At 66.6% G+C, this 56,178-nt stretch carries 49 protein-coding genes and 9 pseudogenes (1 of these 58 cut by a window edge); 26 read left to right on the top strand and 32 right to left on the bottom strand.

All coding sequences use genetic code 11. The annotated features are described in order from the left end of the window. Nucleotides 1-359 precede the first annotated feature (359 nt). Nucleotides 360-905, top strand: a complete 546-nt coding sequence (locus RPQ07_RS00530) for an elongation factor P (protein WP_313941954.1) — start codon at nt 360-362, stop codon at nt 903-905. A gap of 127 nt (nt 906-1,032) precedes the next feature. On the opposite strand, the gene RPQ07_RS00525 is transcribed toward RPQ07_RS00530, so the two are convergent. Both RPQ07_RS00525 and RPQ07_RS00520 read right to left on the bottom strand, forming a co-directional pair. Further along, nucleotides 1,033-1,443 carry a DUF3052 domain-containing protein gene (locus RPQ07_RS00525; protein ID WP_313941953.1) on the bottom strand — a complete coding sequence of 137 codons (411 nt, stop codon included), beginning with the start codon at nt 1,441-1,443 and terminating at the stop codon, nt 1,033-1,035. 70 nt (nt 1,444-1,513) lie between these two features. Next, a complete protein-coding gene (locus RPQ07_RS00520) occupies nt 1,514-1,864 on the bottom strand; it encodes a hypothetical protein (protein ID WP_313941952.1) in 351 nt (116 codons plus the stop codon). 534 nt (nt 1,865-2,398) lie between these two features. Here RPQ07_RS00520 and RPQ07_RS00515 point away from each other — a divergent pair. Further along, nucleotides 2,399-2,851, top strand: coding sequence for a hypothetical protein (locus tag RPQ07_RS00515; protein ID WP_313941951.1), 453 nt, complete (start codon nt 2,399-2,401; stop codon nt 2,849-2,851). Nucleotides 2,852-2,948: 97 nt separating this feature from the next. Here the strand turns inward: RPQ07_RS00515 and RPQ07_RS37730 are convergent, their stop codons facing one another. The 3 genes and pseudogenes from RPQ07_RS37730 to RPQ07_RS00500 form a co-directional block, all read right to left on the bottom strand. Further along, nucleotides 2,949-3,086 (bottom strand): hypothetical protein, encoded by a 138-nt coding sequence (locus RPQ07_RS37730; RefSeq protein WP_413777682.1) that lies wholly within the window; start codon nt 3,084-3,086, stop codon nt 2,949-2,951. 171 nt (nt 3,087-3,257) lie between these two features. Next, a pseudogene (locus RPQ07_RS00505) lies at nt 3,258-3,500 on the bottom strand (NAD(P)/FAD-dependent oxidoreductase); the annotation flags it as partial. A gap of 13 nt (nt 3,501-3,513) precedes the next feature. After that, complete coding sequence (locus RPQ07_RS00500; RefSeq protein WP_313941950.1) at nt 3,514-3,930, bottom strand: arsenate reductase ArsC; 417 nt, start codon at nt 3,928-3,930, stop codon at nt 3,514-3,516. A 91-nt stretch (nt 3,931-4,021) separates the two neighbouring features. Between RPQ07_RS00500 and RPQ07_RS00495 the strand changes: the two genes are divergently transcribed. The 4 genes and pseudogenes from RPQ07_RS00495 (at nt 4,022) to RPQ07_RS00480 (ending at nt 8,120) form a co-directional block, all read left to right on the top strand. Next, a complete protein-coding gene (locus tag RPQ07_RS00495; RefSeq protein WP_313941949.1) occupies nt 4,022-4,330 on the top strand; it encodes a metalloregulator ArsR/SmtB family transcription factor in 309 nt (102 codons plus the stop codon). Further along, the gene (arsB, locus tag RPQ07_RS00490; protein ID WP_313941948.1) at nt 4,327-5,436 is read left to right on the top strand and encodes an ACR3 family arsenite efflux transporter; all 1,110 of its coding nucleotides are present in this window, start codon (nt 4,327-4,329) and stop codon (nt 5,434-5,436) included. The genes RPQ07_RS00495 and arsB overlap by 4 nt, the downstream gene beginning before the upstream one ends. Beyond that, a pseudogene (locus RPQ07_RS00485) lies at nt 5,433-6,499 on the top strand (ArsO family NAD(P)H-dependent flavin-containing monooxygenase). Before arsB ends, RPQ07_RS00485 begins: the two are co-directional and overlap by 4 nt. A 22-nt stretch (nt 6,500-6,521) precedes the next feature. Further along, nucleotides 6,522-8,120, top strand: coding sequence for an FAD-dependent monooxygenase (locus RPQ07_RS00480; RefSeq protein WP_313941947.1), 1,599 nt, complete (start codon nt 6,522-6,524; stop codon nt 8,118-8,120). On the opposite strand, the gene RPQ07_RS00475 is transcribed toward RPQ07_RS00480, so the two are convergent. Then, nucleotides 8,092-9,141: a flavin-containing monooxygenase gene (locus RPQ07_RS00475; protein WP_313941946.1), complete on the bottom strand. Its 1,050-nt coding sequence runs from the start codon at nt 9,139-9,141 to the stop codon at nt 8,092-8,094. The genes RPQ07_RS00480 and RPQ07_RS00475 overlap by 29 nt on opposite strands. Nucleotides 9,142-9,207: 66 nt before the next feature. Here RPQ07_RS00475 and RPQ07_RS00470 point away from each other — a divergent pair, with 66 nt between their 5' ends. After that, a complete protein-coding gene (locus tag RPQ07_RS00470) occupies nt 9,208-9,525 on the top strand; it encodes a metalloregulator ArsR/SmtB family transcription factor (RefSeq protein WP_313941945.1) in 318 nt (105 codons plus the stop codon). Between the two features lie 21 nt (nt 9,526-9,546). Here RPQ07_RS00470 and RPQ07_RS00465 read toward each other — a convergent pair whose 3' ends face one another. Further along, the gene (locus tag RPQ07_RS00465; protein WP_313941944.1) at nt 9,547-9,912 is read right to left on the bottom strand and encodes a metalloregulator ArsR/SmtB family transcription factor; all 366 of its coding nucleotides are present in this window, start codon (nt 9,910-9,912) and stop codon (nt 9,547-9,549) included. 74 nt (nt 9,913-9,986) lie between these two features. On the opposite strand from RPQ07_RS00465, the gene RPQ07_RS00460 reads away from it, so the two are divergent. The 5 genes and pseudogenes from RPQ07_RS00460 to RPQ07_RS00440 all read left to right on the top strand — a co-directional run bounded on the left by RPQ07_RS00460 (nt 9,987) and on the right by RPQ07_RS00440 (nt 13,625). Then, nucleotides 9,987-10,154, top strand: coding sequence for a hypothetical protein (locus tag RPQ07_RS00460; RefSeq protein ID WP_313941943.1), 168 nt, complete (start codon nt 9,987-9,989; stop codon nt 10,152-10,154). Nucleotides 10,155-10,186: 32 nt separating this feature from the next. Then, on the top strand, nt 10,187-11,551 hold the full coding sequence (locus tag RPQ07_RS00455) for an FAD-dependent oxidoreductase (protein WP_313941942.1): 1,365 nt from the start codon (nt 10,187-10,189) through the stop codon (nt 11,549-11,551). A 37-nt stretch (nt 11,552-11,588) separates the two neighbouring features. Continuing rightward, complete coding sequence (locus RPQ07_RS00450; protein ID WP_313941941.1) at nt 11,589-12,053, top strand: ArsI/CadI family heavy metal resistance metalloenzyme; 465 nt, start codon at nt 11,589-11,591, stop codon at nt 12,051-12,053. 7 nt (nt 12,054-12,060) lie between these two features. Continuing rightward, a pseudogene (locus RPQ07_RS00445) lies at nt 12,061-12,693 on the top strand (MFS transporter); the annotation flags it as partial. A gap of 662 nt (nt 12,694-13,355) precedes the next feature. Then, nucleotides 13,356-13,625 carry a hypothetical protein gene (locus tag RPQ07_RS00440; RefSeq protein WP_313941940.1) on the top strand — a complete coding sequence of 90 codons (270 nt, stop codon included), beginning with the start codon at nt 13,356-13,358 and terminating at the stop codon, nt 13,623-13,625. A 338-nt stretch (nt 13,626-13,963) separates the two neighbouring features. On the opposite strand, the gene RPQ07_RS00435 is transcribed toward RPQ07_RS00440, so the two are convergent. The 6 genes from RPQ07_RS00435 to RPQ07_RS00410 all read right to left on the bottom strand — a co-directional run bounded on the left by RPQ07_RS00435 (nt 13,964) and on the right by RPQ07_RS00410 (nt 18,791). Then, nucleotides 13,964-14,500: a transposase gene (locus RPQ07_RS00435; protein ID WP_313941939.1), complete on the bottom strand. Its 537-nt coding sequence runs from the start codon at nt 14,498-14,500 to the stop codon at nt 13,964-13,966. After that, complete coding sequence (locus tag RPQ07_RS00430) at nt 14,497-15,036, bottom strand: winged helix-turn-helix domain-containing protein (protein WP_313941938.1); 540 nt, start codon at nt 15,034-15,036, stop codon at nt 14,497-14,499. Before RPQ07_RS00430 ends, RPQ07_RS00435 begins: the two co-directional genes overlap by 4 nt. A 296-nt stretch (nt 15,037-15,332) precedes the next feature. Next, nucleotides 15,333-15,863 carry a transposase gene (locus RPQ07_RS00425; RefSeq protein WP_313948730.1) on the bottom strand — a complete coding sequence of 177 codons (531 nt, stop codon included), beginning with the start codon at nt 15,861-15,863 and terminating at the stop codon, nt 15,333-15,335. Further along, nucleotides 15,860-16,390, bottom strand: a complete 531-nt coding sequence (locus RPQ07_RS00420; RefSeq protein WP_313941937.1) for a winged helix-turn-helix domain-containing protein — start codon at nt 16,388-16,390, stop codon at nt 15,860-15,862. Before RPQ07_RS00420 ends, RPQ07_RS00425 begins: the two co-directional genes overlap by 4 nt. Before the next feature lie 975 nt (nt 16,391-17,365). Continuing rightward, nucleotides 17,366-17,875 (bottom strand): hypothetical protein, encoded by a 510-nt coding sequence (locus RPQ07_RS00415; RefSeq protein ID WP_313941936.1) that lies wholly within the window; start codon nt 17,873-17,875, stop codon nt 17,366-17,368. 358 nt (nt 17,876-18,233) lie between these two features. Then, the gene (locus RPQ07_RS00410; RefSeq protein ID WP_313941935.1) at nt 18,234-18,791 is read right to left on the bottom strand and encodes an ATP-binding protein; all 558 of its coding nucleotides are present in this window, start codon (nt 18,789-18,791) and stop codon (nt 18,234-18,236) included. 308 nt (nt 18,792-19,099) lie between these two features. Here RPQ07_RS00410 and RPQ07_RS00405 point away from each other — a divergent pair, with 308 nt between their 5' ends. The 3 genes from RPQ07_RS00405 to msrB all read left to right on the top strand — a co-directional run bounded on the left by RPQ07_RS00405 (nt 19,100) and on the right by msrB (nt 21,442). Then, on the top strand, nt 19,100-20,302 hold the full coding sequence (locus tag RPQ07_RS00405; RefSeq protein ID WP_313941934.1) for an epoxide hydrolase: 1,203 nt from the start codon (nt 19,100-19,102) through the stop codon (nt 20,300-20,302). Nucleotides 20,303-20,463: 161 nt separating this feature from the next. After that, nucleotides 20,464-20,976, top strand: a complete 513-nt coding sequence (gene msrA, locus RPQ07_RS00400; protein ID WP_313941933.1) for a peptide-methionine (S)-S-oxide reductase MsrA — start codon at nt 20,464-20,466, stop codon at nt 20,974-20,976. Nucleotides 20,977-21,019: 43 nt separating this feature from the next. Continuing rightward, nucleotides 21,020-21,442, top strand: coding sequence for a peptide-methionine (R)-S-oxide reductase MsrB (msrB, locus tag RPQ07_RS00395; RefSeq protein WP_313941932.1), 423 nt, complete (start codon nt 21,020-21,022; stop codon nt 21,440-21,442). Between the two features lie 230 nt (nt 21,443-21,672). Here msrB and RPQ07_RS00390 read toward each other — a convergent pair. Beyond that, nucleotides 21,673-22,007: pseudogene (locus RPQ07_RS00390) on the bottom strand (transposase); the annotation flags it as partial. 815 nt (nt 22,008-22,822) lie between these two features. Between RPQ07_RS00390 and RPQ07_RS00385 the strand changes: the two are divergent. The 3 genes from RPQ07_RS00385 (at nt 22,823) to RPQ07_RS00375 (ending at nt 27,066) form a co-directional block, all read left to right on the top strand. Beyond that, nucleotides 22,823-25,603, top strand: a complete 2,781-nt coding sequence (locus tag RPQ07_RS00385) for a helix-turn-helix transcriptional regulator (RefSeq protein ID WP_313941931.1) — start codon at nt 22,823-22,825, stop codon at nt 25,601-25,603. 438 nt (nt 25,604-26,041) lie between these two features. Beyond that, complete coding sequence (locus RPQ07_RS00380; RefSeq protein ID WP_313941930.1) at nt 26,042-26,443, top strand: SsgA family sporulation/cell division regulator; 402 nt, start codon at nt 26,042-26,044, stop codon at nt 26,441-26,443. Nucleotides 26,444-26,778: 335 nt separating this feature from the next. Continuing rightward, the gene (locus RPQ07_RS00375) at nt 26,779-27,066 is read left to right on the top strand and encodes a hypothetical protein (RefSeq protein WP_313941929.1); all 288 of its coding nucleotides are present in this window, start codon (nt 26,779-26,781) and stop codon (nt 27,064-27,066) included. A 27-nt stretch (nt 27,067-27,093) separates the two neighbouring features. Here RPQ07_RS00375 and RPQ07_RS00370 read toward each other — a convergent pair. From RPQ07_RS00370 to RPQ07_RS00335, 8 genes and pseudogenes are all read right to left on the bottom strand, one after another. After that, nucleotides 27,094-28,142, bottom strand: a pseudogene (locus tag RPQ07_RS00370) (IS110 family transposase). A 482-nt stretch (nt 28,143-28,624) separates the two neighbouring features. After that, complete coding sequence (locus RPQ07_RS00365; protein ID WP_313941928.1) at nt 28,625-29,236, bottom strand: GPP34 family phosphoprotein; 612 nt, start codon at nt 29,234-29,236, stop codon at nt 28,625-28,627. Between the two features lie 225 nt (nt 29,237-29,461). After that, nucleotides 29,462-30,439 carry an alpha/beta hydrolase gene (locus RPQ07_RS00360; RefSeq protein WP_313941927.1) on the bottom strand — a complete coding sequence of 326 codons (978 nt, stop codon included), beginning with the start codon at nt 30,437-30,439 and terminating at the stop codon, nt 29,462-29,464. Nucleotides 30,440-31,650: 1,211 nt separating this feature from the next. Beyond that, complete coding sequence (locus tag RPQ07_RS00355; protein WP_313941926.1) at nt 31,651-32,838, bottom strand: epoxide hydrolase; 1,188 nt, start codon at nt 32,836-32,838, stop codon at nt 31,651-31,653. Nucleotides 32,839-33,295: 457 nt separating this feature from the next. Continuing rightward, a complete protein-coding gene (locus tag RPQ07_RS00350; RefSeq protein WP_313941925.1) occupies nt 33,296-34,294 on the bottom strand; it encodes a winged helix-turn-helix domain-containing protein in 999 nt (332 codons plus the stop codon). A 152-nt stretch (nt 34,295-34,446) separates the two neighbouring features. Next, complete coding sequence (locus tag RPQ07_RS00345) at nt 34,447-34,932, bottom strand: MarR family transcriptional regulator (protein WP_313941924.1); 486 nt, start codon at nt 34,930-34,932, stop codon at nt 34,447-34,449. A gap of 693 nt (nt 34,933-35,625) precedes the next feature. Then, the gene (locus RPQ07_RS00340) at nt 35,626-36,375 is read right to left on the bottom strand and encodes an NPP1 family protein (RefSeq protein WP_313941923.1); all 750 of its coding nucleotides are present in this window, start codon (nt 36,373-36,375) and stop codon (nt 35,626-35,628) included. 764 nt (nt 36,376-37,139) lie between these two features. Then, on the bottom strand, nt 37,140-38,549 hold the full coding sequence (locus RPQ07_RS00335) for an FAD-binding oxidoreductase (protein ID WP_313941922.1): 1,410 nt from the start codon (nt 38,547-38,549) through the stop codon (nt 37,140-37,142). 1,300 nt (nt 38,550-39,849) lie between these two features. Here RPQ07_RS00335 and RPQ07_RS00330 point away from each other — a divergent pair. Together RPQ07_RS00330 and RPQ07_RS00325 are read left to right on the top strand one after the other, a co-directional pair. Continuing rightward, nucleotides 39,850-40,320 carry a M23 family metallopeptidase gene (locus RPQ07_RS00330; RefSeq protein ID WP_313941921.1) on the top strand — a complete coding sequence of 157 codons (471 nt, stop codon included), beginning with the start codon at nt 39,850-39,852 and terminating at the stop codon, nt 40,318-40,320. Nucleotides 40,321-40,710: 390 nt separating this feature from the next. After that, nucleotides 40,711-41,628 (top strand): annotated as a pseudogene (locus tag RPQ07_RS00325) (Ku protein). On the opposite strand, the pseudogene RPQ07_RS37725 reads toward RPQ07_RS00325, so the two are convergent. The 4 genes and pseudogenes from RPQ07_RS37725 to RPQ07_RS00310 all read right to left on the bottom strand — a co-directional run. Then, nucleotides 41,618-41,783 (bottom strand): annotated as a pseudogene (locus RPQ07_RS37725) (IS5/IS1182 family transposase); the annotation flags it as partial. The pseudogenes RPQ07_RS00325 and RPQ07_RS37725 overlap by 11 nt on opposite strands. Further along, nucleotides 41,731-42,951 (bottom strand): annotated as a pseudogene (locus tag RPQ07_RS00320) (IS30 family transposase); the annotation flags it as partial. The pseudogenes RPQ07_RS37725 and RPQ07_RS00320, both read right to left, overlap by 53 nt. A gap of 531 nt (nt 42,952-43,482) precedes the next feature. Continuing rightward, the gene (locus tag RPQ07_RS00315; RefSeq protein ID WP_313941920.1) at nt 43,483-43,824 is read right to left on the bottom strand and encodes a DUF6233 domain-containing protein; all 342 of its coding nucleotides are present in this window, start codon (nt 43,822-43,824) and stop codon (nt 43,483-43,485) included. Nucleotides 43,825-43,832: 8 nt separating this feature from the next. Continuing rightward, nucleotides 43,833-44,045 (bottom strand): hypothetical protein, encoded by a 213-nt coding sequence (locus RPQ07_RS00310; RefSeq protein WP_313941919.1) that lies wholly within the window; start codon nt 44,043-44,045, stop codon nt 43,833-43,835. A 208-nt stretch (nt 44,046-44,253) separates the two neighbouring features. Here RPQ07_RS00310 and RPQ07_RS00305 point away from each other — a divergent pair, with 208 nt between their 5' ends. Both RPQ07_RS00305 and RPQ07_RS00300 read left to right on the top strand, forming a co-directional pair. Beyond that, nucleotides 44,254-44,484 (top strand): DUF5133 domain-containing protein, encoded by a 231-nt coding sequence (locus RPQ07_RS00305; RefSeq protein ID WP_313941918.1) that lies wholly within the window; start codon nt 44,254-44,256, stop codon nt 44,482-44,484. A gap of 645 nt (nt 44,485-45,129) precedes the next feature. Next, nucleotides 45,130-46,014: a SigB/SigF/SigG family RNA polymerase sigma factor gene (locus RPQ07_RS00300; protein ID WP_313948729.1), complete on the top strand. Its 885-nt coding sequence runs from the start codon at nt 45,130-45,132 to the stop codon at nt 46,012-46,014. 348 nt (nt 46,015-46,362) lie between these two features. Here RPQ07_RS00300 and RPQ07_RS00295 read toward each other — a convergent pair. After that, nucleotides 46,363-46,730, bottom strand: a pseudogene (locus RPQ07_RS00295) (CBS domain-containing protein); the annotation flags it as partial. On the opposite strand from RPQ07_RS00295, the gene RPQ07_RS00290 reads away from it, so the two are divergent. Beyond that, nucleotides 46,699-47,262: an SUKH-4 family immunity protein gene (locus RPQ07_RS00290; RefSeq protein ID WP_313941917.1), complete on the top strand. Its 564-nt coding sequence runs from the start codon at nt 46,699-46,701 to the stop codon at nt 47,260-47,262. The pseudogene RPQ07_RS00295 and the gene RPQ07_RS00290 overlap by 32 nt on opposite strands. Before the next feature lie 166 nt (nt 47,263-47,428). Here the strand turns inward: RPQ07_RS00290 and RPQ07_RS00285 are convergent, their stop codons facing one another. The 4 genes from RPQ07_RS00285 to RPQ07_RS00270 all read right to left on the bottom strand — a co-directional run bounded on the left by RPQ07_RS00285 (nt 47,429) and on the right by RPQ07_RS00270 (nt 52,563). Further along, entirely contained in the window at nt 47,429-47,605 is a 177-nt protein-coding gene (locus tag RPQ07_RS00285; RefSeq protein WP_313941916.1) for a hypothetical protein, read from the bottom strand. A gap of 1 nt (nt 47,606) precedes the next feature. Continuing rightward, on the bottom strand, nt 47,607-48,062 hold the full coding sequence (locus tag RPQ07_RS00280; protein WP_313941915.1) for a hypothetical protein: 456 nt from the start codon (nt 48,060-48,062) through the stop codon (nt 47,607-47,609). A gap of 2,569 nt (nt 48,063-50,631) precedes the next feature. Further along, nucleotides 50,632-51,705: a PhlD gene (locus RPQ07_RS00275; RefSeq protein ID WP_313941914.1), complete on the bottom strand. Its 1,074-nt coding sequence runs from the start codon at nt 51,703-51,705 to the stop codon at nt 50,632-50,634. A 174-nt stretch (nt 51,706-51,879) separates the two neighbouring features. Then, entirely contained in the window at nt 51,880-52,563 is a 684-nt protein-coding gene (locus RPQ07_RS00270; protein ID WP_313941913.1) for an XRE family transcriptional regulator, read from the bottom strand. A gap of 297 nt (nt 52,564-52,860) precedes the next feature. Between RPQ07_RS00270 and RPQ07_RS00265 the strand changes: the two genes are divergently transcribed. The 3 genes from RPQ07_RS00265 to RPQ07_RS00255 all read left to right on the top strand — a co-directional run bounded on the left by RPQ07_RS00265 (nt 52,861) and on the right by RPQ07_RS00255 (nt 56,176). Further along, entirely contained in the window at nt 52,861-53,736 is an 876-nt protein-coding gene (locus RPQ07_RS00265; RefSeq protein WP_313941912.1) for a site-specific integrase, read from the top strand. Between the two features lie 7 nt (nt 53,737-53,743). Beyond that, nucleotides 53,744-54,070, top strand: a complete 327-nt coding sequence (locus RPQ07_RS00260; RefSeq protein WP_313941911.1) for a helix-turn-helix transcriptional regulator — start codon at nt 53,744-53,746, stop codon at nt 54,068-54,070. 909 nt (nt 54,071-54,979) lie between these two features. Next, the gene (locus RPQ07_RS00255) at nt 54,980-56,176 is read left to right on the top strand and encodes a hypothetical protein (protein WP_313941910.1); all 1,197 of its coding nucleotides are present in this window, start codon (nt 54,980-54,982) and stop codon (nt 56,174-56,176) included. Here RPQ07_RS00255 and RPQ07_RS00250 read toward each other — a convergent pair. Then, nucleotides 56,136-56,178 carry the final stretch of a DUF664 domain-containing protein gene (locus RPQ07_RS00250; RefSeq protein ID WP_313948728.1) on the bottom strand. The gene runs 143 nt beyond the window's last position, so only the last 43 of its 186 coding nucleotides appear in the window; the start codon falls outside the window, past its right edge; it ends in the stop codon at nt 56,136-56,138. The two genes, RPQ07_RS00255 and RPQ07_RS00250, sit on opposite strands and share 41 nt — an antisense overlap.

Here is a 56,178-nt window from a genome sequence, read left to right as displayed (position 1 = left end):
CAGAGTGGGCTGCGGGTGTCAACACCTGTCCCGTGACAGGGCTTTGATCATTTGTCACGGTAGTCGCCCCGGCTGATCGTTGACGGGGGAGTGATCTCCCGCCCGCTGTTCGGCAGCGCGGAGCGTGGGCTCGTGCTCAGCCTCGATCAGGGGTGCGGGTCGGCTACAGCGCAGGCTGGCCGCCGCGTCGGAGAGGTCACCCGGATGCCTGACTTCTGAGCCCGGTACACAGCGTGACAGTTCTATGACGCTGGGTATCTGCGCACTGTGGTGGCTACCGCTGCGCCGGAGTGCTTATGCCCGGGACGGGGCGGGCCTGATCGGGGCTCATGTCGGTACAACGTGAGGAGTTGTCTTCTGTGGCTGCTTTGGACGATGTCAGGAAGGGCCTGAAGCTTGAGGTGGATGGCCGGCTCTACCGGGTCATCGACTTCCAGTACGTCAAGACCGGGGGCCAGGCCTCCGTGCGCGCCGAGCTGAAGGGGGTCGGCTCCGGCACGGGCATCGAGAAGATTTTCGACGCGGACGGCCAGATCAAATTCGCCGATGCGGAAGAATGGTCGATGCAGTACCTGTACGCGGAGGGCGACGACTGCGTCTTCATGGATGCGGCCACCGGCGAGCAGCTCCAGGTTCCCTCTGGCGTTGTCGGGGACGCCGCCAAGTACCTGACGGACGGCTCCCAGGCCGCGGTGACGCTGTACCAGGGCCTGCCGCGGGAAGTCGCGATTCCGGCCGTGGTCACGCTGGAAGTCGTCGAGACCGAGCCGGCCAGCCAGGGCGACGGGACCAAGCCCGCCACTCTGGAGACCGGGGCCGAGGTCAAGGTCCCGCTGTTCATCACCACCGGTGACAAGGTCAAGGTCAACACCCGCGACGACAGTTGCCTCGGCCGGGTCAAGTAGCCACGGCCGCTGCTCGCTGCCCTGGGGCATAGCACTCGCCTTCGCCCAAGGGGCCGGCGGTGTAGGCCGTGTCGCCGGTTTGCCCGGGGGCTTCGCGCGTTGGCCCGGTTCGCAGGCTACCGCCGGTTTACGCGTGCGCTTTCGGCGTGGCGAGGCGGCAGGCGGTCCAGTGTGCACCGGCGTTGACGGCTTTGGTCTGGGCGAGGCCGGCGGTGCTTGCTGCCTCGCCGATGTCGCTGGGCTCGATGTAGCCGTCGGCTCCGCTCTTCGGCGTCAGCAGGAGCACGCTGCCGCCTTCGTCGAGGTACGTGAGCGCGTCGACCAGGGCGTCGGTGAGGTCTCCGTCGTCCTTGCGGAACCACAGCACCACCGCATTGATCACATCGGCGTAGTCCTCGTCGACCAGCTTCGTGCCGGTTGCCTGCTCGATCGCCTCGCGCAGCGGCTGGTCGACGTCATCGCCGTATCCGATCTCCTGCACGGTCATGTCCGGCTCGAACCCGAGCCGGACCGCCAGGTTGCTGTCCACTGTTGCCATGCTGTCGCTCCTCTGCTGTGCGTACTTTCTGTTTGCTTCCACCACCCGGTACATGGCGCCACGTACACCGTCAGGTGCAGGTTGCGTGGACCACGACCCTCGCCGCGTCGGGGGAGTCGTTGTTCACGCCGATCACGTAGGAGTTGCTCGGCACGTCGGTATAGGCGTCGAGGACCTCCAGGACTCCGTCTACAGTCCCTTGTTCGTAGTGGCCGCCGTCGAGGATGGTTGTGCCCGCGGGACAGGTGGCCCTGTATGCGGCGTGGGTGGTGTGTGCGGGCACCGTGTACTGCCTCTGCACCACCGTGGCATCGGCAGGGGCATGCGGCTCCGGCCCGCTGGGCGCCACCGCGGTCCCCGCCGACCACGCGGAAATGAGAGCGACCACTGCACCGGCCCACCGCACCCGCGTCCCGAACATGCCTCCACCTTTCGCTCAACCGTGACGTAACGCTCGGGCGGATAGCCCCGCCCTAAGGCGCAACCAGAGGGGCATTCCGCCCCATCGGGTGCCATACCGACACCCTCAGGGTCTTCCACTACCCAAAGCGATCAACAGAACACCAAAAGTGAGATTCTGGCGGGCCTGCCCGCAGGCGGAGTGCCCGGGGTAGGACCGCCCTGCGCTCTGCGACAGCACAAGACCCCGGGTGTCCACTCCCGGGGTCTTGTTTCGTGCGGAACCACCCGGTTCAACGACCGGCCGATCGCGCCGTCACGCCCCCGTCGGCCCGCAGGGGGCGGCGCGCCAGGTCGCCCGGCGCTGGTGAGTCCTGGTGGTGTTCGGCGTGTGAAAAGAGGGGGGCGGCACTCTTGCCGCCGAAGCGGGTGGTACGTGGGACCGGTTGGTGCGGCGGTCCTTGGGTGCCGGCGTCCTGCGATGAAGGATGACCTTGGTGTCGGCCCGGCTTTCGGCGGGCCGCTTCGAACGTCTGTCAGAAGGAGCGCGCGTCATATGGAGCACCGTTGGGAACACGCGACCGCCGGCTCGCTCAGGGTGCAGCACTGCCTCTACCGCGAGGGAGACCGGCCCCCCGCGGTCAAGATCTTGGAAGTCACACCATCGAAGCCCGGCAAGCACGGCTCGAACAAAGTGCTCATCAAGGGCGATGACCTACAAACCGGCCGTACCTGGACGGGGTCCTACGCCGTGGGTGACCCCGTCACCGTGGTCCACCCGCATGGCTCCCGCCACCACGTGCTGGACGCTACCGAGCAAGCGGTGGACCTGAAAGATACTGAGTCGCAGGAGACGATCACCGTTACCTCTGATCAACTCTGCCTCGGTTCGCTGTCCATTGAGGCCGTGCACCAGGCGATCACTGACGGCGGCGAGCACAGCATCAAGGTGACGATCTTCACCCCCGCCCTGTACGCACTCAGCGACCTCCGCCCGGCCGGCGACTGATCCCAACCGTGGTGCGACCTGACGCTGACCGCGTTGTACCGCAGGTCCTCAATCAGGCACTGAGCGCTGCCCGCCGCCCAACAGCACGGCCGATCGGTTACCAGCCATGCATGTTCGCTGCCCATTCGAGGCCGTGGTTGGCGAGTTGCTGGAGTTGGTCGGTGGTGAGTTTCGCGCGCCGGGTTTTGGCGTTGGAGAGGAACACCCCGAGCTTGACTTCGGTGCCGTCGTCCACTGCTCGATGTGGGCTCTGGGGACGGTGGCGGTGCCGGTGCGGGCCGTGTACTGCGCTAGGGCTGCTACGCCCCGTTCGAGGGCTGCTGTGCGGCTCTGTGAGGGCTTGGCCCGGGGCGGCAGCACCTCAGCCGCGGGCTGTTCGGCGGGCTGTACGCCAAGGGCGGTGAGGTTCGACTTTGACGATGTCGTCGTCGATCATCTTGGCGCCGAAGCGCATCGCCTGGGCGCGCATGGTTTCTATGAGCTGGGGCCCTTGGGCGCCGTCTGGGGAGCCGGGGAAGTTCTCGACCTCGGTGGTCGTGGTGAGCGACCCGCCGATGAAGATGGCGCCGCCGAAGACTAGCGGCTTGAGGTCGGCGCGGGCGGTGTAGAGGGCCGCCGCATATCCGGCGGGGCCGGAACCGATGACGATGACGTTGCGTACGTCAAAAGAGACGCTCGTCCGCGTCGATCTCTTTGATCAGACCCTCGACCAGCTTCTTGATCTCGTCGCGGATCGGGCGGACGGCCTCGACGCCCTGTCCGGCCGGGTCTTCCAGCGTCCAGTCGAGGTAGCGCTTGCCGGGGAAGACGGGGCAGGTGTCGCCGCAGCCCATGGTGATGCAGACGTCGGAGGCCTTGACCGCGTCGACGGTGAGGATCTTGGGGGTCTCGGCGGTGATGTCGATGCCGACCTCGCGCATCGCCTCGATGGCGGCCGGGTTGACCTGGTCGGCAGGGGCGGAGCCGGCGGAGCGGACCTCGATCCGGTCTCCGGCCAGGTGGCTGAGCCAGCCGGCGGCCATCTGGGAGCGGCCGGCGTTGTGGACACAGACGAACAGCACAGAAGGCTTCTCGGGCATCAGGAGGTCTCACTTGTCTCGCGATGATTCAGGCACACGTGACATCAGCACCCGGTGGCGTCAGCGTCCACTGATGTGACAGTATCAGCCCATGATGACGTCAGTCGACACTGACCTGATGCGGGTGCTGGCCGACCCGCTCAGGCTTCAGATCGTGACCCTGCTCGCCCGCGAGACGCTCTGCACTACGCACTTGGTCGAGGAGACCGGCGCCAAGCAGACGAATCTCTCCAACCACCTGCGCGTCCTGCGTGAGGCCGGGGTGGTGGAGACCGAGCCGTGCGGGCGCTTCACGTACTACAAGCTCCGCCCCGACGTCATCGCCCTGCTCGCCGGCCAGTTCGCCGATCTGGCCGAGTCCGCGCGCACTGCTGCAGAGAACAAGAGGGCCTGTCCATGACCCCCACTGAACCGACCACCGCCGCCGCACCCCCGCAGAGCGGCGAGGAGGCCTCGGTCGTTGCCAAGCTGTCCACCATCGACCGGTTTCTCGCCGTGTGGATCCTGCTGGCCATGGGCCTGGGGCTCGGATTCGGCCGGCTCATCCCCGGGATGAACGACGCTCTGGCCAAGGTCGAAATCGGCGGCATCTCGCTGCCCATCGCGGTCGGCCTGCTGGTCATGATGTATCCGGTGCTGGCGAAAGTCCGCTACGACAAGCTGGATGCCGTCACCGGCGACAAGAAGCTGATGGTGTCCTCGCTGGTCATCAACTGGGTCCTCGGCCCCGCAATCATGTTCGCGCTGGCGTGGATCTTCCTGCCGGACCTGCCCGAGTACCGCACCGGCCTGATCATCGTCGGCCTCGCCCGCTGCATCGCCATGGTCATCATCTGGAACGACCTCGCCTGCGGCGACCGTGAAGCCGCGGCCGTCCTGGTTGCGCTCAACTCGGTGTTCCAGGTCATCGCGTTCGGCCTGCTGGGCTGGCTCTACCTCGACCTGCTGCCCGGCTGGCTCGGCCTGGGTGACGGCGAGAAGCTCGACATCTCGATGTGGAAGATCGCGCTGAACGTCGTCATCTTCCTCGGCGTCCCGCTGCTGGCAGGCTTCCTGACCCGCCGCTTCGGCGAGAAGAAGATGGGACGCGAATCCTACGAGGCGAAGTTCCTGCTGAAGATCGGACCCTGGGCGCTTTACGGCCTGCTCTTCACGATCGTCATCCTCTTCGCACTGCAGGGGAAGACGATCACCTCGCAGCCGCTGGACGTCGCCCGCATCGCGCTGCCGCTGCTCGTCTACTTCGCCGTCATGTGGTTCGGCACCTTCCTGCTCGGCAAGGCCATCGGCCTGAACTACGACCGCACCGCCACGCTCGCCTTCACCGCCGCGGGCAACAACTTCGAACTGGCCATCGCGGTCGCCATCGCCACCTTCGGCGTCACCTCGGGCCAGGCCCTCTCGGGTGTCGTCGGACCGCTTATCGAGGTTCCGGTGCTGGTCGCGCTCGTCTATGTATCGCTGGCGTGGCGCAAGAAGTTCACGGCGCCTCAGCTCTCCGCATGACACAGCGCACCGAGGTGGTGGTGGTCGGCGGCGGCCAGGCAGGTCTCGCTGCCGGCTACCACCTCCGCCGCCTCGGCGTGGACTTCGTCATCCTCGATGCCCAGTCCACGCCGGGCGGAGCCTGGCAGCACGCCTGGGACTCACTTCACCTGTTCTCGCCGGCCGCGTACTCCTCGCTGCCCGGCAGGCTCATGCCCGCACAGGTGGGCGAGGACTACCCGGACGCCGGCCACGTCGTGGACTACCTGGCCGACTACGAACGGCGCTACGACCTTCCGCTGCAGCGCCCGGTTCAGGTCCGGTCCGTCCGGCGGGACGGCGAGCGGCTGCGGGTCGAAACCGACGGGGACGCCTGGTCGGCGCGGGCGGTCATCTCTGCGACCGGCAGCTGGTGGCGGCCCTTTCTGCCGTCCGTTCCCGGCCGGGGAGTGTTCGGCGGCCGCCAGCTGCACACCACGAACTACCGGCGCCCCGCCGACTTCACTGGGCAGCGCGTCGTGGTCGTGGGCGGGGGGAAACCGGCGCACAGATTGCCGCCGACCTTGCCCCTCATACGGAACTGACCTGGGTAACGCTGCGCCCGCCCCGATTCCTGGCCGACGACATCGACGGCCGGGCCCTCTTCGACGCGGCCACCGCCCGCCGTAGAGCCTTGGACGCGGGCCGCGCAGACACCGCTGGCGTCGCGTCACTCGGGGACATCGTTGCCGTCCCGCCAGTCCGCGTGTCCCGTGACGCCGGCCTGCTCAAGGCTCAGCCGATGTTCGAACAGCTCACCGCCGACGGCCTGAGATGGAGCGACGGCACAATGGCCCGCGCAGACACGGTGATCTGGTGCACCGGCTTCCGGCCCGCACTGTCCCACCTTGCACCTCTCGGCCTGCGCGGCACACGCGGTCATATCCTCACCGACGGCACCCGGGCGGTCGACGAACCCCGGCTGCACCTGCTCGGATACGGCGACTGGACGGGCCCCGCATCAGCCACTCTCGTCGGCGTCGGCCGCCCGGCCCGCGACGCCGCCGCCGCGATTGCGGAACTGCTGGACGGCCGCACTTCCTGACGCGCAGAGGCACACTGCTGTCATGACTGCGCGTGAGCCGCTTGACGTCCTGGTCGTCGGCGCGGGGCCGACCGGGCTGGCGCTCGCGGCCCAGCTGCAGGCGTACGGCGTGCGTTTCCGGATCGTCGACCGTCACCTGGACCGGGCCCGAGAGTCACGTGCGCTGGCCATCCAGCCGAGAACGCTGGAAGCTCTCGCCCCGTACGGAGTGACGCAGACGCTGGTGGAGCGCGGGAACCCGGGCGTACAGGTGCACATGCATCTGTCCGGCCGTACCGTGCGGCTGCCGCTGTTCGACATCGGCGTCGCCGACACCCCGTATCCCTTCCTGCTGTTCCTGTCCCAAGCCGAGACGGAGAGGGTGCTCGGCGACCATCTTGCCGGGTCTGGCACGGCCGTCGAACGGGGCACCGAAGTGCTGGAGCTGACCGCGGAAGCCGCCTACGTGACCTGCCGACTGAGGCGCCGCGACGGCACCGAAGAAAGCCTGACCGCCCGCTATGTGGTCGGCTGCGACGGGGCCCGCAGCACCGTGCGCGGTCAGGCAGGCATCGGCTTCGCAGGGCACGCCTACCCGCAGACCTTTGTCCTCGCGGACCTGGAGGTCGACGGTCTCGAGTCCGGTGCCGTCCACGGCTACATGACCGACATCGGGATGGTGTTCTTCTTCCCGCTGGGCTCGCCGGCCAGCTGGCGGATGCTCGCGATCCGTCCGCCCGAGATCACAGACGGCGCAGGACCGGTGAACCTGGCCCTGTTGCAGGCGCTCGTCGACCGACACCTCAGCGACCCGCTGCATCTGCGGGAACCGGTGTGGATGACCGACTTCAAGATCTACAACCGCGGCGCTGAGCGCTACCGCGCGGGTCGCTTCTTCCTGGCAGGAGACGCTGCCCATATCCACAGCCCGGCCGGCGCCCAGGGCATGAACACCGGCATTCAGGACGCTCTCAACCTCGGCTGGAAGCTCGCCCTCGTCAGCAAGGGCGCCGCACCGGAAGCCTTGCTGGACACCTATGAGCCTGAACGTGCCCCGGTGGGACGGAACGTGCTGCGCTTCACCGACCGCGCCTTCAGGGTCGCGACCAGCCAAAATCCGCTGCTGCGGCTGGCCCGTACCCACGTCGCGCCCCGCATCGCGCCGCTGGCCGTGCGTCTACCCGCACTGCGTTCCGTCGCCTTCCGCACCATCTCCCAACTGGCCATCCACTACCGCCATAGCCCCGCCGCGACCGACGGGCCCCGCTCGTCCAGGCATCGCCCACGGGCGGGGGATCGACTCCCCGACACCCCAGGAAACCTCCACGCGCTGACCAAGGCACCCGGATTTCACCTGCTCCTCGCCGGCCCTCGCGAGTTGTGGGACTCAGACCAGATCTCGGCCGCCACCCACGGCCGCGACCACCTCGTCCACCTCCACGCGCTGGCTGCCGACCGACTCTGGCGCGGCATCACGCACTGCCTGGTCCGACCGGACGGCTACATCGCCTACCGCGCCGGAGGCAGGGACCTGGCCGGGTGCACCGGGTACCTGCACCGCTGGCTGCCCACTCCTCGGTCCCGGGACGTTGCGTCCAGCAGTAGGCGTCCTTTTACCGGGTCCGGCGACTCACCCGGGTGAGGACGTGCCCGGCATCGCGACCCACACCGCGCAGGGTCTTGGAGGAGAAGCTGCGCTGGAACTCCATGCCGACGAAGCCAAGTGAGGGAACGGCTGTGGCGATGCCGCCGCGGTACAGGGGCCGTCCGTCGGCGTTCAGGACGCCGCTGCCTTCCAGGTAGGGGAAGGCGGGCCGATAGCCGGTCGCGAGGATCACCGCGTCTATCGCCTCTTTCGTGCCGTCGGCCCACACGACGCCATCAGGCGTGAGGTGGGTGAACATCCCTCGCTGGTCGACGCCGTGCTCCAGCAGGGCGGTTCGGTAGCGGCCGTCGTCCAGGACCGACACCGGCACCTTCTCCAGCAGACGCCGGATCGGGGCGACGTCCAGTCCCGTGTTCTTGAGCCACCAGTGCAGGTCCTTGCCGAGCGGACGCTGTGCCATCCATCCGATCGGGCGACGGCTGGCCAGCGTGGTGTCCGCCACGGCTCCGAGTTCTGCGGCGATCTGGATCGCGGAGTTGCCGCCGCCGATCACCACGACCCGCTGCCCGGCGAACGCACCCGGGCTGCGGTAGTCGGCGGCGTGCAGCACCCGTCCCCTGAACTCCTCCCGCCCGGACAGGTTGGGAAGGTAGGGGGTGCCGTAGTCGCCGGTCGCGGCGATGACTGCCCGCGCGGTGAACTCCCGGGCGTCGGCGGCGCGCACCGACCAGGCGCCGCCCTGGCGGGTCACCGAGGCGACGGTCGTGGAGGTATGGAGGTCCGCGGTGAGCCGGTGGGCGTAGGCGCGCAGGTAGTCGACGACTTCGTCCCGGGTCGGGTACCGGTCGGGGTCGCCGGGGAAACGCATCCCGGGCAGGGACGAGTACCGGGCGGGGGAGAAGAGGGTGAGGTTGTCGTAGTAGCGCGGCCATGCGCCGCCCGGCGCCTCTGCGGATTCGAGGACCAGTTTGCGGGTGAAGCCGTGACGTGGGGCGAGGGCGGCGGTGGCCAGACCGGACTGGCCTGCGCCGATGACGATGAGGTCGGCGTGCTCCATGAGATCCTGGAACCCAGATAGTTCGTTGATTCGGGAAATGACGAAATGAGAGGCAGGGAAACGGCAGTGGAAGGCGATGCGCCGGTGGTCGACCAGGCGACGGCCGACTTCCTCAAGGCCCTGGCGAGCGAGACCCGGCAGCTGGTCATGCAGCAGTTCGCCGGCGGACGTGAGCTGACCGTGAGCGAGGTCGCGGAGCGGTGCGGACTGAGGCCGTCGACCACGTCCGAACATCTGAGCCTGTTGCGCCGCGGCGGCCTGGTGCTCGCCCGCAAAGAGGGCAAGCAGGTCTTCTACCGAGCCGACGGCGCCACCATGGCCGACCGCCTGGACGCACTCCAGGACTACTTGCTGCGCTGCTGTCCGCCGGACTGCACCGGCTGACCGCAGCCGCTGGGGGGCAGGTCAGGCGCGCAGGTCGAGCATGGCCGACATGGCGGCCACCACGGACGGGGCGACCTGGTAGTAGACCCAGGTGCCACGCCGCTCGGAGGTCAGCAGGCCCGCGTCCTTGAGCTTCTTCAGATGGTGGGAGACCGTCGGCTGCGAGACGCCGACATCGGAGATGTCGCACACGCACGCCTCCCCTCCCGGATGCGAGGCGACCCGCGAGAACAAGCGCAGCCGCACCGGGTCGGAGAGCGCCTTGAACATGGCGGCCATCCTCTCCGCATCCGCCTGAGACAGCTCCCCGGCCGTGATCGGCGGGCAGCACGGCACCACGGTCTCCCCTTGCAGGACGGGCAACTCCGCAACCTCAGAATTCGACATGCGTCTATGTTGACACTCGTCGAAGCAAGTGGCAACCTTCAAGGCATCGACAGACATCGAAACAAGGGGTTGTCGTGACGACAGCAATCCGTACCGCGCTCACCGCCGCACGGGCCCGCCGCACGGCCCGTCACCTGGCCCAAGTCCGCTTCTGCGACGGCCGTGGGCAGGTCTGCGACAGCAGCTGCCGGGCCACCGCTCACCGCGAGCGCACTCAGCTGACCGTCCTTTCCGCCCGCTGATTCCTCCCACCTACGTCAGGAGACTGAGCACCATGACTGAGCAGCAGCCGCTCCCCGTCGTCGTGATCGGAGCCGGACCGGCCGGGCTCGCGGCCGCCGCCCACCTGCTCGAGCGCGGCCTCGACCCCCTCGTCCTGGAGGCAGGCGACGCCGCCGGCGCGGCCGTGCGGCAGTGGTCGCACGTGCGCCTGTTCTCCCCCTGGGGCGAAGTCGTCGACCCGGCAGCCGAAAAGCTGCTGGCCCCCACCGGCTGGGTCAAGCCCGACGCGGACACCTACCCCACCGGCGGGGACTGGGCCGAGCAATACCTCCAGCCGCTCGCCGACGTCCTCGGCGACAAGGTGCGCTTCGGCACCCAGGTCACCGGTGTCTCCCGCAGCGGCCGTGACCGGATCGTCGACGCCAACCGGGAGGCACAACCGTTCGTCGTGCACGTCAGCGCCACTGACGGCGGCGAGGAGCGCATCTTCGCCCGGTCCGTGATCGACGCCTCCGGCACCTGGACGATCCCGAGCCCGGCCGGCGGCAGCGGCCTGCCCGCGCTCGGCGAGAAGGCAGCCGCCGACCGCATCACCTACCGCGTCCCGGACCTGAAGGACCCTGCTGTACGGGCCCGTTACGCGGGCAAGCGCACCGCCGTCATCGGCTCCGGAGCCTCCGCCTTCACCGCCCTCGCCTACCTGTCCGACCTCGCGAAGTCCGACGACGGAACCGGCACGCACGGCGTGTGGATCCTGCGCCGCGGCCTCTCCGGCTCCACCTTCGGCGGCGGCGAAGCCGACCAGCTCCCCGCCCGCGGCGCGCTCGGCCTCGCCGCGAAGGCTGCCGTCGACGGCGGCTACGCCGATGCGGTCACCGGTTTCCGCACCGACGCTGTCGAGCGGGACAGCGACGGCCGCCTGGTCCTCGTCGGGGAGGACGGCCGCCGCCTCGACCCCGTTGACGAGGTCATCGTGCTGACCGGCTTCCGCCCCGACCTCACCTTCCTCGACGAGCTGCGCCTCGGCCTCGACGAGCGGCTCCAGGCCCCGGTCGAACTCGCGCCGCTGGTCGACCCCAACCAGCACTCCTGCGGCACCGTCTACCCGCACGGCGTGAACGAGCTCTCCCACCCGGAGAAGGACGTCTATCTGGTCGGCATGAAGTCCTACGGCCGTGCCCCCACCTTCCTCGCGATGACCGGCTACGAGCAGGTCCGCTCGATCGCCGCGTCTCTGGCCGGCGACCAGGAGGCTGCCGAACGCGTCGAGCTGACCCTCCCCGAGACCGGCGTGTGCGGCGGTGCCGGCCTGTTCGACGAGCCCGAGACCGCACCGTCCGACGGCGGCGGCTGCTGCGCGGTCCCTGCCACTCTCCAGATCGGCGTCGGCGCGCCGGCCACCTCCGGCGGCTGCTGACGCACACCCACCCACCCGCCCCTGCAGGAGGATCGTCATGTCACGTATCCAACTCGCCCTGCGCGTCCCCGACCTGGCCGCGTCTGTCGCCTTCTACACGAAGCTCTTCGGCACCGAGCCGGCCAAGCTCCGTGACGGCTATGCCAACTTCGCTATCGCCGAGCCCCCGCTCAAGCTCGTCCTCATCGAAGGCACCGCCGGCGAGGACACCCGCATGGACCACCTCGGCGTAGAAGTCGACAGCATCGAGGCCGTCCACGCCGCCACCACCCGACTGAGCGAAGCAGGTCTCGCCACAGCAGAGGAGGACGACACCAGCTGCTGCTACGCCCTCCAGGACAAGGTCTGGGTCCACGGACCCGGCCAGGAACCGTGGGAGGTGTATGTCGTCAAGGGCGACGCCGACACACTGAGCAAGCAACAGGGCAGCACCTGTTGCACCAGCCCGGCCGTCGCCGACACCGATGCGCGCGAAACTGTCACCGCCAGCAGCTGCTGCTGACCTGGCGATGACCAAACTTCACACCGACCAGGCCGCGACCGGAACGGGGGACCGGTCGCGGCCTCGCGCCGTCCTGCCCGCCCTGTGTGCCACGCAGATCACCAGCTGGGGCATCGTCTACTACGCCTTCCCTGTGCTGACCCCGAGATCACCGCCGCCACGGGCTGGCCTGCCGGCGCAACGACCGCCGCGTTCTCCGCGGCTCTGCTCGTCTCCGCGCTCGCCGGGATCCGCGTCGGCCGCATCATCGACCACCGCGGACCGCGCACCGTGATGACCGTCGGTTCGGTTCTCGGCGTGCTGAGCATCCTCATCGTGGCCGCAGCCCCCAACCTGCCTGTTTTCGCGGCTGGCTGGCTGCTCGCCGGCCTGTCGATGGCCGCGACCTTCTACCAGCCCGGCTTCGCCGCGCTCACCCGCTGGTGGGCCCCCGACCACGTCCGCGCTCTCACCATCGTCACCCTGGCCGGCGGCCTTGCCTCCACGGTCTTCGCGCCCCTGACCGCAGCCCTCGCCGCACACCTGTCCTGGCGCGCGACCTACGCCGTCCTCGCCGGCATCCTCGCCGCTGTCACCATCCCCGCCCACGCTCTCGCGCTGAAAGCACCCTGGCCCGAGGCGCCACAACCGCCCGCCCGCGCCAGCCACCACGCGGACGCCGTATCTACATGTGCAATGGTATTCAGATGCAGATGTACTATCGCGTTGTCCCGGCGCGCTATTCCGTCCCGCCAGGCTGGAAGGTCGGGGCCTACGGCAAGGATGTCAGGCATCTCGACGGTCCTGCCCGCTTCTATGGGTCGAATCCGAACTATCGTCACGTGATTGAGGCTGGAACGAAGGGTGGCGTGTCCAGAGGACGCAGCGTGAAGTGGAAGGGTTCGGCGACCCCGTTTGGTCTTTCACTCGGCGGATCGCCTCAGTACGACGGCAGTCATCAGCAACTGATTAAGGCCGGAGACAGTAAGGTCACAACGCACGATGTCTGGGGACAATATGCACCGATCGACCAGAATCCGGGCGTCCTGTACTCGTACTAGACTCTTCGCTCTGGCCCTCGCGGGTCTCCTGGCAGCATGTTCGCAGCCTTCGAGTGAGGACGCCGCAGAACCTGGAAATGCACTGGCTGGAGAAGCCGAAGCAGCCGCGTTTGTCGGAACCGACAATGCCACTGTCGGCCAGGAGTGGCGTTTCGCTCTCCCGCTCCCGTACAACAAGTCATCAAAAGACTTGAAGATTACTCGAGCTGAGATTTTGGATCTCCCATCGGGTACCAAATTTCTCCGCACGAGTGTCCACGCAATGAAGGAAACCGACAATGCGGTGATCTGGCTCACCAGCGCCGGATCGGGAGACCCCGGCTCAAAACTTCTCGATGCGTCCAAAGACCTATCGAGCAGAGCAGTCAACGTAAAGGCTCGATCCGCGAGTGGCGTGTACTACGTCGCACACCTCAAGGTGACCGGCCCGATTTCCACGGATGTTGAAAAGTGCCGGTACGAGTATCAGCAGGACGGTAAACGCTATACGCAGACCATCGGGTGCAGACTAGAGCTGCGCCTCAAGAAATAGCTCGCCAGTCAGCCCAGTGCAGCGTCGCAGATGCTGCACTGGGCTGACGTCGTTACGACAAGCCGCTGAACATCGAGGTGCTTGCAGACGCGATCGACTCCGAGCCGTTCCTCCCCAAGAAGGCTGCCTGATGAAATCCGTTGCCACCCGCGATCTCTGATCCTCACTCGACGTGGTCGACGTCTTCGGGCGTCAGGTCGCTGCGCGGCCGTTGTGCCCGGACAGCGTGGCGCCAGCGGCTGGCGTCAATCGCGGTGTCGCCGAGGAACTCGACGACGATCTCCGGCTCGACGCAGGTGAACGACAGCGGTTCAGGGCTGCCCCAGCTACTGAGGTTTTCAGGGTGGGGTCGGTGGGTTGATGGCCAGGCTTGTGGCGGTGAGGCAGCCGTCGATCAGGTGGGGTCGGAGCTGGATTCTGCGTAACTCGCGGCGGAGTATGCGGTCGAGGTCGTCTGGTGTGTCGAAGGCGGTGTTGGCCATCGCTCTGCGAACGAGTGACCAGACGGCCTCGACGGGATTCAGGTCGGGCGCGTATGGCGGGAGGCTGACGGTGGTGAGCCAGTCGTGCTCGGCCTCGTACCGCTTCAGCCCTGCGGCCAGGTGGGTGTTGAGGTTGTCCCAGACCACCACGATCGGCCCGTCGAGCTGGATGTGCGCGCGGACGAGCAAGTCGCGGTAGTCCTTCCAGGAGAAGCTTTTGCGTGCTCCTTTGAGTAGGAGGTGGGTACGGGGCCGGTGGATGAGACGGCTCTTCTCACCGGGTTTGTAGCAGCACAGCGCGGCGATGGAGGTCCGGCGGCGGGACCTGCCCCTCACTGTGATGATGGGGGTGTGTCCGCGTCTGCCCCAGGTGCGGGCACGGGGTGGTGTCATCGAGAAACCGGCCTCGTCCTCGAAGAGGATCCATGGTCCGTGCTCCGTCGCGAGCCTTTTACCCGGGGCCAGACCTCCTTCTTCCACAGCTCGACCGCGTGCTCGTCGCGTTCGAGTGCTCTGCGGGAGGGTGCCTGCCAGGACCATCCGTGCCGTTTTAGCAGCCGCCATACAGTCGCCACCGACAGACTCACGCGCAGCCGGCGGCGGATCACGGTCTGAACGCGGGCCAATGTCCAGCGCTGGTCCTCGAAACCGTGCGCCGACGGGCCCTTGCCGAGTTCTTCCTCGAGCACGGCGAACTGGGCATCGGTGATGGTCGGGGAGTTCGCCGGACCGGCGGAGCGCAGGGCCTCCATACCGCCCTCGCGCCAGGCACGGCGCCAGCGTTCCACCGACCGGACGCTCACCCGCAGATCCCTCGCGATCACCGCGGTCTTCTCACCCGCCGCGAACCTCATCCCGGCCTGAAGCCGGATCCCCTCACGAAACACCCGACGCTCAGCGGTCAGGCCCCCACCCTCCGGATAGCGCATGTCAACGGCATATCGCAGGGATCATGAACCGTCATCACCCGACAACAACCCGAAAACCTCAGTAGGAAGCGGTTCACGCCGACGTTGTTTGCAAGGTAGCCATGGATCCGCCATGCGGAGTCCTGGACGTTGCAGGCAACCGCCAGCATCGCTGCTCCTACAACCAGATCGAATCCCAATGCTGCCCATACCATCACGTCCCCCTCCCGCTCGTGTCGATCATTCTGCCCCGGGGTTGGCACTGCCCGAGCTGGCGCACCGAGGCCAGCGCTGCTAGAGATCTTCAATGGCTGAGGTTACGGCGGTTGGAAGTCGAGGCCGGTCTTGGCGATGAGGCCGTCGATGAGTCCAGGTCGGTACTGCATCCGTTTGAGCCGGGTCTTCACCAGCGCGGTGAGCTGGTCGAGGCTGTGTTTGGTGAGGTTGGCCAGCGATCTCTTCAAGTGTGACCAGACGCCCTCGACCGGGTTGAACTCCGGAGCGTACGGCGGCAGCTGGTAGACGGTCAGCCATAATCGGGCGTCGACCAGCTGCCGCATCGTGCGGCTGACGTGCGTGTTCAGGTTGTCCCAGACCAGGACGATCGGGCCGTCGAGTTGCTGGTGTGCGGCGTCGAGCAGGCGAGCGTAGTCGGTCTCGGTGAAGCCCTTGCGCCGGCCTTTGGCGGGACCGCGATCGAGGTGGATACGGTAGATCAGCCGGGCCCGGTGGCCGGACTTGGTGCAGATCAGCGCCGCCATCGAGACCCGTTTGGTGCCCGCGGCGGTGACCCGCACGACGGGCGTGTGGCCTCGTCGGCCCCATGTTCGACCCTTGGGCGGCCTCAGCCCCTGGCCGGCTTCGTCCTCGAAGCAGAGCCAGGCGCCCAGGTCCGCCACCGTCTTTTTATGACGGGCCACTGCTCGTCCTTCCAGGCGACGATCTTCTCCTCGTCGCGCTCGGTCGCCTTGCGTGAAGGGACCTGAACGCTCCAGCCGATGCGGTGCAACAGCAGATCCATCCCGGCCAGGGTGTACTCCACGCCGAATCGACGTCGCACGACCTCGGCGATCCTCGCCAAAGTCCAGCACTGGTCGCTCCAGCACTCAGCGGCCGGGCCGGAATGCAGCACCGATTCCAGCACACGCAGTTGACTCACATCGAGCTTGCAGCGGGCACCGCCAGGTTCCCTGGAAACCAGAGCCTGCCGCCCGCCCGAAGCCAACGCCCGCCTCCAACGGTTCGCCGACATCCGAGTCACCCTGAGCTGCCGGGCCACCTCGCGGTCACTGGCCCCCGCCTCGATCAGATCAGCGGCCGCCAATCGGACCCGCTCACGCCGAACCCGCTCCTCAGCCGTCAGCCCCTCCGCCATCGGGATACCTCATCCCTCCGGCATAGCGCAGCCCACGACAACCGTCACGACCCCACGTAGCCCACACCCTTAAAGATCTCTAGACCGCGTCCGCTGTGCGGGCTGTCTTCACGGTCTTGCACGCTCACGGCGTCCCCGACTGCAAACCGGCCGGGCACCTGCGCCTCGGCTCGCCTGCATTCAGCATCCCCCTGTCGGCCGGCCTCGCTCCGACCCGCGGGCCCTCGCCTCTCCTGACCCGGCCCGCGCCGCCGTCACTGGCATGCTCGTCTTCCACGCCCTGCGGGCCGGCGAAATCCGCCACCCGACCCTCGACCAGGCCTCCAGGCACGAACAGGGCCGCTGCGCCGCCCGGACGCACCGTCCTGCTCGCCGAACCGGTCCGTGTCCGCCTACCTCGCCCATCGCAGCCACCGCTGGCCCGGCACCGCGAACCCCCACCTCTTCATCACCCACTGCCCTGCACTGTCCACCACACCCGTGTCCAGTTCCTGGCTACCGGCAGTCCCCAGCCTCCACCCACGTGCTGCGGAGCCACCACATCGTCGACGAGGTACAGGCCGCCGACGGCGACGCCCTACTGATCTGAGAGCTGTTCGGCTTCGGTGAGTTGACGTCATGGCATGCGGTCAGGTGCGGAGCCATATGACGAGGGTTAGAGAGCATCTGATCTAGGTAGTTGGTGTTCTGGGGTGATTTTGTGACTGCCTTCTTGGCGGTCATTGGATGAGCTGTGAGTGTTCGTCGCCCGTACCGCACCCGGGCGGCCACGGTCTGTCCTTTTGACGGCAACCCATTCGTCCGCCCCAACTCGCGGGCAACAACGAGAGATGGTCGGGCGACTACGTGGGCAGTGCCCCGGGATGCAAGAGGGGCGACCGCGGACACGCGGTTGCCCCTCTTAGCGTATGAGTTTCGGTGCGGCGCCCACCTGCGGCTTACAGGGTCTGTGGGCACTGCTCTCCGAGCGTTCTGTCAGCCGTCAAAGTCGACGTACCACTTCTCCGCGCACTGCAGCACCCCGGATACGCGTAGGCATGGCCGCACAGCGTGGTAGCGGCCCTGAACGACAGGTGTTTCAGTCCATCCCGTGGCCCCAGCGTGGTACTTCTGGCAGTAGTCGTACCCACCCGTCGCCGCAACCTGCGCGTTGGTGCGCCAGCCGTACCCGTCGTCATCTTCCTTGGTAGTCGCCGGGGAGAACGAGCCGATGGAACGATCGATGGAGACGTATGAACCGTTCGGGACGGTAGCGCCGGCCTTGGCGCCGGCTGACTGCTTTCCGGTGTAGAGGTGGGTCGTGATGTTCCGCAGAACCGTGGGGTAGTAGGGGGCTCCGACCGGTGCGTACCACAGGTATTCCGTGGGAGCTGGAACGCATTTCTCGGCTGCCTGTGCCGGTGCCGCGGTGCTGAGCACCGTCAGCGGGACCGTTAGCACGATCGCCAGTATTGCTTGAACCGCGCGGACACGTTTCACAACCATGGCCCCCCATGTCGACTGTTGAGGCCACACGGTGCTGACCGAAACCATGCACGTCAAGTACATGACAGGCTGTTCGTACGATCTGGTGATCGCTCTCTCATGCGTGGAGCCCTTCTGAAATACGCCACCGCGGCACCGCACCAGCCCTTGTCCGACCGGTCCGCAGCGTGCATGGCCAGGGCGGGCACCGGCCCGAGCTGGAGCTCGGCGGCTGGCGGGAACCTGAGGCTCTGCGCCGCGACGAACCTTCCGCAGAGTCTTCATCGAAGGTCCGCGTGCGGGGCCAGGGGCCGCGAGAACGACGCAGTCCTGAGTCACCGGTGTTGGCTTCAGACGGTGGCGGCAGGACACCAATGCTTCAACGCACTCCTCCGCGCCCCGATGCCCGGCGAGTTGGTATGGACGCTGCAACCAAAGCTACGGGTTCTGCCTTCAGGCGCCTGGCGACGAAGGAAAGTACCTCGATGGAGCCCTCGTCGAGCCATTGCGCATCGTCGATAAGGCATACCAGTGGGTGATCCTCGGTGGTGCTGGCCAGGAGACCGAGCACGGCCAGTCCGACCAGGAACCGATTAGGCGTCGCTCCTTCCCGTAGTCCGAACGCGACAGACAGGGCGTTGCTCTGCGGTTCCGGAAGCTCTTGCAGTCGTCCCATCATCGGGGCGCACACCAGCTGAAGGGTGGCAAAGGGAAGTTCCATCTCGGATTCGACGCCTGCGACGCCGATCGTGCGGAACCCGACAGCCCGGCCAGCCGCATACTCCAGCAGGGCGGTCTTGCCGATACCTGCCTCACCGCGCAGAACCAACACCGCACTTTTCCCGGACCGAGCTGTGTCCAGTAGCTGATCCAGCGCATCCAGCTGGTCGATCCGGCCCCATAGTCGGCCCTGCGGGCCGACGGTGAACTTGCTCATAGGAAGCGATCTTCCCGGTCCTTAGGTGCCCTCGTCAGCGTTGATCGCCTGCGGCTATGAGGTAGCCGCAGGCGGCATAACGCCATGCACAACCGCTAAATTATCATGTTTGCCCGGTTTTGCTTGTTTCCGCCATAGTCGGGCACAGCCTTGGCTGTCATGACTGATGTGTGGTGTAGACGCGCGGCGGCGACCCCGGGACAGAACCCCGGGGGTCATCCCCGTGCTTCCCCGGGCGCGATGGGCTCCCGCCCTAAGCGAGACTCCGAAGTCACCGAGTCAGTGCCTCTGACGGGAGGAACCCGCTCATGTCTGTCACTTCCGAACGGACGGCGATCCGGCCGTTCACCGTGGACTTTCCGGAAGCGGACGTCGCTGATCTGCGCAAGCGCATCGCAGCCACGCGCTGGCCGGAGAAGGAGACTGTCGACGATCAGTCGCAGGGCCCGCAGCTCGCGACTGCGCAGGAAATCGTCCGCTACTGGGGGGAGGACTACGACTTCGGCAGGGTCAAGGCGAAGGTAGGCGCCTACCCGAACTTCGTCACCGAAATAGACGGCCTGGAGATCCATTTCATCCACGTGCGCTCGTCGCATGAGAATGCTTTGCCGATCCTGGTCACGCATGGGTGGCCCGGCTCGGTCGTCGAACAGCTGAAGATCATCGAGCCCCTCACCAACCCCACAGCGCACGGCGGCGATGCGTCGGACGCCTTCGACGTGGTGATTCCGTCGATGCCGGGCTACGGCTTCTCCGGCAAGCCGAGTGCCAAGGGCTGGGGGCCGGACCGTATCGCGCGCGCCTGGGCAGAGCTGATGAAGCGCCTCGGCTACACACACTATGTGGCGCAGGGCGGCGACTGGGGTGCGGTAGTCACAGACGTCATGGCCCTCCAGGCCCCCGAGGGATTGGTCGGCATTCACACCAACATGCCAGGCGTAGTCCCCCCTGCGATCGACCAGGCGCTCGCGACCAGCCAGCCGCTGCCGCCCGACCTCCCGGAGCTCACAGAGGAGGAGCAGCGCGCAGTCGGCCAGCTGACCTTTGTGTATGCGCACGTCTTCTACGCGTACATCATGGCTTCACGTCCCCAGGTTCTGACCGGCCTCGCGGATTCGCCGGCCTTCCTGGCGACCTTCATGGCCGACCACGACCGAGACAGCCTGGCGATGATCACACGAGCGTTCGCTGGCGAACCCGAAGGTCTGACGCGGGACGACTTTCTCGACAACGTCACGCTCTTCTGGCTCACGAACACCGGGGTTTCCTCGGGCCGTCTCTACGCGGAGAACACGTTCCCCTTCTTCGGTGCCAAGGGTGTCACCCTTCCGGTCGCTGTGAGCGTCTTCCCCGAGGAGCTGTACGAGTCCCCTCGAAGCTGGACCGAGCAGGCCTACCCGAACCTCATCCACTACAACCGGCTCCCCAAGGGCGGACACTTCGCGGCCTGGGAACAGCCAGAGCTCTTCGTGAATGAGCTGCGTACCGGGCTCCGGTCGCTGCGCACCTGACAGCTCGCACGGTCAAGGCCGGCCCTGCGGTCGAGTAGGTCGAATGTGATCTGCTCGACCGCGCGTTCGGGCACTGGTCGGTGCGAATTCCGTGCAAGCGCAGGTGCCGCCGCACCCGATGCAATCGGTCGGATACGAGAATCAGAGAGGTTTACACGGCTATGAGTAGCTCCACGCAGACGGCATGGCTGGCGGGTGGCTGCTTCTGGGGTATGCAGGACCTTCTTGGGGCGCTTCCGGGTGTCGTCAGCAGTCGAACCGGATACAGCGGAGGTGACACGCCTAACGCGAGTTACCTCGATCACGGAAACCATGCTGAGTCGGTCGAAGTGGTCTTCGACCCAGTCGCAACTGACTACCGAACGATCCTCGAGTTCTTCTTCCAAATCCATGACCCGACCACGATTAACAGGCAAGGAGGCGACGTCGGTTCGGAGTACCGATCCGCCGTCTTCTACCACAACGACGAACAGCGACGAGTTGCCGAGGACGTCGTCGCCCATGTCGAGGCATCAGGCCGATGGCCGGGCAAGGTCGTGACTGAGGTCGTCCCGGCGGGCGATTTCTGGGAAGCCGAACCCGAGCACCAGAACCGCCTGGCACGCTACCCATCCGGCTACACCTGTCACTTCCCCCGCCCCGACTGGCAGCTGCCTAGACGCGCGGGTGCATGACCGGAGCGGACACCGACTCCAGTTCTGTGAGGAATTGAGATTCATGTCGTACGACATCGAGAAGACGGATGAGCAATGGCGCGCGGAGTTGAAGCCTGAGGAGTATCGGGTCCTGCGCCGCGCCCATACCGAGAAGCCGTTCACCGGCGAGTACACCGACACGAAGACGGAGGGCGTCTACTCCTGCCGCGCCTGCGGTGCCGAACTTTTCACCTCCAAGGAGAAGTTCGACTCCCGATGCGGCTGGCCCTCCTTCTTCGACCCGAAGGACTCCGACGCCGTCGAGCTGGCCGAGGACCGGTCCTACGGCATGGTGCAGACCGAGGTCCGCTGTGCCCGCTGCGGATCCCACCTCGGGCACGTATTCGAGGGTGAGGGGTTCCCGACGCCGACAGACCAGCGATACTGCATCAACAGCATCTCCCTGCGGCTGAAGCCTGACGGTAGCGCACCCGCCGCTGCATGACTGAGGGCCGAAGCGTCAGACCCGGCGAGGCCCTGAACCCGCCGACGACCAAGATCGTGTGGCCATTGTCTGGTGACTGGCGGCGCCCCACGCGGCGGCGAGACCTCTGGCAGGCGGTCGGCCGGCAAACGCTCGATCGGGCACCACGTCCGACGGTAGCCAACCCGCGAGTAGACCCGGAAACTGACCGTCAACACAGAGATCACCACTGCTAGGGCGTTTCGGTTGGATCATCGTATGGACGAGAGGAAGATGCCTGCGACCTGCAGTCCGGCCAGGTAGATGGTCGTGGTCTTTTCGTAGCGGGTGGCGATTCCACACCACTGCGGTTGATGCAGCGTTCGACGGTGTTGCGTTGTTTGTAGGTCTCGCGGTCAAAGGGGGGTGGCCTGCTGCCTCGGCTGCCTCGGCGTAGACGGTGACCTCGCTGGTCGGCCGGGACGGGAATGACCGCCTTGATGTCGCGCTTGCGCAGGTGGTCGCGGATGGCACGCGAGGAGTAGGCCTTGTCGGCCAGGATGATGTCTGACATGTTGCGGTGCCGTCCACGTCGGCGGGGAACCCTTCACGATGATCCCGCTACCGGCCGCCCCGCCGGGGTGTCCGGTCCGGCAACAACGGCTCGATCCGCGCCCACTGCGCGCCAGTCAACGGCACACACGGACCAACGATCCGATGATCCGAATGAAACGCCCTGGGCGCGCATGCGCCGAAGTGGGCAGTACCTCACCCACGGGAGTATTACGGCCGCTGACCCCTCGAGGCCACCGGCCGAAGGCTGGGTGCGACGCCACATCCGAGGCGTGGTCGAACTCTGACCCCAGCGCGATCGATCCCAGGCGGCGCGCAGGTTCTGAAACTCGTGCCCAGGCGATGAGTACGGAGGGCGCCCGTACCCAGTGGGTCCGAGCAGACTTCTGTCGGAAGACTCTCCCCGTTTTGTTCCGCCGCCGGGATCTGCAGAAGCGCGGGTCAGCGTTCTGTGTAGGCACTGGGCGCTTGTCGAAGCGGAGGCACGGCCGGAAGCCGTCGCATTGAACGTTCGATCTACCTCCTTGCCGCGCTTGTAGACAAACTTGCCTTCGACCGCCGGTGCCGTGGCATCGCAACCGCCTACTTCTGATCCAGAGCCCCGCCGAGCGGGTCTCCCGAACGCAAAAAGTCGCGCCCCGGGGCAGCGCCGTTACATTTACCACACTCTAATCGCATGGGATTTACTTGTATGCGAGGCTTTTCTTGCGTAAGTTATCGAAGGTTGCCTTGGGGCTTACCCCTTGCCAGCCCTGCACCCGGCCATGAAGCGCAGCAGTGCCGGTCGTTGCCCCCTTCACCCCCAGACCTTTCCTCGCTCTGGCCCCCCATCAAAATGGGAGCATCTAAGTGATCAGTAGTGACTTCGCCAAACGTGGCTCGGCCGACATCTTGATCGGTCGGGAGTACGACCTCGATCAAATTCGCGGCCTTCTGAGCACGGGGGCGACCGGCGGCGCTCTGCTGCTCTCTGGTGACCCTGGCGTCGGAAAGACCGCGGTGATGGATGCCGTTGCGCAGGCGGCTCTGGAGGAAGGTGCCCAGGTTCTCCGCGTGGCCGGGGTGGAGTTCGAATCGAGCTGCAGCTACTCGGGGCTCAATCAGGTCCTCTTCCCCTTCCAGGAGACAGTCGAAGAACTGCAGGCGCCCTTTCGTGACGCCTTGCGCGTCGCGCTCGGTTTCCAGAGCGGCGCAGCGCCGGAGCGGCTGATGGTCTCCAACGCCGTGCTGGTCCTGCTGCGGAAGATCGCAGCAGGAAACCCGCTCCTTTTGATCGTCGACGACCTCCCTTGGATCGATCGGGCGAGTGCGGCCGTGCTGGGCTTCGTGGCCCGGCGGTCGGCCAGCATTCGTGTCAGCTTCCTCGCCGCCTGTCGCACCGGTACACAGAGCCTGCACGACTGCGGCACCCTGCCGGAGTACTGGTTGCGGCCGCTGAACGCCCAGGCAGCAACACGATTGGTCGATGAGACATACCCGAATCTCGTGCCGAGCGCCCGTCAGCGCCTGCTGTCCGCGGCGTGCGGGAACCCGCTCGCTCTGCTCGAGCTGCCGTCCGCGCTGTCCGCAGGACGGGATATGCCTCTCGACGCCGCCTCGTCCGCGGTGCCGCTCAGCCAGCGTCTGGAGGCGGTCTTCGGCTCACGGATCACCGATCTCCCCGCGCCGTCGCAGCGTCTCGTCCTGCTCGCCGCATTGGAAGGCGTCGGCGATCTTGGAGTCTTGCAGGCAGCGTCACGGCAGGCAGACGAGGGGTACGACCTGGACGACCTCGCACCTGTCGAGCGGGACCACCTCGTCCACATCGATGAACAGGCACGCCGACTGCGCTTTCGCCACCCGCTCATCCGCTCAACGGTGATTGCGAACTCCACCAGCAGCGAACGGCGTGCGGTGCACTCCGTGCTGGCACAAGTCCTGGTGGACCAGCCCGAGCGCCAAGCCTGGCACCTGGGTGAGGCAACGCTGGAACCCGACGAGCACGTCGCCACCCTGCTCGAGAAGGCTGCCCACATCACCCTGCGTCGCGGCGACGCCGTCGGCGGCATGCGCACGCTCATCCGCTCTGCAGACCTGACGCCCCGCGCGGCCGACCGCAGCCGCCGGCTCGCAGAAGCCGCCTACGTAGGCGCCGAATCCACCGGCTCACTCACCAGCGCCCAGAAACTCATAGACGACGCCAGGAACACAGCTGAGGCCTCGCAGAGCTCCCTGCATGCGGCAGCAGCCACCGCCGTCCTCATCCTGAACCGCGACGGAGACGTCGACACGGCCCACCGACTACTGGTCGGCGCCATTGACAGCGGGACCCACGCATACGACGCCAACAACAAGACCCTCGTCGACGCCCTCCACACCCTTGCACTGGTCTGCTTCTTCGGCGCCCGCACAGCTTTGTGGGAGCCCTACTACCAGGCCCTGGGCAAGCTGACACCACAGGCGCCGCTCATACTGTCCGCCCTTGGCAAGACGTTCTCGGATCCCGCGCGCACCGGCGCCGCAGCTTCCAGGGAGCTCGACGAGCTCGTCGCGGAACTGACAGACGTGACCGACCCCGTTCACATCACCCGGACCGGCACAGCAGCCCTCTACCTCGACCGCCTAGGAGACATCCGCGAAGCAGCATGGCGCGTCGTTCGCACGGGACGCGATGGCGGCCCAGCCCGCCGGTACCTGTCCGGACTGATCCACCTCTGCCTGGACGACTACCTCACCGGAAACTGGGACGAGGCTGCACAACTGGCCGATGAGGGCCTCAAGCTCTGCGAAACACACGGCTATCGCGCCTTCGCCTGGTACTTCCAGTACGTCCAGGCCATCCTCAAAGCCGCACGTGGGCAAGACACCGAAGCCGAAGCAACGGCCGAGCAGATCATTCGCTGGGCCATGCCCCGAGGAGCGGACTGCGCCGCCCACTACGGACATCACGCCGCCGCCGTGGCACGGCTGGGACGCGGTGACTTCGCCGGCGCCTACGACCACGCGAACACCATCAGCCCGGCCGGGAGCCTCGCCCCACACGTCCCACACGCCCTGTGGGTGACGTTCGACCTGGTGGAAGCTGCCGTCCGCACCAACAGGCGCGAAGAAGCGGCCCGACACGTCCACGCGATGCGGGAGGCCAACGTGGCCGACGTGTCCTCACGGCACGCCCTGCTGACAGATGCCTGCGACGCCATGGCCACCACAGATGACGAAGCGGCCCTGAACCTGTTCACACAAGCCCTGGCCGTCCCCGGCGCGGATCGCTGGCCGTTCGACTTCTCACGTGTCCAGTTGGCATACGGCGAGCGGCTCAGGCGCGCACGGGCGACCACAGAATCCAGAGGGCCGCTCAGCACCGCGTTGTCCACCTTCGAATACCTGAAGGCTCGCCCCTGGGCAGAACGCGCCGAAGCGGAACTGCGGGCCGCCGGCGCGAGCAAACTGCGCCAGGGAACACCGAAGGCGCATACCCTCACCCCCCAAGAGCTGGAGATCGCGCGGCTGGCAGCCACCGGCCTGACCAACAAACAGATCGGGGAGCGCCTCTTCCTTTCACACAGGACCATTAGCGCCCACCTCTACCAGATCTATCCGAAACTGGGCATCACTTCTCGTTCCATGCTGCGCGACGCTTTGGAACCCTGAGCTCTGTCGTGCCGGCCAGCTGGCGCCCAGGCCGCCGCCACCACGCCCGGCGCGACGGCAGCTGCCGCACGTGGCCAACACGTCGGCTCAGGCAACTACCAACACCTAGAGCGTAAGCACGAGGCCGCTGCAGCACTTCGCCATCGCCAGCCCGGCTGTCGGGCCCCGGCTCGAAAAGCCGCTCCTCTCGCCGATCCGACGGTGGCTGCACGTGCAGCCACCGTGCTCGGGTCCCTCGCCGTCGCTCCGCCGACCCGCAGGCACCAGTCCCCTCGCTGCCGTACAGCCGCAGGGCAGGATGCAGCCCAGTCAGCTGACAGATGACTGAGACCGACCCGACAGCCCAGCATGGAGCGGCCTACGACATTTCGAACGAAGGGAACTGCGATGTCCACGCAACAACCGAGCTGGTGTGACCACAGACAACCTCCGTGCAGCATGCGCTCGCTGAGCTTGACCATTCACACGATCCCTGAGCCGAAAATCCGTGTGCCGCTCAAGGCGGAATTTCACTACGCGGTGGCCGATCCGCTCACGGTGCTGGTGGAACTGCATGCGTCACCGTCGGATGCTGTCCGCTGGGTCATCTCACGAGACCTGCTTTTCGACGGCACCACTGAGCCCAGCGGGCTGGGAGATGTCCGGCTGTGGCCGTCGGGGTCTGGGACGCGGCGGGTGATGTACATGAAGCTGGAAGCGCACGGCACGTCCTGCCTGCTCGAGATGGATCCGGAACCGCTGGAGAAATGGCTCCTGGAGACCTTCGCTCTCGTTCACCCCGGCACGGAACTGTGCGACGTGGATTGGCACGCTGTCACGGCCGGCCTCATGAGCGACTGAACCTCGCAGAGAGCTGGCCTGGAGCGAGTTCGCCGCCGGTTCCTCTGCATTGCACCTCGCCCACGACGCCGTTGTGCAGGTGGCCACCAAATGTCCTGGGAGAGGGACGCTGGCCACTGGGGGGTGCCTCTATGTTCTTCGTCAAGCGTGTGGGCAGCTTCGGCCCGGGGTTCGATCTTCTTCGTGGGGCATGAGACTGTCTGGTCGTGCCAGAGATGATGAGTGGGTTGGAGGCGGCCTTGGCTGAGGCGTCGTCTCCTTCGTGGACGCAACGTGTTCGTGCTGGGCGGGACCTTGCTTCCTTCGCTGATGTTCCTGAGGCTGCGGAAGCGCTGGTGGGGCTGCTGCTGGACGTCGAGGACACGGCGGTGACTCGACAGACGGCAGAGTCACTGGCCCGGGTGGGGACGGTGGCGGCCGTAAGGCTCATCGCTCTCGCGGTTGCCGAGGCTGACGACAACCAGGCTGACTGGCTGCAGACCGGGGTGCATGACGCGCTCGTGGGACCGGACGGTGTGCAGGACGTCGCAGCGGTGTGCGCGAAGCTCTCCCGGGACCAGGAAGAAGCTGTCCGGTGGGCTGCCGCAGCTCTCTCGGCGTGGATAGACGGCACAAGGCGTTGACCTGAATCGACCTGCCTGTGGGCTGGTTCATGCAGCCATCGCGTGGGGGAGGCGGGGTTCGTAGAAGGTTCCGTCTCTAAGCATGGCGAACAGGACGCTGATGCGCTGGCGGGCGAGGCGGAGGAGAGCCTGGGTGTGGGTTTTACCGCGGGCGCGTTGCTTGTCGTAGTAGGTGCGCGAGGCGGGATCGGCGTTCATGCAGGCGAAGGCCGAGAGGAACATCGCGCGTTTGAGCTGCCGGTTGCCGCCTCGGGGTGCGTGTTCGCCGTGGATCGAGGTCCCGGTTTGCCTGGTGGCCGGGGCGAGGCAGGCGTAGGAGGCGAGGTGGGCGGCGGGGGGGAAGCTGGTGCCGTCGCCGACGGTGGTCAGCAGGACGGCGGCAGTCCTGACGCCGACGCCGGGCATCGACGTCAGGACTTGGGAAAGAGGGTGGGCCTCCAGCAGGGTGTTGATCTGCGCTTCCAGAGCTCGGCGCTGTTCGTGGACAGCGGCGAGCGAGCGGGCCAGGGACCCGTAGCTCCAGCAGCCAGGTGACGGCCTGGTGGTCCAGGCGCGGGCCCAGGACGCGTTCCAGGCTGGGGTGGAACTGGGTGAGCAGGCCGCGTATCCGGTTGGAGGTGCGGGTGGCCTCGGCGGCGAGATCCTGGTCGAAGCCGGTCAGCACGGTCAGCTCAGCGGTGATCTCGTCGGTCAGTTCCAGGGTGCGAAGAGCGTGCGGCATGGTGCGGGCCGCGTCCGTGATCACCGCGGCGTCCTTCGCGTCGGTCTTGGCCTCCCCGGGGTAGAGGTCGGCGATCCGTCGCATCGCCAGTCCGGGCAGGTAGGCGACCTTGCAGTCCGCGTCGCGGGCCACGGTCAGCGGGAGAGCGCCCGATGGAAGGGGGTTGGTCCACGATCACCAGGACGCTGCCGAACTTCGCGGTCAGCTTGTCGAAGACGGCCCGCAGCTTCGGCTCGCTGTTGGGCAGCGGCTTGTCGAAGACCCTCTTGCCTGCTGGCGTGAGCCCGTGTCCGTGGTGAGTGGTCTTTCCGACGTCCAGGCCGAGGAACACGCCCACGTCTTCGGTGTCGAACATCGCGCCCTTCCAGGGACGTTGCCGGTACCGGCCTCGGCGTTGGTGTCGTACGCGCGCATCCACGTTATGCAGACCTGCCGCCCGCGAACTGTCCGGCATTGCGTCGGACCGGATGGTGGCCGGACCTTTCATCAGCGTCTCCGACCGCACCTCCCGGGCCCGGTGACACCACCCCCCAGGTCATCCGTTCGACAGGGGGACACAGCCATGCCGGGCCCGGAGGCCAGCGGCCCTATTGCAGGGCCGCGGGAAACATAACGGGGGGGGGCAGTCATCGTGGTTGTCCCCGGGGCCCGTGCAAGCGGAGGGGTGCAGCGTTCGCGTATCCGCACACCCCCTCCTGCAAACTGCCGCCGCGGATGCTGCGATAGGTCTACAGACGTCGTGCGGGAAGCAGAGTTCTGCCCTGCGGCAGAGCAGAGCATCGGCGATGATCCGCTCGTTGACGCGGGTGGCGCGGGACGGAGCCGAAACTGGGACTGTTAATCGCCGTACCTGGCCCACACTTCATAGAACTTTGCCTGCGTGATGATCCTTTCGGTTCTCTCCGCTTCCAGTTCAACCAGCGCCCCTTGGACTGCCGACAAGATCGTCGATACCGGGCCACGCACTTCACGGGGCGAACCCTGTTGCCCCTCTCGGCGGATCCCGATGAAGCCGGCCAGAGTCGCCAGGACTGGCTCTGAGGCAGTCCACCGCTCCACCGCCTCACGTCGAGCGGGCGAGTCCACGAGTACGAGCTCACGCCTCCTGAAGGGGTGCTTTCGAGGACGTTGGCGGATGGCCAGCCCGTCCGCTTCGAGGGCTGCCGTGTAAGCCGCTGCCAACGTGTCCCCCCTGCTCGACAGCCAGTCACTCACCAACTGATAGGGCCTCGTCAGTTCCAGTGAGGTGGCAGCCTCCCACAAGAGGCGATCAGGCGGCACCGGCTGCCAACCCGGCACGACGTGCCTTTTGTCCAGGCCAATCGCCCCAGCCTCGAGCAGGTCCACCAGCTGGGCACCGGCCAGCGAAAGCGACAGATCAGCTGGATGTACGGGGTGTCCGGGCGCTACCTCTATGGTGATCATCAAGAGGTTCTTCGGTGTAGTCATGAAGGCGTCATCTCAAGATTGCTTGCGTTCGCGTCAGATTTGTCGCTCATCGACGAGTCGGCGTACACCGCGAGCTGCTCTGCGTGTGTCACGCGAGAGCCTGACGAGGTGTGGTCTGACCAAAGGAGCAGGAGCCGGGTTTGCAGCCTCGTTCTGTAGTCGCCGGCGACATCTGCGCGCCTGCAGCATGCAGTAGGCATCGCGATGGATTCGTGACCGGGAAGGTCAGGGCTTGGTGCCGAATGACTGCCTCAGCGTGCTGACGATCTGAGTGACAGCGCCGCGGGCCGCCGTGGTCGACGACAGCGCATTCAGCACCGCGAAGTCGTGTACGGCCCCGCGATACCTGGTTGCGGCGACCTCGACGCCGGCAGCACGCAGCTTCGCTGCGTAAGCTTCCCCTTCGTCCCGCATGACGTCAGCCTCTGCCGTGATGACGAGAGCCGGCGGCAGTCCACGCAGTTGCTGTTCAGAGGCTTTAAGCGGGCTGGCGGTGGGCTCCGCACGCTGCGTTTCATCGGTTGTGTACTGAGCCCAGAACCACTGGGCAGTATCACGGCGCAGAGAGTAGCCCTGGGCGAACTGCCGGTAGGAATGGGTGTCAAAACCGGCGTTCATGACGGGGTAGAGCAGTACCTGAAACGTGAACGAGACGTCCTTGCGCTGTTGGGCCAGCAGCGTGAGGGCGGCACTCATATTGCCGCCCACCGAGTCACCGGCGACGGCCAGTCGTGTGCCGTCGATTCCGTGTTCAGCTGCCTGCGTCGCTATCCACCGGGCCACGGCGTAGCACTCCTCCAGCGCTGTCGGGTAACGCGCTTCCGGTGACAACGTGTACTCGGGGAAGACCACTGTGGCTTCCGTACCTACTACCAGTTCTCGCACCAGCCGATCATGTGTTCGCGCACTGCCAAGAACCCACCCGCCTCCGTGGATGTACAAGACTGCGGGCAAACGGCCGCTCGCTCCCTTGGGTCGTAGGATGCGCACTGGGACACTGCCCTTCGGTCCACCAGAGACCGCCACCCATTTCTCGTCGACCTGAGGCATTTCGTGATCTCCGGACTGCTCCTCCTCAAGGGCCTTACGGCCCTGCGCTGGCCCCATATCAACGAGGAACGGTGGAGAAGCCGTCGCCTGGGCAAACGCCCGGGCCGCAGGCTCGAGAACCGGTTCTGGCGGAGCAGTCACATCGTTGGACATTGCACGCTCCTTGTCGGGCGAGGCGCCGTGCCGAAGCACGGAAGTTCCATGGCATGCAGGTCGCATCTGGTCATGGCGAGGGATGTCGACCTTTGGGTCGCAACTATTTGTGATGCAACTCCAGTTTGTACTTCCGCGCATCGGTCATGTGACTGTGGGCTTGCGGCGCATATTGTCCGATGAACGGCAGTGGCTTAAACCTGCGCTCCTCGTTGATTGATATGGACTGCGCGTGCGGTGCTGAAGTGCTGTCGGGGCATCGGATAAGATCGGATCGAATCATCAAGGGCCGATCCGCCTGGGATGCGCCGATCAGCTGCCCTTCCCCACCGGGGCAAGTGTGCGCACAGTGTTCTGTGCGTGGCCTGCGGGCGGGAGACGCGGCCTATTGCGAGCGTCTCGTTGACGAGCAGTGCGAAACAAAAATTTCGCTCGAAGGGCCGTATCCCGACATGGCGACTGTACCGGCCCACCACGACACAAGAGTGGGATCGGGCCATTCATCGCAACTTCGTGTGAATCGGTCCGGGCAATAGCCTTCGAACTCGCCTTGCGCGCAGAGCGGGTAACCATCACATGCCCTCTGGCGTATCTTCACCTCGGCTTCGATCCTCGTCCCTGCATAATCCCTGACCTTGCCGGGCTTCCCTGGGCTCTGAACTGGGGCGCACGCCCCCGAGCGGCTTTGGCCCACCCGGGTCGTCCCATGCACCTCGTTCGCGAGTCGTCGATTGGCAGGGGGGATCGGGCGTCGGCGTCCTCTCCGACGGCATATATGGCTGTCACTTGGAAATGGCGTCTTTGATCATGGGCCGGCGCGGTGGTGCGTCCGACACGGTGATGGGAGGCCCAAGGCTGTCGTTCATACGACGGAGTTCCTGCCCGACAACAGCGCGCCCCCCGTGTGCGGTGCGTTGCTTGCATCCGCACGCCGCCGCGCAGGTTGCGAGCCGCCTTTGGGTATCCCGCCCGTGGCAGCCACGACGGCTCGGAGTGCAGCCCGGTAGTCGTCCGCGGACGACAAAGTCGCCGACCGTGCCACCCGGAGCAGCCGGATCCCATCGAAGCGGGCGGTTGGTGAGCCTGACTCGGGGGCCTGACGGAACACTGGCCGGTAGGTGTCCACACGACGCGGAGCGGCCGAGCAACGGGGTACTCAGTCACTCGGCCGCTCCGTCGGACACACGCCCCCGTATTCAGTGGTGCAGGTTCTAGCGGACCGAACGGAGACCAGTACGGACCTCGTTGACGAGGAGCTCCGGCTGCTCCCAGGCCGCGAAGTGACCGCCCTTGGGCAGCTTGTTGTAGTGGACCAGGTTCGGGTAGGCCTGCTCGGCCCAGGTCTTCGGGGCCGGGTACAGCTCGTCCGGGAAAACGCTGACAGCGACGGGGATCTTGACGCCGTTGACGCCGAAGAAGGGGGTCTTGTTCTCCGCGTAGAGACGGGCCGAGGAAATGCCCGTGTTCGTCAGCCAGAAGAGGGTGATGTTGTCCAGGACGTCGTCACGCGTCAGACCCTCCGGCACGCCATCGAAGGACCGGGTGATCAGTTCCAGGCTGGCAGCGTCGTGGTCGATCAGGAACGCTGCCAGACCCACCGGCGAATCAGCGATCCCAGCCAGGGCCTGCGGCCGGTCACCCATTATGTAGGCGTAGTAGACGTGCGAGTACACGCTCTTCAGGTGCTCGACGGTGTCCTTCTCGTCCTCCGTCAGGGGCGGGGTGCCGTCCGGCAGCGGCTGCCCCGCGGCAAGCGCTGCGTCGATAGCGGAAGGGATCACGCCGGCCATGTTGGTGTGGATCGCGACCAGGCCCTCAGGCGCCTGCGCACCCATGAGGTCAGTGATGATCGCGCCCCAGTCGCCGCCCTGGGCGGCGTAGCGGGTGTAACCGAGACGTCCCATCAGCTCGGCCCAGGCGCGTGCGACCCGCTTGGGGTCCCAGCCGGTTGCCGTCGGCTTTCCGGAGAATCCGTAGCCGGGGATCGAGGGGATCACCACGTGGAAGGCGTCCGACGCGTCACCGCCGTACTCTGTGGGGTTGACGAGCGGGTCGATGAGCTTCAGCTGCTCGATGACCGAACCGGGCCAGCCGTGGGTGATGATGAGCGGCAGCGCGTTCTCGTGCTTGGAGCGGACGTGGATGAAGTGGATGTCCAGCCCGTCGATCTCGGTGATGAAGTTGGGGTGGGCGTTCACATTCGCCTGGACCCTGTTGAAGTCGTACTCTTCGCCCCAGTAGCGGATGAGTTCCTTCAGCGTCGCGAGCTGCGGCCCCTGCGACCGGTCGGAAACCGTCTCCTTTTCGGCGAAACGCGTAGCAGCGATTCGCATGCGCAGATCGGCGACCTCAGCATCGGTGAACTGGGCGGTGAACGGTCGGATCGCAGGCGCAGACATGATGGACTCCTTGTGGGTCAACGTACGGGCGGGCCGAATAGCGAGTACGGCTCCGCGAAAGGGAGGTACGAGAGATGAGGTATCCCCCGTCACAGGAGCGGGCTTGTTAGCCGTTCCTGTTCCCCGGTGCCATTTCATAGTGGAGTGCCGCAGCCGCCTGCGTAATCCGCTAGGTGACTTAGCCCATCAAGGGAGAGAGCAGTCAGTCGTAGGTAACGTGACCGGGTTACCTACGGGCTGGGCATCCCGACCACTGCCATCCGACAGCCACGTGCGACCTCTGTCATCTGTGTGGGGCCAGCACGGCGACTCTGCGTCTGGTCACCTCAGCAGTGCGCGCCACTCGGGCACCGCTCCCCAGCCGGCGCCTTCGTTGCTCATCTCCTCGTGTGATGCGGAGGCTGCCCTCGGTGACTCGCCAGGTGGGGAGCCGCCGCCGAGTGGATCTCAATGGATCTCAACTCCCCTCCGGGGTACTGAGGAGCGCCAGGCCGAGGGGGGTGAGGCTATGGGACACGGTGTTGCGGTGACGCAGCGATCGGATCAACCCTGCCGCACGGAGAACGGTCGCGTGTTCACTGGCACTCGCGGGCGCGATCGATGCATGCGCGGCAAGCTCCCCAGTACTACAGCCTTGATGTTCCGCGATAGCGGTGAGAACCACCGCTCGCGTACGGCCCACCAGGATCGATACGTGCGCGGGACAGCCACGGCCGGGGGTGAAGCCGTGGCTGGCTGCTTCGAGGAGTGACTGGTCCTGGCAGACGGGATAGCTCACAGCTATCGGATTGCCGTGGGTGAGGACGGGGCGCGTGGAGAACATCGTGGGAACAAGCAGCAGGCCCTGTCCTTCCAGCTGAAGGTCGCCGTCCGCTCCGCTCAGCATGCGGATCTCCAGGACCGGAGGGTTCCATCTCATCCACCGAGGGTTGGCTCGGGAGAGAAGCTGCTCTACACCGCCGGTGAGCTGCTGCTGCAAGCGCAAGCCTCGGTCGGCTGCCAGATGTTCGGTGAACTGATTCCAGTGCGGTGCCAGCAGCTCCGCATGGAGGTGCCTCAGTCCGGTGCAGAGAGCAGTGAGCAAAGACGCATTATCGGCTAGGTCGCGAGACCATACGGGAAGTGCAGGATTACGCTTTGACGTTTCCCGCATATATGCCGTGATGCTGTCGCGCGGTGTCGAGCGTACCTGCTCCAATAGCTCTTCGACCGGACCCGCTTTAGCCGGACTGAGGAAACCTGGCGAGCGGCCTACCGCTGGCATCAGGGTAAGAGCCATGCGAGCTTCGACAGACAACTGAGCGCGGGCGCGCCGCCGCCACGCATCAAAACGGGCGTGCTGACCGCGGCTTTGTAGAGCTCGAACTGCAAGTTCCAGCTCGTGCAGCGGCATCGGCGCTTCTGCCACGCGTGTACGAGCAAGATCCTGAACGGTGAAGTGAATGCGGATTGCCATGACGGCGTCTGTGGATCCTTCTGGTAAATCGCATGCGGGTAGGTCGAGTCGGCGCCATAAGGGATGATCTTCCGCGTGCTGTGTTGCAGGCCCTGGTGAAGCGATGCGAGCGCGGAGTGCGCTGCGACCGGCGCGTTGCGCCGCCGGCAGCCCTAGCGCCGCGCTGTGTGCAGGGTCACGTTGATCGTGAGGCGGCGCAGCAACTCTGCCACGGTGCCGATTTCCTCATCGGTCAGTCCTACGGCCTCTCCAATTGCAAGGGGGAGATTGCGGATGTGCTCACGTAGTGCAGCGCCCTTTTCGGTGAGGGCAACCTCTACGACCCGCTCATCATCTGCCCGCCGTTCTCGTACCACCAGGCCGCTGGATTCGAGACGCTTGATCAGAGGAGTCAGGGTTCCGTAGTCGAGATGTACGGCGGCAACCAGATCTTTCACCGAGGCGACGCGCCGCTCCCAAAGCGCGAGCATGACCAGATACTGAGGGTAGGTAAGGCCCACCCCATCGAGAAGCGGCCTGTATGCACTGGTCACAGTGCGTGACGCCGCATAGAGCGTGAAGCAGAGCTGATCCTCTAGAAGGAGTGGGGGTTCGCCCGGGTCCTCGGGAGGTGTCCCGGGATGGCCGCTGCTGCTCATGGTCCAGTTCCTCTGTCTAGGCGTGAGGACGGGCAGCGCCCGAACCACTCTTTCAGTGTCTCACGCACATTTAACTTGTGCACAACGAAATCGCGGGCGGCGGCCTCGCATAGTGCGCCATCGCGATCGGGCCGTAATACAGGGGAGGCCTCGTCCAGGTGGTCTTCAAGCCCGGAGCTTGCCAGGCGATGCTGGTCGGAATCGCTGGATCAGCCGGCCCGCCTACGCCGCCTTTAGCCTGGGTCAACATCGGGCCTGGGGGTGTCCGGAGAACTGCGACCGGGAAGCGGTGGCCTCGTTCTGGTGACCGGCCAGCGCGTCGTTCTGACGCCGCGACGTTGCTACTGCCCATTGCCCAGGCGTTCTTCTGCGCGATGTATGGGCGAATGCCGGAGCGGTCGGTACTGGCCGTCGGCGGACGGATCCCGCACCTGGGGCAGCGGACATTCTCGCTCATCGCAGGCGACACCATACAAGCCCCCGCCGTCGGCAGCGGGGAGGGCCGTCAGACGAGGGCGGGGGCTTGCTGATTCTCCTATCCGTCCCAAATGTTCTTGGGACGGATAGGATCTCTCTGGCGGGCTTGGCTACCGGACCGCGATCAGATGATCGTCATTGCATTCGGCGCCAGATGATCGGCAGAGGATCTGCATGTATGCCCGAGGTGGAAAGCGGGTGGAGGGAGGTCGCTGTCTAGTACCACGCGCCCCGGGGATCAAAGGCGGCTGTGCCATTCTTCAACCCCTGGTCCTGGTCGCGGGCATTCTCGAGCGATGTCTGCATGTTCTCGGTTCCGATCTCGAGCCTGGCCGCACCGAAACTGGTGTGGTAGACGAACTGGTTGCGGAAGTCGACACTCGGGTAGCCGTCCCAGCCGACCAGCCGCGGGTAGAACCACCCACCCGTTGCGTTCTCCACCCAGTCGTCGTCGGCGTTGGCAAAGCGGAAGGCGTGCGTGGAGGGGTCGTCCTTGTGATAGACGATCTTAGGATGGGTTCCGCTCGGATCGAAACGGACTTGATCGCGCCACTTAGTGGTCCAACGGCCGTGCGCTGACGCCGAGACATACTTGGCCTGATTGTCCTTCACCCACACGATGACATGTTCCAAGTCGTGCCTGTGCCCACAGACCGTGCAGTGGTCCGAACTCTGGTCCTTCTCAAAATAGCTCGCGTACATGATCGCGCACCAGCCGTTGTTGCACTTCGACCGCGCGTACTGGTTCGACTGCTCCAAGCGGTTGGGATGGCGACATCCATCCCCGGCAACGAGACCTCCCAGCGGCAGCCCAGGGTTGGCCTGCCAGGAGGGTGAAATGGCTGCGGTGGAGTAGCAGGCATCCATGTCGTAGTCGAGGGCTGGAGAGTACGTCTGCTCCAGCGTGCTGGCATTCTGCGGCAGCTTCTCGATCCAGTCGGCCTGAGCGGGAGTAGACATGGTCATGACCAGCGTGAAAGCGGCAAATATGCTCGCGGATGCGGCTCCCCGTCTTCTCCTTCGTTCCTTGAGTCTACGAGCCCGGGAAATGGACATGCGGAAGCCTCTCGTTTCGCTGACGGGTTATCAAATTCGCGCCCTGATGCGCTTATGGAAGTTCAAACAGGAGGTCCCGGCGAACGGACCTGGTGCCCTCAATGTGTTCTCGCCGACTGGGGGCGCTGCGCCAACTCGGATGCTTCTAAGGTCAGCCGGTCCACTTCTCGACAGCTGGTCCGACGGTCACACTCATCCAGTTGTGTCAGGCGTAGGTCGCATGGCATGCGCCCGCCCCAACGTCGTTGCAGAAGGCCGGCTCAACGTATGCTTCTGACCGATTTGCGAGCGCTCCGGACAGCAGCACGCGCATCAGCATCGTCTGCGCGCACCTGCATTTCCACCTGATTCGGCTCCATCCGAAAGATGACACATCGGAGAATCGATACAGGATGCCTGGAGCTGACGGCACACGCCTTCACGGCTACGGATTCAGCCCTGCCCGTGTGGGCGAGGCGCCCAAGTCGCTGTTCGGGCCGGGACTTGGAGGGCGAAGTCCTTGGGTGCCGAGCTCGCCGGCCGCCGAGGTGCTGGTCAGGAGAGCCCTCTAGGGGGTCGGGGGGCGGCGGGTCATCAGTCTCGCCGCCTAGAGCACGCAAGGAGCGCTGCCCTGACCATCACGCGCCGTTCGTGGACGTGGTGGTGAGCGAGTCATCCGCCTGACCCGTGTGAGTTCAGGACGGAAGAACGTTGTGATTGAAGCGGAAGACGTTGGACGGGTCGTAGAGCCGCTTGACGTCAGCGAGCCTTCCGTATCGCTGGGGCCCATACGCCGCGCACACACCTTCAGCGTTCGTCGCCTCGTCCGGAGACAGGAAGTTCACCATGTTGCGCTCCAGCGACCACGGCGCAAGGCCGTCCACCATTTTCGTCAAGTACTGCCTCATGCTCTGTGCCAGGTCGGCACCGCCAATGCCGAATCCGAACACCACGAATGGAACGCCTCGCGTTGACACCGCGTTGTCGACTGCCGGCTGGCGGTCCAGCGCGCCACCGAGGGCGCGGATTTCCACGTTTGCCAGAGGGCAGCTGGACGTAGGTCCTACGAGGTCTACCAACGTATCCACGGTCTCGTTCGTGAACTCCGCAAGGCAGATACTTCGGTCGACGTAGGGCATGGGGTCGACGGGGTCCAGGTGGATCTCCCCGAACGAAGCGAAAGGCTTGTCCCCGATTAGGTCGAGCAGTGCCGGGGCGCTCCCACGGAGTGGGGCGAGTAGTCTTTCGCCATTGGCCGCATTACCGAGGTATCCGATCCGCACGTGTACCACGAATGCGCCGCGCAGCGGTTCAGGCAGGACCGGAAGGTCAGGCAGCCGCTGGATTCCGACCGACGAGGTCATCTCCTCGGGAACGTTGGTCACCCAGGTACTCCACGCTTCCAGCACCTGAGCCAGGTGCTCACCCGCGAAGTAGATTCCCCCGCCGTAGAACCGGGTCACCGGGAAGACGTCGAACTCGATCTCGGTCACCACGCCGAAATTGCCCTTGCCACCGAGCAATGCCCAGAACAGATCGGGCATGCTGGTAGGGGTGACTGCGCGCAGTTCTCCGTCGGCTGTCACTACATTCAGCCTTCGGACGTGATCGGCGGCGTAGCCCTGCGTGCGGCCGAGGAGTGGGCTTTGGCCGCCTCCGAGGGTGTAGCCAATCACTCCCACGTTGGGGGCGGAGCCAGCGATCGGTGCGAGCTCGAAGTCGGCGGCCTGTGCTACGACTTCGTGCCACTGCAGGCCCGCCTCGACGCGTACAGTGCGCCCTTCCGGGTCGACGGACATTCTTTTCATCCGACCGGTGGTGATCAACATGGCTCCACGCGCCGCTGATACCACCTGGTGACCGGAGGACTTCACTGCGATGGGCATCGCGTGGCGGGCAGCAAACTGGACTGCGGTGCGAACGTCACTCTCACTGGCGGCTCCGACTACCAGGGCAGGTTCGAAGCGGCAGTTCAGGTTGTATGTCACGCACTCGACGTCGTACCCCTGCGCCCCTGGCGTGAGCACTGGACCGGCGACGGACTGCCGTAGGTAATCCACATCCTGAGGCTGGAAGTTCACTCCGGCCTGATCCGTCCCAATCATGTGCCCTCACAAGTCCATCGAAGTGCAGATCATTCGCCTCCGCAGCATCGCTCTCAATCGCTACGATCTCGATCTGATTCGGCCTGATCCGAAAATGGGAACATCCTCGGCATCCTTGGAGGGCCCCATTCATGGCGTGATGATCGCCGTCAGGGGCGAGAGGGTCAGCAGCGAATATGTGTCGGGTCGGAGACAAGAGGCCGGCCGTCCTCGGCTGATGCTCGCCCTTGCCGACATCCAGCCCGAGGTAGACATCGATCTCGCCCTCGTCGTTCACGTACCCCTCCCCAGCAGACACTTCCCGGTCTCACTGCGGCATCAGCGTGCGGGCATCCACGGCGCTCGACCTGGATCCTCCTCGGCGTCGTCGCAGCACTGAGCCTGCTGAGCGGCATCACCGGACTCCTGGACGCCGACAAGCAACATGTGGTCAGCTCCGCTTTCGTGGCGGACGCGATCGCCTGGTCCCCCCTCGCGACGCAGATCCCCGCTCTGTGCTTCTTCGTCCTGGTCCTCGGCACCGGCCCGGTCTCCACCGACCTGGTAACCGGCGCCGCCCGGACAACCTGGCTGGCCGTCAACGGACGCGCCACCGCCTACGCAGCGAAGTGCGCTGTCGGCCTACTCGTCGGAGCCGGCGTCGCCGCCACCAGCGCGCTCCTCGGCGCCCTCTCCTGCGCCATCATGCTCGGTGCGAGCGGCAACCGACAGCCAGCCTGGGCCGAAGTTGTCGCACCATCCGCACGCTGCACCGGGTGGATGGCCTGCTGGGCACTGCTGAGCCTGGCCGTCGTAGCCCTGCTCCGCAGCCGCGTCCTGGCCGTTCTTTCGCTGGTCCTGTGGCCGCTGCTCGGAGAGCGCCTCGCTGGCGCGCTGCTCGGCTACCAGACGGGCCTGGACAGTGTGAGTGACTGGCTGCCGTTCGCTGCGGGCCGGGCCATGCTCACCGATGTCACAGCCTATTTTGGCGACGACCGGTCCTTCGCCCAAGCATTCATTGGCTCCCACCTGTCCGCACCGATGGCAAACCGCCACGTTCGTGATCTGGACATCTCTCATCACCGCAGCAGGACTGTGGTCCTACTGCCGCCGGGACCTCAAAGCCGCCCCACGTCAACTGCGCCCCTCATGCCTGCCGTATCCGCAGAGGCAGGGACACCCCTTCCTGTTGCCGGCAGTCGCTGGCGGTCTCGCCCATCACCCACGCGCCTCTCACGTAACCCGACAGCTGGCAGCCAGCTTGCCCGTGGCGGAGACCAGGCGCGCGACTGCCCGCAGAACTCACAGCAACGGAGACCTCATGCGAATCGTCCGCTCAACCCGTCGACGAGCATGCACCACGCTCATCGCTGGACTCGTCCTTGCAAGCGCTGCTCCAGCCGAAGCCGCAGAGACGCAGACCGCGCCATGCCCGGTGACCGGCCGGGTAACGCACGAGTTCGGCCCCAGCCCTACCGGCTTTCACAACGGACTCGACATCGCCAACGCCGCAGGAAGCCCGATCAAGGCAGGTCGCGCCGGAAGAGCCACCTGCTCCGGCACCTCCGGCGCGCTGGGCGAGTACATCGTGGTCACCCACCCCGGCGGCTCGAAAACCACATACGTTCACCTGCGGAAGCGATCGGTTGGCATCGGCACCGCTGTCAACAGCACAACCAAGGTCGGCGAAATGGGCGCAACCGGCACCAGCGACGGCCGCACCAGGCTCCATCTCGAAGTGCTGGACGGGGAACGTACAAATCCCCGGCTCCGGTACAACTGTCCACGCTAGCGACTCGTGCCAGATCGCAAGAGGGCGATCTTTCGGACCGCTCGGCAGCGATGTCGAGGGGGCGACCGGTAGTGGCGCAGCGCCGGGAAACAGACCGATGTCCCGGCTCCGCACCCGTACAGGAAGTTCCTGACCTCAGGCCCGACGTCGGCGAGGGAGTGTGGGCCAGCACCGCTCGAAGACTGGCCCACACCCGGCGGGCTTGCCGCCCAGTGGTCCGGGCAAGCCCTTCTCTTCCAGCATGCGCCTCCCGCAGCATTCGTGTCGCGACGAGGCGGGCTGCTCCGGTGTGCGGCACGCACCACGTTGACCTGGGGTATCTGGCGTAGGACGGCGGGCCGCGATGGGGTCGTACGCTGACGGTCTTGGGGCAGTACATGGAGGTTTCCCATGCCCCGCCCCGTTTGGTCCGGCGCGATCTCGTTCGGCTTGGTCACCATCCCGATCAAGGTGCTGCCGGCGACGGAGAGCCACAACATCAGCTTTCCAGTACCACCTGGAGTATATGGGACGGTTCCGGTACCGGAAGATCTGCGAGCTGGACGGCAAGCAGCTGCGTGACGACGAGATCGGCAAGGGCTACGAGGGCTCAAAGGACACGCTGATCGAGATCCCCGACGAGGACCTGGCGAACATGCCGCTGCCGACGGCGAAGGCCATCAAGATCGTCGCCTTCGTGCCCTCCGAGTCGATCGACCCGATCCGCATCTCCAGCGGCTACTACCTCTCGGCCGACGGGCAGGTGTCCGCCAAGCCCTACAAGCTGCTGCGCCAGGCGCTCGGCCGGTCGAGCAAGGTGGCGGTGGCGAAGTTCGCGTGGCACGGCCGGGAGCGGCTGGAGTTGCTGCGGGTGAAGGACGACGCCCTGGTGTTGCATGCGATGCGGTGGCCGGATGAGGTCCGCTCACCGGAGACCCTCATGCCGACACCGGTCGAAGTCGACGACTCGGAGATCGAGGGGCGATCGCGCTGATGGAGGCGATGGGGCAGGACGACGTCTCCGGCTACACCGATCCCTACCGCGAGGCCCTCGAAGAAGTCATCGCCGCGAAGGCGGCCGGGGAGGTTGTTGACCTGATGGCCGCGCTCAACGCCTCGGTGCAGGCCGCGAAGGAATCCCGCGGCGAGACCGGCGACGACGGTGAGCACGCCACCGTGCATGACATGCCGAAGAAGCGCGCCGCGAAGAAGACAGCCTCGGCCGCCAAGGAGGCCGCAGCGAAGAAGCCCGCGGCGAAGCGCCGGCGAGGAAGACGGCGGCCCGGCCGCGGAAACGGGCCTAGCTTCGCCTGCGTGGGTGACGGTTGATGGTCAGGTTCGTTGAGAGGGGTACCCCCGAAGTACAGAGCCCCCGGGGCTGATGGCGAATTCCAGGGGTCGTTGCAACACTGCTGGTCAGCTGGCTAGGTCGAGTAGCTTAGCGAGGCGCTCGGCTGGGGTTTCCCAGCCGAGCGTTTTGCGTGGGCGGTTGTTGAGTTCGGTTGCCACGGCGGTCAGGCGGGCAGGAGCGTGGGCGGCCAGGTCGGTGCCCTTGGGGAAGTACTGGCGCAGCAGGCCGTTGGTGTTTTCGTTCGAGCCGCGCTGCCAGGGGCTGGCCGGGTTGCAGAAAAAGACCGGGATGTTGGTGGCCAGGGTGAAGTCCCGGTGCGCGGCCATCTCTGAGCCTTGGTCCCAGGTCAGAGAACGCCACAGATGTGGCGGGAGTTGCTGGATGGTGGTGGTCAGCGCTTCTCTGGTGGCGGTGGCGCTGTGTCCGTGGGGAAGGTGCACGAGCATGACGTATCGGGTGGCCCGTTCGACCAGCGTGCCGATGGCGGATCGCCTGTCCTTCCCGATGATGAGGTCCCCTTCCCAGTGCCCGGGGACGGCGCGGTCTGCGGCCTCGGCCGGCCGGTCGCTGATCATCACCATGTTCTTGACCGGTCCGGGGAGACGTTTGTAAGCGTGCCGGTGCGGGCGGCGCATTGATCGTCCAGTGCGCAGAGCGCGGGTCAGTTCCCGGCGGAGTTCTCCCCGGCCCTGGACGTATAGGGCCTGGTAGATCGTCTCGTGGGTCACGTGCATCTCCGGCCGGTCGGGGAAGCGTGCCCGCAGAGCCTGGCAGATCTGCTCGGGGCTCCACCGCATCATCAGGTGGTCCTGGATGACGTCCCGCAGCTCAGGGTTCTGTCCGATCTTCCCCGGCTTCGGCCGCGCTCGACGTGCCTCTGCACGTCGGTGGGCCTCGAAGGGCCGGTAGGTCAAGCCGCGGCCCCTGGGCATGGGGCGGCGGTTGCGTCGTATCTCCCGGCTGACTGTGGATGGAGCCCGCCCCAACTCCGCGGCGATCTGCCGAATCGACGCCCGCTCACGCAGTCGGTCGGCGATGTGGATGCGCTCGGCCTCGGTCAGTTAGCGAGACGCCGGAGCCGGTTCCTCGACGATCCGAACAGGAGGAACCGGGCTCCGGCCGCCGGGCGGGGAGTGCCAGCCGTTGCGCCACCGCATACCGGTGCGGCGGTTGATGCCGATGATCCGTGCGGCGTCTCGCGTGCTGTAGCCCTGCTCCATGAGCTGGAAGTATGCGGCCCGCTCGCGGACCAACCTCTTCCCGCTCCGCTTCCCCCGGTTCTCCCGGATCTCGAAGTCCATCGCACCCCTTCATCTGGGGTGTTGCAACGACCACTAGAACCGAAGGTTGGTCCCGGAGGCTCTGTGCTGTCCGCGACGCCCGGCTGTGGGCGGGTCCACGGCGTGTGGGTGTCGTCGGTGACGAGGACGCCGTGAGGGTCGGTGGAGGTGTCGGTGGCTTGTAACCCGGCTGCGGTGAGGATGGTGGTGAGGGCGATCTGCAGCACGTTGTGCAGGCCGGTGTTCGCAGTGCGCAGCGGGGTGTCGGGTCTCCAGCTCACGTGGATCCCGTCGCTTGTGGGCTGGGCGGTGAGTCCTTCGGTGGTGCTGTCGGTGAGGGTGAAGCCGGCGTCGGTGAGGACGGTGGTGACCCGTTTGAGAAGCTGTGCGCGATCTGTCCTGGCGGGCAGGGTAGAGCCACTGCCGCAGGCGGAGGACGCCGGGTCTGGTCCGTCATGAGTGCGGGCTCGCAGGGGCGCCGCGCCGCGGAGTGCTGCCGGTCTTCCGCCGATTTGCGCCCGACGTACAATGCCTGCCGATCTATGCGCTCCGTTAGCCGATGATGCCGAGTTCGGTGTCGGGGCGGCACAGGACGCAGGCGCGGACGCCGTCGCTGATCAGGCGGCGGGCTTCCTGGGCTGTGATGACTTGCCGGGTGCGGAGGCGGGTGTTGCAGGGTCCTGCGTGGACGTACATCGGTGTCTTGTCCTTGCCGCTGTGCTCCAGCACCCAGTCCGGCGGCGGGGGAGGAGGACGGCGGGCCGCGAGCGCGGCCTGCCGCTGCTCGGCGTCTTTGATCCACCGGTCGGTGGTCGCGAGCTGCTGGACCTGCACACGGCGCAGGAAGTAGAGCAGCTCCAGCGGTGACGGCGGGGGAGGGAGCGGTTCGGACACGGAGGTGCTCAGGTGCCGAGGCGGACCGAGCGCCAGCTACGGGTGCTGCGGCTGATCAGCCCGCCCTCTTCGAGCCGTCCGAGCTGGTAAGCCACGGACGACGTGGACGACAGCCCGACCTGCTGGCCGATCTGGCGGATGCTCGGCCCTTCGCCGGTCTCGGCGATCCGCTCGCGGATGCAGCCGAGGATCCGCTCCTGCCGCGCGCTCAGGTGATTCATCACGATGCCGCTCCTCTCTGCCTGCGGACTCCCTGAAGCAATTACAACATCTGTTCGATCTGAGGCGAGTGCCGCGCCGAGCCACGCGGAAGTGGCTAGTCGCGGCAGGCCGGTCGCCCGCTTCCCCGGAGGCGGCAAATGGGTGAATGGCGGATGCTGTTGAGGGTATTCGCTTCCCGGTATCGGCTCGACCTGTCGGAGGCAGATCATGCTTCTTGCTCACCCTGCGGTGTTGAAGGATCTGGTGGAGCAGTACGAGACATTGCGTGCGCTGCATGCGGAGAAGGGCAGCCCGGGCGTGCGGCAGCGGATGGAGGACGTCGCCTACACCCTGTGCGTGTCCACGGGTACGCGGGATGTAGATGCGGCGTTGATCGCTGCTCGTCACCGGCTGCCGGGGGCCCGTCCCGAGGACGATTCACTGATCGCCACAGCCTGACCGACGGCCATCCGTTTCGCCCAGCAGACATGCACTCATCCGATGCGGATACAGAATGTGCGCCCTGCACCGTCCAGCGACAGCGTGCAGGGCGTACTGCGCTGGAGGACACGGTTCCCGGTGCGTCTGTGGGGGCCGGAGCGGCGTACCCGGGTAGGTGGGCCGCTCCGGCGTGTGCTCTAACGCGCGTATCCCCCTGCCCGTTACGCACCCGATCTGCTGGGCCAAGAGGATTCGGGAACCGCTGCCTGCGGCATCGTCCGGCCGCGCCTCCGGTGTGCGGGATCTGGTGGTCGTTAGCGTGCCTTGTGCACACCGGCACTTGCTTTCGCTCGCACGTGCCCCCGCGGCCCCGCACCACTCCCCGTGTGACGGGGCCGCTTCGTTCACCAGACTCCGACGCTTCGGTCATGGCGAAGCCGGGACACGGTGACCGGCCGCGTCCCGGGTACTTCCCCACGGCTCCGGCGGCTTCTGGAGCGATTGCCGGAGATACGTTCGATGATGCGGGACGCCAGGGGACGCCGCACGTTGAAACGAACTGGCTGGTTTCAGATGGCTGACTCCGAGGGGTATTGCGTGCCAGGAGCCGGGCAGGCGCCTTGTAGACAACGGACGACGCCGGCCGACGACGAGGTGAATGCGATGACATCTGCGCAGCTGACCGGAGCCCTGCCTGAGGACTTCGCGCCTGGTGCGCGGGTTGCGGGGGTGCGAGGCGAGCTGCCGGGGCTGGGTGAAGCCGGCAAGGTCGCCCCGCGCGATGCCCGGGAACTGTCGAAAGTGTTCTTCGACCGGCTCCAGCTCCTTGAGGAGGGCACGCCCGAGCACCAGTACGTCCGCAACTCGCTCATCGAGATGAACCTGTCGCTGGTGAAGTTCGTGGTCCGCCGGTTCCGTAACCGGGGCGACGGCGAGATGGAGGACATCAGCCAGGTCGGCATGATCGGTCTGATCAAGGCCATCGACCGGTTCGACCTCACGCGCGGTGTCGTGTTCTCTTCTTTCGCGATCCCTTACATCGAGGGGGAGATCAAGCGCTTCTTCCGGGATAGCACCTGGGCTGTCCACGTGCCGCGACGCTTGCAGGAGCTGCGGACCGAGCTGGCGAAGGCGAAGGAAAGCCTGTCCAACGAGCTGGACCGCGACCCGACTATGAGGGAGCTCGCCGACCACCTGAACCTCTCCGACGAGGAGGTACGAGAGGGCTTGATCGCCGCGAACGCGTACATCACCGACCCGCTGGACGCCCCGGAGCCTGGGGGCGAGGAGTCGCCCGAGCCGAAGCGCACTCACGCGGACACGGCCGGTGAACTCGACCCGGCGATGGAGCTGTTCGAGAACCTGCACACGCTGGCCCCCCTGCTGCGTGAGCTGAACGACCGCGAGCGGAAGATCATCGAAATGCGATTCGGGCAGGAATTCACCCAGGTACGCATCGGTGAAGAACTCGGCATCTCCCAGATGCACGTCTCCCGGCTCCTGGCCCGCGCCCTGGCCCAGCTCCGCGCTGGACTCCTCACCGGTTAGTGGCCACTTCCTCGAAGTGGGACGAGCCGTGCCGTTCGGTGACACATTGACTGTCGTCCGTCCGCGGTTCCTCCCCCGGCAGCCGCGGGCCGGACCACCGCTGCGCAGGCGAGTCTCCTGCGCGTTGCGCATCATCTAGATGTCGTGCTCGATGTGCAGGGTGCCGCGTCAGCCTGGCATGTCCCTGGGCCGTCGAACCTGTTATAGGACGACGTCTCGTTCTACTGCCTCAAGCGCGCCGCGCCGTCATGCGTCGGCAGCGGGCATCTCTTGACCGCCCCGGGTCGGGTGAGCGACAGCGGCTTTGGCGGAGGGGGTGACTGTAGCGGCGCTTTTCGTTGCCCAGCCGGTGGAGAGGGCCTTGACGAGGTCGCCGACCTTCGGGTCGGAAGGGCGCGGGCGACGTCGGCCAGGTCGACGACGCCGACCAGGTCGTGTCCGTCGATGACGGGCAGTCGGCAGCCCTTGTGCCGCGTCATCGTGTTGCGAATCTCGTCGGCGTTGCCGTCGGCGCCGATGGTGACCTTCGCCCTGGGCCAGGTCACCTGCTTTTACCTCCGCCGGGTCCTTGCCCACGCCCAGGACCTTCACGACGATGTCCCGGTCGGTGAGCATGCCCTTGAGCCGGTTGTCGTCCCGCAGACCGGCGGCGCACCGACCCCGAGGTCGGTCAGCTTCTCTAGGATGACCTGCGTGAACTTCTCTGTGACTCCCATGCAGTTGATGCAGGCCTATGGGCTCCAGAGCGTCGTGTACTTCCCGCAGGCCGCAGTTATCCACTCCGATAGCCGTTCGGCCAATTTCCTGAGCACTGTCGGACTTCCGCATTCGGAGGTCTTCACCTCCCGAGAAGACGTTGCGGACCCCTACCCCACAGGTCTGGATGCGATCACCCTGGGGAGTCGTTTCGACCACTACGGTATGAACTGCCCGCAGGAGAGCCGGTCGTGGTGGCTGCTCGGCTACCTGTTCACTTCCCTCGTGGCCATGGATCCGAAGTCGGCAAAGGTGTATGTCTTCCCGGAAGGGAGCTCCGGCTACGTCGAACTCCACCGGGACGTCGAGTCCTTGGTGTACGCACTCATCGAATTCCGCAAGCTTGAAGTCGACCACGACAACGATGCTGACCCCGAGGAACTTGTCGCACGCTTCAAGCAGGTCGTCGGCGCCTTCGACCCCACCCCGTTCGCCGACGAGGAATCACCATGGAATCTGTCGCTGGAGGAACTGGAACACGGGATGTGGTGAGATCCGTCTGACGGCTTTTCGTTGCTGGCTGCCACCTCGAATTCACCGGCGACGCGGCGGCCGGCCACCCGCTGCGAAGCGATCTGGAGGGGCACTCGGAAGCCGGCCCGAATCAGTAGCTGGGGCGGGCCGGTCCGGGGAGGCGCCTGGCCGCCCGCTTCTGCCGTCAGTTCCGCTGCTCAGCCCCGATGGCTTCTAGTCCCACTTGCTCGGCGAGCCAGTGCGCGTGCGGCTCTCGCATCTGGCGGCGGTCGATGCTGGCGCTGCGGACATGGACGAGGATGGTGTGGTCATCGGCGCACTCGTCGAGCTCGCGGGTGCGGGAGTTGAAGAGGAGCGTCACCTCAGCGTGCTTGGACTCGCCGCGAAATCGCACCTCGGGCGCGTCCGGCCAGCACAGAGACTCCCAGTTGATCCAGCCCGTGTTCGCGCCGATGGCCCGCGGTGAAGGCGTGCTCGATGCTGCCGACCGGCAGGTCGTACAGCTCGCACTCCATCGGCATCCGCCCTTCGTACGCGGCCGGGTCGGCCGGCAGACCCGGCCCCTGCACGCCGACTACCAGACCGGGCTGCTCCTCCAACGGCACCCCGTTGAACTCCAGGTACTCCTCCTGTCCCCGGAACCACCCCTCGGGCAGTTCCTTCGCCACACGCCGCACCTCGGCGACGGAATGGAACTCTGCGAACACGGAGACCTTTGAGTGCTCGCAGCGACCGAACTCCATGAGACGCCGCGCGGTGCTGAGGGCGAGTGCGAAGTCGGGGGTAAGGAGGACCGGATAGGCGACGTCGTTGGACATGCGGGTGACTGTGCCACGGCCAGGCATCACAGCTCATCGCATTTTCGGGCGCTCGTGCGCGCGTCCGCCGATGGCCCGGCTGCATGAGCGCTCGACCACGCCAACGCAGGCGCTCAACTGCCAACTCTGCGGCGGAAGCGGGCTGAAGGCTTTCGGACCGGTTGCGACTGGTCGCTTGGTCTTTGGTGCCGGTTGTGCCGGGGTGTATATCGACCGGACGCGAGGTGTGCAGCTGTGACATGGCGCTGGGTGGTCTGGTGGGTCATAGTCCCGCGGACGGAGTGCAGTTCACGATGGATGTTCTCGAGTCCGTTACTGGTGTGCCCTCTTGGCGGCTGTCATGGGACGCGCGGGTTGGGCTGTGGGATGGGTTTGGGAGGTTTTGTGGTGTGTGGTTGGGGTGTGGTGTGGTGAGTTCTGGTGTGGGGGTGCGGCGTGGTTTGGTGGGGGCGGTTCCGTTTACGCGGGTGTCGAATGCGTTGTTCCGGGATGGGCGGATCAGTTTCAAGGCGAAGGGCTTGTTCGGGTTGATTGCGTCGCACAGGTCGGGGTGGCGGGTTTCGGTTGCTGCGTTGGCCGGTTGTGGGCGTGAGGGCCGGGACGCTGTGCGGGCGGGCTTGGGGGAGTTGGAGTACTTCGGGTATCTGCGTCGTGAGCGGGTCCGGCAGGCGGACGGCACGCTGGGGCCCGTAATCTATGTGATTACGGACCAGCCCGCCGGTGACGGGGGAGGATCGCGTGGGGGAGTCGGGAGTGCAACGTCACCCTCGCCATCGTCGTCTGCCCTGCCCCGGGCGAGGTCCGCCACCCTGCCCGCCGATCACCTACCCGACCACGCGCCTCCGGTCGCGCTTCAGGCTTCATCTGCGGGCTCGCTCACGTCGTCGGCCATGTCGACGTCGTCAGTGGTTTCACGTCCTGTGACGCTGTCACCGTCGTCCGGGTCGGCCACGCCGACGCGGCTGCTCGTGTCACCTGGGGGCTGGGGGGCGTTGGCGGATCGGCCGGTGCTGGATGCTCCTGTGCCGGGTTTACCTGCGTCGGGTTTACCTGTGTCGGGTTTTCCGACGTTGGCCGATCCAGCGTTGGACGACGTGGGGGGTAAGAACATCAGTAACCAGAAGACGAAAACAGGGAAGAGAAGAAGGCCCCCCCTTCCCCCCGACCGCGCCCGTCCAGAAGAGGCGACCGGTCACGGCCGGCCCGCGCCGGCAACCGACCCAGACGGCACCGCACCCTCCCCGTCGCCCGCCGCGCCGTCGCCCGGGGTGCCGTCGCCCGGGGTGCAGTTGCTGGAGGGAATCGGTGCCGCCCATCCACCCCTGCGCCTGACCGGGACGGATCTTCATGCCCTGGCGCCGGCGGTGGAACGTCTGCTGCAGCAGGGCTGCAGCCTGCAACGGGTGGAACATGCCATCACCGACCGGCCGTTACCCCGAACCGTGCACACCAGCGTGGCGGCCGTCATCGGCGCACGCCTGCGAACCCTGAGCGCACCACCCGGCGCCACCACTGCCCACCCGGGCGCCGCCTCCCTCCCCGGCGCGCGGTGCCCTGACGCGACCCGCGACACCCCGCCTGAACCATCCGCCCCCCAGCATCCCCACCAGCGTTCCGCACCGCCGCCCACCGACAACACGCTGTCTGCGCCGGTGTCTCATGTGTGGGTGGAGTGCGGTGGATGTGGCCGTCCGGGCACGGTGACCGGCACCGGCCTGTGCCCGGTATGCCTGGACTGGCCGGCTTGCCGCTCGTGTACCGGACCAACGCCACGACGAGCCGCCCCGAGCGGCGATGGCCGGTGCACCACCTGCGCCCAGTACAGCCCCCGCCCGCCACTCCAACCAGGCTTCGGTCCATGACCGGCACAGCGCTGGGCGAGCAACATGGCCGGTCCGTCTCTGGGCTTCGACATCGTCGACTGAACACGTCGGCGGGTCAGTGCCGTGGGAGCCGGCGTCGCGGCCTCTCCGGCAGCTGACGCCGACCGTATCTACCGGGAGGTTGTCGACCACAGCGACAGCAGTGCGCTCACAGCCCCGGCCCGGATGCGGGAGGAAGACGGGAACCGGGAGGGGGCGGTACGCCTGGCTCGTGCGGCAGCCGAGCACGGCGAATGCGATGTGCTCACCGATCTGGCCGAGCGGCGGGAAGCAGATGGAGCCGGGAGATTCACATGTGTCTCCACTGGGAGGCTGGCGACTACGGCACATGCGTTGGGACCCCCCGCGACCCCGTCGCAAGTGCAGTTGGTAAAGCACGGCTTGGAGCCTGCTGGGACTCTGTCTACGGCAGCATCGTCGTAAGGAACAGCCTTCGGTATCCCGGCCCAAGTGGAACGAGGTCAGCTCCCCTGCCCATCGGCTCGTGTCTCTGACAGCTCGGCGGTCTGTGACGCGGACAGCCGCCGAGCTTGCCAGCTCGCATTCGCATTCAGGTGCAAGTCGACCCTAAGGACCCATGACTTGGCGTTGGTGGCGGACCTCATGGTCCGGGCAGCGGCAACGAAGCCGTCTGGCGCCTTGCCGGAGCGGTCGCGGCTTTTGGAGATGCGCCTGAGTACCTAGGTTCAGGCTCTCCAGGTTCCTGTACATGCGGCGGCGCTGAAGCCTGGCCCAACGCCGAGGAGGACGCCTCTGCTGGCCGGGGCAGGCGGGTCCTGGTGGGTTCGAGCGAGTACGGCAAGGACGGCGGGGCCGCCGAGGTTGCCGTTCTCTCGGAGCGTTGCCCATGCATGCCGACTCAGTTTCGCCTTGTCGTCCGCCTGGAGCCCTCGGTCGATGCCGAGGGCTGCCTCGGCGTCTTCCAGGATGCGTGGTCCGCCCGGGTGCAGGACGGCAAAGTCAATCCGGTCGAGCTTCTGGCGTTTGAGGTGGGCTAGGAGGGCGGGTGCGAGGTCGTTGATAGCGGTCACGGCTGACTTCTCGGAGTCGAAGTGCAGACCGTTGGCGTCAAGGCGGCCTCGATAGCGGTCGCGGCTGCGGGGGAGGGTGTACTCCCACGTGCTGTCGATACGCAGTCCTGGTCCGAGCGGGCTGCTGGTGACGAGGCAGGCGGCAGCGGAGTCGCCGAAGAGGCTCTTGTAGATGGCGGCTTGAGGGGTGGTGTCGTGGTGGTTGTAGACGGTGCTGAGCATCTCTGCTACCACGACCAGCACGGTGCTGTCGGGGTGTGCGGCAACATGGTCCACGGCTTTCACCAGGGCGTGAGCCCCGCCGGCGCAGCCGAGCGTGCTCATGGGAATGCGCCGTACTTCGGGCGCCAGGCCCAGTTCCTCGATCAAGTGGACATCCAGTCCGGGCACGGTCCACGACGTCGTATGCGAGGTGACGACACAGTCGATGTCGGAGGCGTTGAGGCCGGCTCCGTCGAGTGCTTGGCGTGCTGCGCTGGTGCCGAGTTCGGCTGCGTCGGCGTAGGCAATCTCGTTACGCACGGAGATGGGTGCTGCACCCGATATGGCCCGGTGGCTCAGTGGCCGGGTGAAGCGACGGGTGGCCACTTGGGTGTGTCGGGCGTAGCGGAGGATTGCTTTGAGATTGGGAAGGTGGGGCTGAGCGCGTTCTATGTCGGCGCAGATCTCGTCCATCGTGATCTCGTGCGGCGGCAGCGCAATGCTGGGTTGCGAGACATGCGCTTCCATCACGAGAGCCCCTTAGAGGTAGGTCCTTGGAGTCCGGGGCACCGTGTGTGCGGGTGACGGTCGATCCGCGTCAAGGTGGCTTGTAGGGGCATGTCCGTATTCTGGGGCGGCTTCTCTGGCGGGGATAAGTGGAGATCTGCACAAGCTTGGGAGCCGTGGCATGGGTGGGAAGCGCTAGTCGTCTTGTTCCTGTGGCTCGAAGACAACGATGATGACCCGCGCTCCAGGTGCGGCGAAAAGGTTGGCTGCGACCATCTTCGCGAGCCCGACTCCCCATAGCGGGTGTTGCAGGTGCCGATCGACTCCATCAGGGGCGATGGATGCGTCCGCGCCGTGGGCATAGATCGGTCCGGCGATCGGATCTGCCCGTACCTCTCTGTCGAGTTGGGCCAGGTCGCGGTTGTCAGGGTGCTCGGCGAAGGCGTTGCGCAACTGCCCCGCGACGGACGGCGCCCACGTGTTCTCCCAGTCCATGAGCGTGGTCTTGGCCTCGTCCGCGAGCAACATCCACCGTGCAGTGTTCTCAGGAACCTGACCGTTGCGGAACAGGGCGGCAAAGGGGCGGTTATAGGCGACGACTCTCCATGCCATGTCGGTCACGTACATCATGTGTCGCTGCCCGTCGCAAGCTGCCTGCCAGGTGGCGGGCACCGCCATGCCGACTTCCGGCGTCATTGGACGGGTGGGCCGATGTCCCCGGGCGTGGAGCCACATCGTCGTGTACTCGTCGGGCGTCAGGTGGAGCAGTCGGCCGACGGCCACGAGCAAGTCCTCCGGTGGGTTGGGGAGTTGCCCTCGCTCGAAGCGGCCATTACCTGAAAGGTCAGGTTCGGTGGGTGTGTGGTCGTTGCTGGTCACGGGTGGTGGGGGCGTGGTCGGCGAGGTGGTCGGTTGTTCAGCATTTGTGAACTTTTCTCGGGGTTGCTGAGGGTGTGGGGTCAGGGTGGGTGGGTGTCTGAGGCGTGGGTGGATGAGTTTGTTTTGGCGTTGGCGGCGCGGGGTGCGACGGATCGGTGGGTGGCTCAGCAGGCGGTGTGGGTGGGGGAGTTGCTGGAATGTGCGGGGTGCGCGGTGTGGGAGGTGGGGCCTCGGGATGTGGATGGGTGGCTGGCTGGGGCGCGGCGGCGGGGGGTGGCGGGGGGGACGGTGTTGTTGATGGCGCAGGCGGTGTACCGGTTTTACGTTTTCGTCGGGGTTCGGTATGGGCGTGTGGTGGAGGAGGTGTCGGGGCGGGCTCTGGTGCAGCCGGTGGATGAGTTCAACCGGCCGCGGCGGGTGGTGACGATGGTGCGGGTGCCGCCGTCGGCGGGGGAGGTGGAGGCCTTGTTCGAGGCATGGCGCTGGTGGTTGCCGTCGGCGGGGGCAGGGTTCTTGCCGGCGGCGCGGGACTATGTGGCGGCGTCGCTCTGGCGGCGGGTGGGTTTGCGGATCAGTGAGTCGGCCCGGCTGGAGGTGGGGGACTGGTATCCGCAGATGGGCGCGCACGGGGTGCTGCATGTGCGGTGGGGCAAGGGCGCCCGGGGAAGCGGTCCGCGGCAGCGGCTGGTGCCGGCGATCGACGGCGTGGACCGGCTGCTCGCGTGGTGGCTGGAGCAGGTGCGCCCGCAGTTCGGTGACGATCTGGCGGGTGGGCGTGCAATGTTGCTGCCGAGCCGGCTGCACACGCCGGGCGCCGGGCGGCGGGCCGTGTGTGCGGCGACGTTGCGCCAGGGGCTGGCGGACGCGGTTGCGCGGTGGCTGCCGGACTGGTCGGGGCGTCTGACGCCGCATGTACTGCGGCATTTCTGCGCGTCGTGGCTGTACGGCAGAGGGGTCGGTTTGTCGGCGGTGCAGGCGTTGCTGGGCCATGTGTGGGTGTCGACGACGGCGGCGTATGTGCATGTGCCGGCCGAGCGGATCGAGGAGCAGTGGGCGCAGGCCAATGCCCGCGTCGGTGTGCGGCTGCTGGGGGCGGCCGACGGGGCGGCTGGTGGGTCGGGCGAGCTGGGGGTGGGGCTGGGTGCGGTGGGAGTTGCGGTTGAGGGCGGCTGAGCGGGGCGTGTTCAAGGCGGTCGAGATGCGCCGGCTGCTGGCTGCGGCGGGGCTGCACGTCAGTGCGGGGAAGATGTCGGCGCTGTGGTCGGGTACGCCGGTGTCGGTGCGGCTGGACGACGTGGAGGTGCTGTGCCGGGTGCTGGGATGCGACGCGGCGGGGCTCCTGGTCCTGGATCCCCCGCCACCGGACGCTAGTGCCGCGCAGCCTGCCGGGGCGGCGGGTGACACGGCCCCGATCGTCCCGGCGCCGGCCCCGCCGTGGGCCATCGAGGGAGCCGGATCGGGGGACGGGGCGACGAGGTCTGTACGGCCGTCGCTGCCGCCGGTATGAGCCACACACGGCGCCCGCCGCCAGGCCCTGTCGCCACTGAACGCCACGCCCCTGGTGGGGAGAAGAACGTCGCGGTGGAGGGAGGAGCCTGCTCGTGCGGCGCCCGGAGCAGCCGGCGCTGCGCGGCCCCCGGAGTACCTGCGTTGCGAGGCGCCCGAATTACCGGCGCTATTCCGGCGCTGCGGGGAGCCCTGGAGCGGCCGGCGTTGCGGGGTGCCGTGGTTGCGTCTTTCTGCCCTGTGGGCGGGTGGCTGTGGACGAGGAGGGAAGTTGATGCAGTCTCACCGCACGGGCAGGGCTGAGGCATTGGGTGGTTCAGGCAGGTCTGCGCCTGCCGGCAGCGGCGGCGGGGTGATCGCTGTCGAAGAGGTGGCGAGGGGCGGGCGGCCGCCTGCGGTGTGTGCGGGGTGTGGGGTGCGGCCGGTGGCGTATCGGGTGCCGCGGGTCGATGTCTGTTTCGTGTGTCTGCCCGGGGGGCCGCATGTTCCGCCGCCGTGCACGGTGTGCGGCAGGACCGGCTTCTTCTTTCACCAGGGCCTGTGTACCGCCTGTCATCCCTTTTCGCCCGAGCGGCGCGATGCCTGTCCGGACTGCTTCGCGTGGGGCACCAGTCGTCGATCGGGGTGGCGGTGCTGGGGATGTCGGAGCTGGAGTAAGAGGTTCCGCGACACGGGGCCGGGTGGGCCGTGCCGGTGGTGCCGGCGCACGGTTACGGTCAACCTTGATGCGGTGTGCCGGCTGTGCTGGCTGCAGCGTGCCCGGCTGCGCCGCGCTACGGGTGACAGGACCGTGTCCTATGCCCAGGCTCTTCACAGCGGTTGGATTCAGTTGTCCTTTGCGGGCGGCGGCCCGCAGGAACGCCGTCGCGGCCGGGCAGGTCGGCTGCCGGGCCGTCACGCTGCTGTCGCGGTGGTGGCGCCGGCGGTGCACCGCCAGCTCACTCTCTTTCCCTCGCCGCCGCGCGACGTGGCTGCCGCCCTGCGCGCCGCGGCGGCAGCCCCCGTTTCCGGCGGTCCGCGGGACCCGGCCTTGTCCGCGTGGCTCGGCCGGCAGTTGACCGACTGGGCCGCGTCCCATGGCTGGTCCACGGCCACCCTGGGGCGGGCCCGTTCGGGTCTGCGCATGCTGCTGGCGGTGCAGACCACCGCTGGCGCCCCCATCCCGGCGACGTGGATCGAGCAGCTCGCCCCATTCCGCCTGCCCGGCCGTCTGCTGCACGAGTTCCTCACCGCCCACAGCTTCGCCGAGGACGACCGCACCCCGGCCATCGAATCCTTCTTCACCCGCATCACCGACGGCCTGCCCGAGCCGATGACCGCCCAGCTCGCCACCTGGATGTCCCTGCGCCTCAAGCCTTCACGCAGCCGGCCACGCACCACAGACACGGTGCGCCACCAACTGCGCCACGCCATGACGGTCCTTGCCCCTCTCGCCGCCGCCGGCGTCCACGACCTCGCCGACATCACTCCCCTTCAGCTCCGCGCACGCCTCGGCGCAGCCCGCCTGACGGGTACTGAGCTGTGCCAGACCGTCTCCGCTGTGCGGATCGTCTTCACGGTCCTGCACGCGCACGGCGTCCTGGACCGCAACCCGGCCATGAAGCTGCGCGGCGGCTCCCCCGCGTACACGATCCCCGTGCCGGCCGATCTCGCCCCGATCCGCCAGTCCCTCGCCTCACCCGAACCGGCCCGGGCCGCCGTCACCGCCCTGCTCGTCTTCCACGCCCTGCGTTCCGGCGAAATCCGCCACTTGACCCTCGACCAGGCTCTCGCGGCACAGACAGGGCCTTTGCGCCTGCCCCAACGCACCGTCCCGCTCGCCGAACCGGTCCGCGTACGGCTGGCCGCCTACCTCGCCCATCGCAGCCACCGCTGGCCCGGCACCGCCAACCCCCACCTCTTCATCACCCAGCGCTCTGCACTGTCCACCACACCGGTGTCCCGTTCTTGGCTGTACCGGCAGTACCCGGACTCCGCCCACGTGCTGCGCAGCGACCGCATCGTCGACGAGGTACAGGCCGCCGGCGGCGATGCCCTGCTGATCTGCGAGCTGTTCGGCCTCGGCATCAAGGCCGCCACCCGCTACACCGCCGCCGGCGGGAAGTAGAC

Source organism: Streptomyces sp. AM8-1-1, assembly GCF_032229325.1.
Classification (GTDB): Bacteria; Actinomycetota; Actinomycetes; order Streptomycetales; family Streptomycetaceae; genus Streptomyces; species Streptomyces achmelvichensis.
Note: the sequence above shows the minus strand (reverse complement) of the source record. Positions and strands in the feature narration are given on the sequence as shown.

Bases quoted from the DNA above. Each gene is read 5' to 3' on its own strand.
- RPQ07_RS00340 (WP_313941923.1), bottom strand. From the start codon at position 36,375: ATGACCATGTCTACTCCCGCTCAGGCCGACTGGATCGAGAAGCTGCCG.
- RPQ07_RS00440 (WP_313941940.1), top strand. From the start codon at position 13,356: ATGAAGGAAACCGACAATGCGGTGATCTGGCTCACCAGCGCCGGATCG.
- RPQ07_RS00420 (WP_313941937.1), bottom strand. From the start codon at position 16,390: ATGGCGGAGGGGCTGACGGCTGAGGAGCGGGTTCGGCGTGAGCGGGTC.
- RPQ07_RS00430 (WP_313941938.1), bottom strand. From the start codon at position 15,036: ATGCGCTATCCGGAGGGTGGGGGCCTGACCGCTGAGCGTCGGGTGTTT.
- RPQ07_RS00480 (WP_313941947.1), top strand. From the start codon at position 6,522: ATGACTGCGCGTGAGCCGCTTGACGTCCTGGTCGTCGGCGCGGGGCCG.
- RPQ07_RS00455 (WP_313941942.1), top strand. From the start codon at position 10,187: ATGACTGAGCAGCAGCCGCTCCCCGTCGTCGTGATCGGAGCCGGACCG.
- RPQ07_RS00350 (WP_313941925.1), bottom strand. From the start codon at position 34,294: ATGGCAATCCGCATTCACTTCACCGTTCAGGATCTTGCTCGTACACGC.
- RPQ07_RS00365 (WP_313941928.1), bottom strand. From the start codon at position 29,236: ATGACTACACCGAAGAACCTCTTGATGATCACCATAGAGGTAGCGCCC.
- RPQ07_RS00415 (WP_313941936.1), bottom strand. From the start codon at position 17,875: ATGGTTGTGAAACGTGTCCGCGCGGTTCAAGCAATACTGGCGATCGTG.
- RPQ07_RS00310 (WP_313941919.1), bottom strand. From the start codon at position 44,045: ATGAATCACCTGAGCGCGCGGCAGGAGCGGATCCTCGGCTGCATCCGC.
- RPQ07_RS00405 (WP_313941934.1), top strand. From the start codon at position 19,100: ATGTCTGTCACTTCCGAACGGACGGCGATCCGGCCGTTCACCGTGGAC.
- RPQ07_RS00475 (WP_313941946.1), bottom strand. From the start codon at position 9,141: ATGGAGCACGCCGACCTCATCGTCATCGGCGCAGGCCAGTCCGGTCTG.
- RPQ07_RS00435 (WP_313941939.1), bottom strand. From the start codon at position 14,500: ATGACACCACCCCGTGCCCGCACCTGGGGCAGACGCGGACACACCCCC.
- RPQ07_RS00335 (WP_313941922.1), bottom strand. From the start codon at position 38,549: ATGATTGGGACGGATCAGGCCGGAGTGAACTTCCAGCCTCAGGATGTG.
- RPQ07_RS00355 (WP_313941926.1), bottom strand. From the start codon at position 32,838: ATGTCTGCGCCTGCGATCCGACCGTTCACCGCCCAGTTCACCGATGCT.
- msrA (WP_313941933.1), top strand. From the start codon at position 20,464: ATGAGTAGCTCCACGCAGACGGCATGGCTGGCGGGTGGCTGCTTCTGG.
- msrB (WP_313941932.1), top strand. From the start codon at position 21,020: ATGTCGTACGACATCGAGAAGACGGATGAGCAATGGCGCGCGGAGTTG.
- RPQ07_RS00330 (WP_313941921.1), top strand. From the start codon at position 39,850: ATGCGAATCGTCCGCTCAACCCGTCGACGAGCATGCACCACGCTCATC.
- RPQ07_RS00265 (WP_313941912.1), top strand. From the start codon at position 52,861: ATGGCGCAGGCGGTGTACCGGTTTTACGTTTTCGTCGGGGTTCGGTAT.
- RPQ07_RS00520 (WP_313941952.1), bottom strand. From the start codon at position 1,864: ATGTTCGGGACGCGGGTGCGGTGGGCCGGTGCAGTGGTCGCTCTCATT.
- RPQ07_RS00525 (WP_313941953.1), bottom strand. From the start codon at position 1,443: ATGGCAACAGTGGACAGCAACCTGGCGGTCCGGCTCGGGTTCGAGCCG.
- RPQ07_RS00495 (WP_313941949.1), top strand. From the start codon at position 4,022: ATGATGACGTCAGTCGACACTGACCTGATGCGGGTGCTGGCCGACCCG.
- RPQ07_RS00275 (WP_313941914.1), bottom strand. From the start codon at position 51,705: ATGGAAGCGCATGTCTCGCAACCCAGCATTGCGCTGCCGCCGCACGAG.
- RPQ07_RS00290 (WP_313941917.1), top strand. From the start codon at position 46,699: ATGACCTGCGTGAACTTCTCTGTGACTCCCATGCAGTTGATGCAGGCC.
- RPQ07_RS00380 (WP_313941930.1), top strand. From the start codon at position 26,042: ATGCGCTCGCTGAGCTTGACCATTCACACGATCCCTGAGCCGAAAATC.
- RPQ07_RS00305 (WP_313941918.1), top strand. From the start codon at position 44,254: ATGCTTCTTGCTCACCCTGCGGTGTTGAAGGATCTGGTGGAGCAGTAC.
- arsB (WP_313941948.1), top strand. From the start codon at position 4,327: ATGACCCCCACTGAACCGACCACCGCCGCCGCACCCCCGCAGAGCGGC.
- RPQ07_RS00465 (WP_313941944.1), bottom strand. From the start codon at position 9,912: ATGTCGAATTCTGAGGTTGCGGAGTTGCCCGTCCTGCAAGGGGAGACC.
- RPQ07_RS00515 (WP_313941951.1), top strand. From the start codon at position 2,399: ATGGAGCACCGTTGGGAACACGCGACCGCCGGCTCGCTCAGGGTGCAG.
- RPQ07_RS00345 (WP_313941924.1), bottom strand. From the start codon at position 34,932: ATGAGCAGCAGCGGCCATCCCGGGACACCTCCCGAGGACCCGGGCGAA.
- RPQ07_RS00500 (WP_313941950.1), bottom strand. From the start codon at position 3,930: ATGCCCGAGAAGCCTTCTGTGCTGTTCGTCTGTGTCCACAACGCCGGC.
- RPQ07_RS00410 (WP_313941935.1), bottom strand. From the start codon at position 18,791: ATGAGCAAGTTCACCGTCGGCCCGCAGGGCCGACTATGGGGCCGGATC.
- RPQ07_RS00360 (WP_313941927.1), bottom strand. From the start codon at position 30,439: ATGTCCAACGATGTGACTGCTCCGCCAGAACCGGTTCTCGAGCCTGCG.
- RPQ07_RS00300 (WP_313948729.1), top strand. From the start codon at position 45,130: ATGACATCTGCGCAGCTGACCGGAGCCCTGCCTGAGGACTTCGCGCCT.
- RPQ07_RS00450 (WP_313941941.1), top strand. From the start codon at position 11,589: ATGTCACGTATCCAACTCGCCCTGCGCGTCCCCGACCTGGCCGCGTCT.
- RPQ07_RS00280 (WP_313941915.1), bottom strand. From the start codon at position 48,062: ATGTCCAACGACGTCGCCTATCCGGTCCTCCTTACCCCCGACTTCGCA.